The organism is Vibrio sp. 10N.239.312.C11, from assembly GCF_041466065.1.
GTDB lineage: Bacteria > Pseudomonadota > Gammaproteobacteria > Enterobacterales > Vibrionaceae > Vibrio > Vibrio tasmaniensis_A.
On the sequence record NZ_JBFSRZ010000026.1, the window covers coordinates 1 to 57,671 of the forward strand.

54 protein-coding genes and 1 pseudogene (1 of these 55 running past the window's edge) are annotated in these 57,671 nt (G+C 43.2%); 43 read left to right on the forward strand and 12 right to left on the reverse strand.

Annotation, left to right across the window (positions count from 1 at the left end):
* Positions 1-53: 53 nt before the first annotated feature.
* Positions 54-347, reverse strand: a pseudogene (locus AB6D07_RS12625) (AraC family transcriptional regulator); the annotation flags it as partial.
* A gap of 193 nt (positions 348-540) precedes the next feature.
* Between AB6D07_RS12625 and AB6D07_RS12630 the strand changes: the two are divergent.
* From AB6D07_RS12630 to AB6D07_RS12710, 17 genes are all read left to right on the forward strand, one after another.
* Positions 541-711, forward strand: coding sequence for a Flp family type IVb pilin (locus AB6D07_RS12630; protein ID WP_012604678.1), 171 nt, complete (start codon positions 541-543; stop codon positions 709-711).
* Between the two features lie 173 nt (positions 712-884).
* Positions 885-1,415 carry a prepilin peptidase gene (locus AB6D07_RS12635; protein ID WP_017096676.1) on the forward strand — a complete coding sequence of 177 codons (531 nt, stop codon included), beginning with the start codon at positions 885-887 and terminating at the stop codon, positions 1,413-1,415.
* Positions 1,416-1,452: 37 nt separating this feature from the next.
* Positions 1,453-2,802: an ATPase AAA gene (locus AB6D07_RS12640; RefSeq protein ID WP_017103878.1), complete on the forward strand. Its 1,350-nt coding sequence runs from the start codon at positions 1,453-1,455 to the stop codon at positions 2,800-2,802.
* On the forward strand, positions 2,795-3,544 hold the full coding sequence (gene cpaB / locus AB6D07_RS12645) for a Flp pilus assembly protein CpaB (RefSeq protein WP_017099533.1): 750 nt from the start codon (positions 2,795-2,797) through the stop codon (positions 3,542-3,544). The genes AB6D07_RS12640 and cpaB overlap by 8 nt, the downstream gene beginning before the upstream one ends.
* Positions 3,545-3,552: 8 nt before the next feature.
* Complete coding sequence (locus AB6D07_RS12650; RefSeq protein ID WP_012604674.1) at positions 3,553-5,007, forward strand: type II and III secretion system protein family protein; 1,455 nt, start codon at positions 3,553-3,555, stop codon at positions 5,005-5,007.
* Complete coding sequence (locus AB6D07_RS12655; protein ID WP_029223092.1) at positions 4,997-5,266, forward strand: hypothetical protein; 270 nt, start codon at positions 4,997-4,999, stop codon at positions 5,264-5,266. The genes AB6D07_RS12650 and AB6D07_RS12655 overlap by 11 nt, the downstream gene beginning before the upstream one ends.
* Before the next feature lie 16 nt (positions 5,267-5,282).
* Positions 5,283-6,551, forward strand: coding sequence for a TadE/TadG family type IV pilus assembly protein (locus tag AB6D07_RS12660; protein ID WP_017103879.1), 1,269 nt, complete (start codon positions 5,283-5,285; stop codon positions 6,549-6,551).
* 2 nt (positions 6,552-6,553) lie between these two features.
* A complete protein-coding gene (locus tag AB6D07_RS12665) occupies positions 6,554-6,982 on the forward strand; it encodes a TadE/TadG family type IV pilus assembly protein (protein ID WP_029223093.1) in 429 nt (142 codons plus the stop codon).
* Positions 6,982-7,473, forward strand: coding sequence for a TadE/TadG family type IV pilus assembly protein (locus AB6D07_RS12670; protein WP_029223094.1), 492 nt, complete (start codon positions 6,982-6,984; stop codon positions 7,471-7,473). Before AB6D07_RS12665 ends, AB6D07_RS12670 begins: the two co-directional genes overlap by 1 nt.
* 24 nt (positions 7,474-7,497) lie before the next feature.
* The gene (locus AB6D07_RS12675; protein ID WP_017103880.1) at positions 7,498-8,712 is read left to right on the forward strand and encodes an AAA family ATPase; all 1,215 of its coding nucleotides are present in this window, start codon (positions 7,498-7,500) and stop codon (positions 8,710-8,712) included.
* Between the two features lie 33 nt (positions 8,713-8,745).
* Positions 8,746-10,197 carry a CpaF family protein gene (locus tag AB6D07_RS12680; protein ID WP_029223095.1) on the forward strand — a complete coding sequence of 484 codons (1,452 nt, stop codon included), beginning with the start codon at positions 8,746-8,748 and terminating at the stop codon, positions 10,195-10,197.
* Between the two features lie 9 nt (positions 10,198-10,206).
* Positions 10,207-11,172 (forward strand): type II secretion system F family protein, encoded by a 966-nt coding sequence (locus tag AB6D07_RS12685; protein WP_012604667.1) that lies wholly within the window; start codon positions 10,207-10,209, stop codon positions 11,170-11,172.
* Positions 11,173-11,175: 3 nt separating this feature from the next.
* Positions 11,176-12,147, forward strand: coding sequence for a type II secretion system F family protein (locus AB6D07_RS12690; RefSeq protein WP_017103881.1), 972 nt, complete (start codon positions 11,176-11,178; stop codon positions 12,145-12,147).
* Entirely contained in the window at positions 12,144-13,148 is a 1,005-nt protein-coding gene (locus AB6D07_RS12695) for a lipopolysaccharide assembly protein LapB (RefSeq protein ID WP_012604665.1), read from the forward strand. The genes AB6D07_RS12690 and AB6D07_RS12695 overlap by 4 nt, the downstream gene beginning before the upstream one ends.
* A 26-nt stretch (positions 13,149-13,174) precedes the next feature.
* Complete coding sequence (locus AB6D07_RS12700) at positions 13,175-14,947, forward strand: hypothetical protein (protein ID WP_372091997.1); 1,773 nt, start codon at positions 13,175-13,177, stop codon at positions 14,945-14,947.
* Positions 14,944-15,873, forward strand: a complete 930-nt coding sequence (locus AB6D07_RS12705) for a glycosyltransferase family 2 protein (protein ID WP_017103883.1) — start codon at positions 14,944-14,946, stop codon at positions 15,871-15,873. The genes AB6D07_RS12700 and AB6D07_RS12705 overlap by 4 nt, the downstream gene beginning before the upstream one ends.
* A gap of 9 nt (positions 15,874-15,882) precedes the next feature.
* Positions 15,883-16,593 (forward strand): class I SAM-dependent methyltransferase, encoded by a 711-nt coding sequence (locus AB6D07_RS12710; protein WP_017103884.1) that lies wholly within the window; start codon positions 15,883-15,885, stop codon positions 16,591-16,593.
* Positions 16,594-16,693: 100 nt separating this feature from the next.
* Here AB6D07_RS12710 and chrA read toward each other — a convergent pair whose 3' ends face one another.
* A complete protein-coding gene (chrA, locus tag AB6D07_RS12715; RefSeq protein ID WP_017103885.1) occupies positions 16,694-17,842 on the reverse strand; it encodes a chromate efflux transporter in 1,149 nt (382 codons plus the stop codon).
* Between the two features lie 101 nt (positions 17,843-17,943).
* On the opposite strand from chrA, the gene AB6D07_RS12720 reads away from it, so the two are divergent.
* Positions 17,944-18,870, forward strand: a complete 927-nt coding sequence (locus AB6D07_RS12720) for a LysR family transcriptional regulator (protein ID WP_017103886.1) — start codon at positions 17,944-17,946, stop codon at positions 18,868-18,870.
* A 367-nt stretch (positions 18,871-19,237) separates the two neighbouring features.
* On the opposite strand, the gene AB6D07_RS12725 is transcribed toward AB6D07_RS12720, so the two are convergent.
* Positions 19,238-19,792 carry a gamma-glutamylcyclotransferase family protein gene (locus AB6D07_RS12725; protein ID WP_017099525.1) on the reverse strand — a complete coding sequence of 185 codons (555 nt, stop codon included), beginning with the start codon at positions 19,790-19,792 and terminating at the stop codon, positions 19,238-19,240.
* Between the two features lie 306 nt (positions 19,793-20,098).
* Between AB6D07_RS12725 and AB6D07_RS12730 the strand changes: the two genes are divergently transcribed.
* On the forward strand, positions 20,099-21,283 hold the full coding sequence (locus tag AB6D07_RS12730) for an NnrS family protein (RefSeq protein WP_029223096.1): 1,185 nt from the start codon (positions 20,099-20,101) through the stop codon (positions 21,281-21,283).
* Between the two features lie 348 nt (positions 21,284-21,631).
* Positions 21,632-21,949 carry a DUF3622 domain-containing protein gene (locus AB6D07_RS12735; protein WP_009847480.1) on the forward strand — a complete coding sequence of 106 codons (318 nt, stop codon included), beginning with the start codon at positions 21,632-21,634 and terminating at the stop codon, positions 21,947-21,949.
* Positions 21,950-22,123: 174 nt separating this feature from the next.
* Here AB6D07_RS12735 and AB6D07_RS12740 read toward each other — a convergent pair whose 3' ends face one another.
* Positions 22,124-23,170 carry a succinylglutamate desuccinylase/aspartoacylase family protein gene (locus AB6D07_RS12740; RefSeq protein ID WP_012604657.1) on the reverse strand — a complete coding sequence of 349 codons (1,047 nt, stop codon included), beginning with the start codon at positions 23,168-23,170 and terminating at the stop codon, positions 22,124-22,126.
* A gap of 260 nt (positions 23,171-23,430) precedes the next feature.
* Between AB6D07_RS12740 and AB6D07_RS12745 the strand changes: the two genes are divergently transcribed.
* On the forward strand, positions 23,431-23,970 hold the full coding sequence (locus AB6D07_RS12745; protein ID WP_029223097.1) for a DUF3332 domain-containing protein: 540 nt from the start codon (positions 23,431-23,433) through the stop codon (positions 23,968-23,970).
* Positions 23,971-24,141: 171 nt separating this feature from the next.
* On the opposite strand, the gene AB6D07_RS12750 is transcribed toward AB6D07_RS12745, so the two are convergent.
* Complete coding sequence (locus tag AB6D07_RS12750; RefSeq protein WP_372140722.1) at positions 24,142-25,614, reverse strand: aminoacyl-histidine dipeptidase; 1,473 nt, start codon at positions 25,612-25,614, stop codon at positions 24,142-24,144.
* Between the two features lie 1,064 nt (positions 25,615-26,678).
* Between AB6D07_RS12750 and AB6D07_RS12755 the strand changes: the two genes are divergently transcribed.
* The 14 genes from AB6D07_RS12755 (at position 26,679) to pgpA (ending at position 39,456) form a co-directional block, all read left to right on the forward strand.
* Positions 26,679-27,968, forward strand: a complete 1,290-nt coding sequence (locus AB6D07_RS12755; protein WP_017103887.1) for an NCS2 family permease — start codon at positions 26,679-26,681, stop codon at positions 27,966-27,968.
* Positions 27,969-28,052: 84 nt separating this feature from the next.
* On the forward strand, positions 28,053-28,517 hold the full coding sequence (gene tet(34) / locus AB6D07_RS12760) for an oxytetracycline resistance phosphoribosyltransferase domain-containing protein Tet(34) (protein WP_009847475.1): 465 nt from the start codon (positions 28,053-28,055) through the stop codon (positions 28,515-28,517).
* A gap of 89 nt (positions 28,518-28,606) precedes the next feature.
* Positions 28,607-29,860 carry an esterase FrsA gene (gene frsA, locus AB6D07_RS12765; protein ID WP_029223098.1) on the forward strand — a complete coding sequence of 418 codons (1,254 nt, stop codon included), beginning with the start codon at positions 28,607-28,609 and terminating at the stop codon, positions 29,858-29,860.
* Positions 29,861-30,003: 143 nt separating this feature from the next.
* Positions 30,004-30,393, forward strand: coding sequence for a sigma factor-binding protein Crl (gene crl / locus AB6D07_RS12770; RefSeq protein WP_009847473.1), 390 nt, complete (start codon positions 30,004-30,006; stop codon positions 30,391-30,393).
* Positions 30,394-30,469: 76 nt separating this feature from the next.
* Positions 30,470-31,654: a glutamate 5-kinase gene (proB, locus tag AB6D07_RS12775; protein ID WP_017099520.1), complete on the forward strand. Its 1,185-nt coding sequence runs from the start codon at positions 30,470-30,472 to the stop codon at positions 31,652-31,654.
* A gap of 66 nt (positions 31,655-31,720) precedes the next feature.
* Positions 31,721-32,971 carry a glutamate-5-semialdehyde dehydrogenase gene (locus AB6D07_RS12780; RefSeq protein WP_017099519.1) on the forward strand — a complete coding sequence of 417 codons (1,251 nt, stop codon included), beginning with the start codon at positions 31,721-31,723 and terminating at the stop codon, positions 32,969-32,971.
* A gap of 156 nt (positions 32,972-33,127) precedes the next feature.
* Complete coding sequence (gene nrdR, locus AB6D07_RS12785) at positions 33,128-33,577, forward strand: transcriptional regulator NrdR (RefSeq protein WP_004734394.1); 450 nt, start codon at positions 33,128-33,130, stop codon at positions 33,575-33,577.
* A 40-nt stretch (positions 33,578-33,617) separates the two neighbouring features.
* The gene (gene ribD, locus AB6D07_RS12790) at positions 33,618-34,712 is read left to right on the forward strand and encodes a bifunctional diaminohydroxyphosphoribosylaminopyrimidine deaminase/5-amino-6-(5-phosphoribosylamino)uracil reductase RibD (RefSeq protein ID WP_029223099.1); all 1,095 of its coding nucleotides are present in this window, start codon (positions 33,618-33,620) and stop codon (positions 34,710-34,712) included.
* A gap of 55 nt (positions 34,713-34,767) precedes the next feature.
* The gene (locus tag AB6D07_RS12795; RefSeq protein ID WP_004734396.1) at positions 34,768-35,424 is read left to right on the forward strand and encodes a riboflavin synthase; all 657 of its coding nucleotides are present in this window, start codon (positions 34,768-34,770) and stop codon (positions 35,422-35,424) included.
* 108 nt (positions 35,425-35,532) lie between these two features.
* Positions 35,533-36,642: a bifunctional 3,4-dihydroxy-2-butanone-4-phosphate synthase/GTP cyclohydrolase II gene (gene ribBA, locus AB6D07_RS12800; RefSeq protein ID WP_017099517.1), complete on the forward strand. Its 1,110-nt coding sequence runs from the start codon at positions 35,533-35,535 to the stop codon at positions 36,640-36,642.
* Between the two features lie 280 nt (positions 36,643-36,922).
* Complete coding sequence (ribE, locus tag AB6D07_RS12805) at positions 36,923-37,393, forward strand: 6,7-dimethyl-8-ribityllumazine synthase (protein ID WP_004734398.1); 471 nt, start codon at positions 36,923-36,925, stop codon at positions 37,391-37,393.
* Positions 37,393-37,860 carry a transcription antitermination factor NusB gene (gene nusB, locus AB6D07_RS12810; RefSeq protein ID WP_004734399.1) on the forward strand — a complete coding sequence of 156 codons (468 nt, stop codon included), beginning with the start codon at positions 37,393-37,395 and terminating at the stop codon, positions 37,858-37,860. The genes ribE and nusB overlap by 1 nt, the downstream gene beginning before the upstream one ends.
* Before the next feature lie 115 nt (positions 37,861-37,975).
* Positions 37,976-38,950 carry a thiamine-phosphate kinase gene (gene thiL / locus AB6D07_RS12815; RefSeq protein ID WP_029223100.1) on the forward strand — a complete coding sequence of 325 codons (975 nt, stop codon included), beginning with the start codon at positions 37,976-37,978 and terminating at the stop codon, positions 38,948-38,950.
* Positions 38,950-39,456 carry a phosphatidylglycerophosphatase A gene (pgpA, locus tag AB6D07_RS12820; RefSeq protein WP_009847467.1) on the forward strand — a complete coding sequence of 169 codons (507 nt, stop codon included), beginning with the start codon at positions 38,950-38,952 and terminating at the stop codon, positions 39,454-39,456. The genes thiL and pgpA overlap by 1 nt, the downstream gene beginning before the upstream one ends.
* Positions 39,457-39,622: 166 nt before the next feature.
* On the opposite strand, the gene dxs is transcribed toward pgpA, so the two are convergent.
* Genes dxs through xseB form a run of 3 tightly spaced genes read right to left on the reverse strand, consistent with a single transcriptional unit; the run spans position 39,623 to position 42,675 of the window.
* A complete protein-coding gene (dxs, locus tag AB6D07_RS12825; protein ID WP_017103889.1) occupies positions 39,623-41,506 on the reverse strand; it encodes a 1-deoxy-D-xylulose-5-phosphate synthase in 1,884 nt (627 codons plus the stop codon).
* A 21-nt stretch (positions 41,507-41,527) separates the two neighbouring features.
* The gene (ispA, locus tag AB6D07_RS12830; RefSeq protein ID WP_017103890.1) at positions 41,528-42,412 is read right to left on the reverse strand and encodes a (2E,6E)-farnesyl diphosphate synthase; all 885 of its coding nucleotides are present in this window, start codon (positions 42,410-42,412) and stop codon (positions 41,528-41,530) included.
* Between the two features lie 20 nt (positions 42,413-42,432).
* Complete coding sequence (gene xseB, locus AB6D07_RS12835; RefSeq protein WP_004734405.1) at positions 42,433-42,675, reverse strand: exodeoxyribonuclease VII small subunit; 243 nt, start codon at positions 42,673-42,675, stop codon at positions 42,433-42,435.
* 298 nt (positions 42,676-42,973) lie between these two features.
* Between xseB and pomA the strand changes: the two genes are divergently transcribed.
* The 8 genes from pomA (at position 42,974) to AB6D07_RS12875 (ending at position 52,662) form a co-directional block, all read left to right on the forward strand.
* The gene (pomA, locus tag AB6D07_RS12840) at positions 42,974-43,738 is read left to right on the forward strand and encodes a flagellar motor protein PomA (protein ID WP_009847464.1); all 765 of its coding nucleotides are present in this window, start codon (positions 42,974-42,976) and stop codon (positions 43,736-43,738) included.
* 11 nt (positions 43,739-43,749) lie between these two features.
* Complete coding sequence (locus tag AB6D07_RS12845; protein ID WP_017103891.1) at positions 43,750-44,697, forward strand: flagellar motor protein MotB; 948 nt, start codon at positions 43,750-43,752, stop codon at positions 44,695-44,697.
* 366 nt (positions 44,698-45,063) lie between these two features.
* The gene (thiI, locus tag AB6D07_RS12850; RefSeq protein ID WP_009847462.1) at positions 45,064-46,512 is read left to right on the forward strand and encodes a tRNA uracil 4-sulfurtransferase ThiI; all 1,449 of its coding nucleotides are present in this window, start codon (positions 45,064-45,066) and stop codon (positions 46,510-46,512) included.
* 668 nt (positions 46,513-47,180) lie between these two features.
* On the forward strand, positions 47,181-48,089 hold the full coding sequence (locus tag AB6D07_RS12855; RefSeq protein ID WP_017063339.1) for a transcriptional regulator GcvA: 909 nt from the start codon (positions 47,181-47,183) through the stop codon (positions 48,087-48,089).
* Entirely contained in the window at positions 48,082-48,705 is a 624-nt protein-coding gene (locus tag AB6D07_RS12860; protein ID WP_029223101.1) for an alpha/beta fold hydrolase, read from the forward strand. The genes AB6D07_RS12855 and AB6D07_RS12860 overlap by 8 nt, the downstream gene beginning before the upstream one ends.
* The gene (locus AB6D07_RS12865) at positions 48,695-49,093 is read left to right on the forward strand and encodes a DUF423 domain-containing protein (protein ID WP_017069500.1); all 399 of its coding nucleotides are present in this window, start codon (positions 48,695-48,697) and stop codon (positions 49,091-49,093) included. Before AB6D07_RS12860 ends, AB6D07_RS12865 begins: the two co-directional genes overlap by 11 nt.
* On the forward strand, positions 49,090-50,181 hold the full coding sequence (gene rlmM / locus AB6D07_RS12870) for a 23S rRNA (cytidine(2498)-2'-O)-methyltransferase RlmM (RefSeq protein WP_029223102.1): 1,092 nt from the start codon (positions 49,090-49,092) through the stop codon (positions 50,179-50,181). The genes AB6D07_RS12865 and rlmM overlap by 4 nt, the downstream gene beginning before the upstream one ends.
* 450 nt (positions 50,182-50,631) lie before the next feature.
* Positions 50,632-52,662: a TonB-dependent receptor gene (locus AB6D07_RS12875; protein WP_017096795.1), complete on the forward strand. Its 2,031-nt coding sequence runs from the start codon at positions 50,632-50,634 to the stop codon at positions 52,660-52,662.
* Positions 52,663-52,863: 201 nt separating this feature from the next.
* Here the strand turns inward: AB6D07_RS12875 and xni are convergent, their stop codons facing one another.
* The 4 genes from xni to AB6D07_RS12895 all read right to left on the reverse strand — a co-directional run.
* Positions 52,864-53,637 carry a flap endonuclease Xni gene (gene xni, locus AB6D07_RS12880; protein WP_017103893.1) on the reverse strand — a complete coding sequence of 258 codons (774 nt, stop codon included), beginning with the start codon at positions 53,635-53,637 and terminating at the stop codon, positions 52,864-52,866.
* Positions 53,638-53,778: 141 nt separating this feature from the next.
* Positions 53,779-55,146, reverse strand: a complete 1,368-nt coding sequence (gene ppnN, locus AB6D07_RS12885; RefSeq protein ID WP_017096796.1) for a nucleotide 5'-monophosphate nucleosidase PpnN — start codon at positions 55,144-55,146, stop codon at positions 53,779-53,781.
* A gap of 261 nt (positions 55,147-55,407) precedes the next feature.
* Entirely contained in the window at positions 55,408-56,973 is a 1,566-nt protein-coding gene (locus AB6D07_RS12890) for a GGDEF domain-containing protein (protein ID WP_012604633.1), read from the reverse strand.
* Between the two features lie 118 nt (positions 56,974-57,091).
* Positions 57,092-57,671: the final stretch of a lipopolysaccharide assembly protein LapB gene (locus AB6D07_RS12895; protein WP_017103894.1), read on the reverse strand. 1,679 nt of this gene lie beyond the right edge of the window; only the last 580 of its 2,259 coding nucleotides appear in the window; the start codon falls outside the window, past its right edge — the gene reads right to left on this strand; its stop codon occupies positions 57,092-57,094.

Genomic DNA, 57,671 nt, shown 5'->3' on the forward strand with positions numbered 1-57,671 from the left:
GCTGATCAGATCGTAGGTTCTTGATTTAGTTCCATTGAATTACGCAACAAAGCCGTTTCTATGATGAAAAATATATTCTTATGATTTCGAACGATATTAGGTAACGGGTCAGAGCAAATAATAACAATTCTTTTGTTCAAATTTTCGCAAATAGATAAAGCCATGGTAAGTAGTTGGATTTTATCAGGGGTATTCAAAATGAAAAATACCAGTCTGACGTCTAAGTTACTGATTATAGATATGTCTTGTTTGAAGTTGGCAATAGAGAAATAGTGACTTATTTTATTGATAATAACGGAGTTGAAATCACTCTCTTTATCCGATAATAACGGGGTTACTATTTTCATACAGATACCCAATGCATTTCATATTCTCTTTTAGTCTAAAAGTGGCTAATTAATGAAGCTTTATATTTAGATTAGAAGTACCACAAAAAAGTGCAAGTAAATGGCAAAAAAATCCTAACCAAATATATCTCTCACCTCTAGATTTACTTTACAGGCAAACAAAGCCTGATACGTAAATCAAGGAGAGGTTCTCATGGATAAGTTTTTGAATAATTGTAAAGAATTCATGAAAGATGAAGAAGGGTTGACTGTTATCGAGTATGTAATTGGTGCAGCGTTACTGGTATTAGGCTTGACCACTATATTTACTGGTTTTGGGGCCGCCCTATCCGCTAAGCTTAATAACATCATTAACAGTATTTAATGATTACTGCCATGGTTGCTCGGAGAGTGAGACAGCAAAAGGGGTTAACGACTATTGAGTATGTCATTGGTGCTGCCTCGCTCATAATTTTTGTCGGGCTAATTTTCTCTGGAATGGCTACGACATTAGTGAGTAAATTTCAAAGTATTATATCGAGCGTATGAATTGAAATTATGATTAATGAGCCTTCTGTTTTTTGGGCATTGCTAATTGCTGTATCGGTATACGATGTTGAGAAACATCGTATACCAAACAAAATATTGATTCTTTTTTTGTTTTTCTATTTTTTATCAATGTTCAACAGCAATTATACCTTTGATAGTTTCTTAATGTCTTTATTTGGGTCGGTCGTATTCTTTTGTTTTGGATTGCTATTCTATTTTTTAAGAGCAATGTCTGCAGGGGATGTGAAGTTATTAGGTGTTGTAGGAATGTATTTGGGGTGGGGACAATTACTCGATGCATCGTACTTTATCTTGGTTTCTTCTGGAGTTGTTGGGGTTTTCTACCTGCTATACAACCTGTCCAACTCGAGCTGTTTTAGTATTAAAAGCTATTTTGAAAATAAGATAATTGTGCTTGGTGGAGCTGCACCAGTCATTGATAAAACAGCTAATTTACATACTCGGTATTCAAATAAAGTAACGATGCCTTTTGCTCCTTCTGTTGTTATAGGGTTAGCGATGTATAGCTACTTTACTTAAATCTGTTGTTGGTTAGCTTTGTGGGGAGACATAATATATGGATATTATAGGGCGTACTGCTCCAACAACCTTGAAGCCACAAATTTCAGCCCCAATCGTCCCTACATCTCTTGATATGTTGGGTGTTCCTGAAGTCGTTATTGAAAACCTTGTACTTAAGCATTTGTCGGCTTACCCAAAATCGGATGTTTTAGAGCTTTCTAATTATTTATGTGTTGTGACTCATATCGTGGAAAGTGCTTTAGCCGTTTTAAGAAAGAAGTCATTAATCGAGGTATTTCAGCCTACTTCAGATATTTCCCTCTCATCTGTGTCACATAGTCATGTTCGTTATTCACTATCAGAAAAAGGGCTTGAAGAAGCGGATCTTGCTTTCAAGCGTGATGCCTATTTAGGCCCCGCACCGGTTTCGCTTACCCAATATAGTGAGGTGGTAAAACAACAAGACTTGAGAGCTGAGTTAGTAACTCGGCCACATGTCGAGGCGGCACTGAATGATGTATATGGTGTCGACAAAATGATTTCAGTACTTGGGCCTGCAATCAATTCGGGACGTGCTTTGTTGCTGTATGGACATGCAGGAACGGGTAAAACATTTGTTGCGAGCCGTATTGTGAATGCTTTACATACCTCTGTATTTATCCCTTATGCCGTCTATGCTCTGGGTAACATTATCAAGGTGTTCTCGGCGCAACATCATAAGCCGTTGGATAGTAACGGCAGCGATCAAAGTATTTCCCTCAAAGATCAGTACGACAAGCGTTGGCTTAATTGTGAAAGACCCAATATCCAGGTTGGGGGAGAACTGACGATGGATATGCTTGAAGTCAATCACTCAGAAAATAGTCGAGTCTGGTTAGCTCCAGTTCAAATGATGGCAAACAATGGGATTTTTATCATTGATGACCTTGGTCGTCAGCCCATGCCTGTGGATGCGCTTCTTAATCGTTGGATAGTACCGATGGAGTACTCATTCGATTATTTGTCGCTGCCTAATGGTCAGCAGATAACGATGCCATTTGTATTAACGCTGGCCTTCTCTACCAATCTAAATCCCAAGAAAATAAGCGACCCTGCCTTTTTGCGTCGTTTAGGTTACAAGATTGAATTCAAGCCACTTAACCAACGAGACTATGAAGCTTTATGGATGAGCGTCGTTGCTGATAGAGAGGTAGAGCTTCAAGATGGATTCTTTGAGCGTTTGTCTCAAATGCACACGCTTCTTAAGGTGCCACTTTTCCCATGTTTACCGAAAGATCTCGTTGGTATAAGCAAAGATATTCTTTCGTTTGAACAACTCCCGCCTGTTATTACCTTCGATATTCTTTCCATGGCATGGGAAGTCTATTTTACCTCTGATGGACACGAGGAAGAAAATAATGAATAAGAGTCAAGTTTTCCTACTGTTTTTACTGTCCGTAGTATTTGGCTTAGCGGCTGTATTTTTTGCTAAGCAGTGGATGGAAGATCAAGTTCAACCAACCGTTGAAGTTGAAACTGTGGAGCGTCATCCAGTCGTGGTGGCATCACAAGAAATTGAAGCTGGAACCATTATTGAGGAGCAGTTCTTAGCGACAAAGTTGATGGAAGTTGATTGGATTAATGAAAATAATTTTTCCGATGCTTCTGAATTGGTTGGCAAAGTGGTGGCCAATACTATTTATGCTGGAGAAGTGCTTCATAAAATGCGTTTTACTATTCCAGGAGAAGGCTCAACGCTTGCTGCATTAATACCTGAGAATAAACGTGCGGTAACAATACGAGTGGATGACGTTATTGGTGTGGCTGGTTTTCTATTACCAGGTAATAAAGTTGACATACTTAGCACCGTTTCTTACAGCAAAAACTCAGCAGCAACTCGTACCGTGTTGAAAGATATCAAGGTATTGGCAGTAGACCAAACGGCAAAAACGAATGAAAACAGTCCTATTATCGTACGAGCTGTGACATTAGAGGTTTCACCTAAAGATGCTGAAAAACTTTTAACAGCGAAGAGTAAAGGCAGTATTCAACTGACACTGAGAAACCCTCATGAAGTTGAGAAAAAGGTTGTTCGTCGATACGTACCTAAGCCGAGTGTGACGATCATTAAAGGTACTCAAGCATCTAGTGTTCGCGTCAAGGATTGAGGTGAGTTATGAAAATAATAATAACGTGTATTTTGAGCTTTGTTTGTTTCTCTACACTGAGCTTTGCTGCTCTACAAACGGGTAAAACGGTAACGGTTCCTCATCACAAATCAACACATGTGGTGTTGTCAGGGAAAGCGAGCAAAGTGTCGCTTGGTGATCCTGATGTACTTGATATTGTGATGTTGAAATCGAGCGAGCTGTTTTTAATCGGAAAAAAATTAGGTGCTACTAACCTAATGGCGTGGGACTCCCGTGGCCAGCTGATTGAATCGATCAACATCGAAGTCACTCATGATCTTAATAGCTTAAAAGCGAAGTTATATGAGTTTCTTCCTGATGAAACTATTGAGGTGCACAGTGCTCAGAATCGCTTGCTGCTGAGTGGGCAGGTGAGTAATCAGCAACAAATGAATGTAGCGATGCGAATAGCAGAAACCTACTCTTCGGGTGAAACAGCTGATGAATCGAAGGAAAGTGGTAGCGAGCAAGCTGCAGCGACAGGTGTTATCAACTTGATGTCTATTGGCGGTGCTCAACAAGTTATGTTGGAAGTGACGGTTGCCGAGGTTCAAAGAAGCTTGGTGAGAAAATTTGATGCAAACTTTCACTTCTTCCAAACGAGCGGATCGAATATTTCTTGGGGGGCGTCGTCAGTTCCTGCTGGTGTTCTAGGGGCTACGCCAATCTTTGATATTCCAACCTCTACTGATTACGGCATTTTAGGCTCGTTTATTGATAGTAATACCCTGTTTACATTCGCCCTGGATGTAGCCAAACAGAATGGTGTGGCGAAAGTATTAGCTGAGCCTAACTTAACGGCATTAAGTGGCTCCAAAGCTGAGTTTTTAGCGGGTGGTGAATTCCCTATCCCTGTGCCAGATGAAGATGGCATTACGATTGAATATAAAGAGTATGGAGTTGGATTGAAATTTATCCCAACGGTTCTGAGTGATAAAAAGATCAATCTAAACTTGGCTGTTGATGTGAGTGAAATTGCCAATAGCAGCTCGTTAACGATTGACCCAGGAACAACCAATGCGACCTACTTTATCCCACCAATTACTCGTCGAAGCGCGTCATCGACGCTCGAGCTAGCCGACGGACAAACTATTGGTATTGCTGGATTGCTCAGTGAGAATGTTAGGGATGTGAGTAACAAAATGCCGGGTATTGGTGATGTCCCCATCTTAGGGCAACTCTTTAATAGTCAAGAGTATGTATCTGGTGAAACAGAACTTGTCATTCTTGTTACCCCTCGACTTGCGAGTCCTATTGACCGAAGTAAAGTAACGTTACCAACAGACGCCTTTGTTGACCCGAATGATCTGGAATATTACTTATTAGGTCGAAGCGCTTATATCGCTGAACCGTCTGAATCGGATTCAGAGCAATCTCAAGCTTCACAGGGAATATCACCAACAGATGGTGGTAGCGAAGGCTCATTTGGACATGATTTATAAGGAGATAGATATGATTAGAATAATGATGGTCTTTCTCGTAATGGTGTTAGTTGGCTGTGCTAATGATGCTCGTTTAGGGCATTCGGTAGCACTCGTAAAAACAGAACAAACGTATAACCCTAATGCGACCCAAGAGAATTTACTCGTGGTACCGGATGGTACAGGGGAGCGGATGCAGACTGGTTACGATAGATATGTAGGCAGAGGTGAAAACGAACTGTCTGGAAGTAGTAGCCAGATCTTAGAAGAATTTAACTAAATCTGGAGGTACTCATATGTTGTATCGAGTATCAAAAAGTCCCAGAAAACAGCAAGGCTTAGTTGTCGTATTAGTTACCGCTGCTTTGCTTGTTTTCTTAGCTGTGTCAGCGTTGGCTGTAGATGTTAACCATATGCTGGTTAATAAAACACGCTTACAAAATGCTGTAGATTCAGCGGCGTTAGCTGCGGCAACCATACTGGACAATAGTAAAGACAAAGATGCGGTGGATGCTGAAATAGGCACTGCGTTAAATGCAATGGCAGCGTCAACAGGGAATCATGAGATTGATTTTACCACGGCTTCCATAAACATTGATTACTCTAACGATCCTCAGGATTTTACTGGAACAGCCACCTTCGGTGATGACGATGATGTATATGTACGCGTTAGAGTAGATTCGTTGGATATGGATGAGTTCTTTATTCAAATGTTTGGACTAGTAAAAGAGGTTTCAGCAAGTGCCGTCGCTGGGCCAAGTTCCGGGCAAGAGGTCGTCAATAACGTTGTGCCTATTGGGGTTTGCATTGGTGACGGAACTTCGGACAACGACGTCGATCCTGAAGATGGATATCATGACGAAACTGGTGAAGTTATAACCAATGTTTTTGGTTATGAGGTGGGTACAGTTCATGCTTTGAAGGTTGGGGATAACAAATTATCTGAAATGGGTAACGGTAATTATCATCTTTTAGACTTCGGGTCTGGTGGTAAGGCAGTCAAAGAGGGGTTAGGTGGTAGTTATGACCAACCCGTTAAAATTGGTGAAGATATCACAACCAAACCTGGTGGTACGGTTGGCCCAACAGGCGATGGCTTGAATACTCGTTTTGGCGATTATGGTGGTGGCTTAACGGCATCAGATTACCCTTCTGACTACGTAACTACAGAGCCTAGCGATGAGATTACGATTGATGCAAGTACAGGGGATATCGATTTTGATGGCACTTATACCTACGCGCAATATGAAGCTGATACCAACGCATGTATAGCAAGTAATGGTTCAGGGTGCGCAGCAAATGGTGTCGCTTGGCGTCGTATTTTACCGATACCTATGGTGGATTGCACAGGTAAAAGTGGTGGTGCCACTGACTTTACTGTGAATAAAATTGGTTGTTTTTTCTTGTTGCAAAAAGCACCAACTAATAACTCAGGTACACCAGCCGTCTTTGGTGAGTTCATTCACTCCTGTAGTGTGGTTGGTGGTTCAGGTAGTACAGAATCAACAACGGAAGGAACTTATAAGATTGTTTTGTATAAGGATCCTGATAGTGGGGAGTCTTGATTATGAAACCTTTAATTAAATCTAATCGTGGCTTTGCTGCTATCGAGATGGTAATCGCGACTCCTGTATTGCTGTTCTTCCTTATATTAGTGCTTGAACTGGGCAATATGATGATTCACTACAATGTGATATCTAAATCCGTTCAAAATGGCGCCCGCTATGCGGTTAGTGAAGTCTATGGAACCAAAGGTGGAACGCTGGCTCCGTCGTCAGAAATACAGAATGTGGTGGTTTATGGTCAAAACACAGCTGGAACGGCGATATTGTCGAATTTAGTTGTTTCTGACGTGACAATTAGCCCACCGAATACAGATAGCTATGTACGTGTGAGTGTGACCTACAATTATATTCCTCACTTTGTGTCGATCCCGTTTTCTTCGGCGAGCTTTTCTATTCCGATTAGTGTCTCTTCGATAATGAGGGTGTTGTGATGAAACGGTACAAAGGGCGTATTAAAGGCATCGCTATTATCGAATTTACCATAGTGTCTTGGCTAGTCTTTCTCTTGGTTTTCCTTATTTTAGCGCTGGGTGCTTACATATTTTCGCTTCAAATGGTCAGTGAAGCGACCAGAAAGGCAGCAAGGTTAGCCACGGTTTGCTACGTTGCTGATAGGGACAATATCGCGGGAATGGTTGTTGCTGATCTCCCTCTTGTTGGTTTTACCGCGGCGAATTTGGAAGTTGCATATTTAGATGTGAGTGGGAATGAAATTACATCTGGTTATGATACGGATCCTGTCTTTAGTAGCATTAAATTTGTAAGGGCACGAGCGACAGGGTACGGAATTCAATTAATTGATAATTTGAGTTTTTTAGGTACGAGTGGTTACTTGGCTGCTCCCTCATTTGAAACCATCTTACCTGCAGAAAGTTTAGGTGTGGTAAGGGCGGACTCCGAAACTCGGAATCGGTGTCCATAAGTTATTTTATACAGGAGTAGCGGTATGGGGGAAGCGATCAAAATCACGCCTAATGAGAACGATATTACGCGTTTGAGAACAAACCTAAAAGTCTGGTTGATCTACAGTACTGAGGGTTTTCTCTCACATATGAGTCAAGAGCTGAAGAAATGTCGAAATGTGCATGTGACATCATTTTCTCTCGGAGCAATGAGTGAGGAGTACTTAAAAAGTGCCGATGTTCCAGAACTTATTTTTGTTGAAGCACATGGCAACTGGGCTCAAAAAATGGTTGAGCTACAGGGTTATGATCTATCACTAGAAGAACAAGATTTATCTTTAGTTGTACTCGGTGATGAAAGTGACAATGGCTCATTAAAAATCGCGCTGCGTCTAGGGGCTTCTGATTTCTTATCTCACAACGTGACGCTTTCTGATTTGCTCCCACTGCTCAAGAAAACGGCGGCCGAAAAGCTTGAGAACTCAAGCTACGGTGAGTTTATTCTGTTTTTAAACACCAAGGGGGGAATGGGGGCGACCACCTTGGCGTTGAATACCGCTATTGAGATGGCCAGTCAGCACCCCAGTGAGGTTTTGTTACTTGATATCGACCTTCAATTTGGTGTGATTCCTGATTATTTAAATATTGTTCCTACTTATAGTGTTTCGGATGCGATCAATAGTTCGAATGACCTAGATGAAATATCGTTGGGAACTTTGGTAAATAAGCACGAATCTGGCTTACATGTTCTAAGCTTTAAGCATGAGAACAATGCTGATGACTTTGAACAGGCACAGAAAATAGGCCGATTGCTTCCTATATTACGCCGTTTTTACCCTTATGTGATCATTGACCTCTCTAGAGGATTAGACCATGTATTTGCATCCGCAATATCACCAGCAACAAAGGTGCTTCTTGTTTTGCAACAGAGCCTAGTGTCAGTCAAAAACACAAGTCGACTCATTAAGTCTCTGAAATTTGAGTACGGCTTACAAAGTGATTCTATTGAGGTCATTCTGAACCGTTATGAAAAGCGACACTCAATTAAATTAAAAGATATTGAACAGGCGGTAGGTAAGCATGACATACACCTTATGCCTAATGATTTCAAAGTTGCATTAGAGAGTGCCAACTTGGGGCAACCGCTAGTTCAGTCGAGAAAGAAAAGTTCTATTACTCGCTCTATTATCGATTTGTCACACATTCTTTCACCACCAGAGCAGGAAGAGAAAGGGTGGCTGAAAAAGCTGTTTTCATAATGGGTTGATAAAAAGTAAACGCGAGGGATTGTGATGTTCTTTAAACGAAAAAATGTAAATCCAGAGTTTGAAAAAAGAGTAGAACAGATTTCGCATGATTCAGAAGATGCCAATCCTGTTGAACGTTTATCAAGCGTTGAGGTGTCTAGCCACTCTCGCAGTGCAGAAGCTCATGTAGAAAAAGAAAAGGCGATTGATGAGGCTCGGAAAGTTCTCGAACAAGAGCTATCAATTAAACACTTTTTCCATAAGCAGCTCCTTGAAACGTTAGACTTAGGGTTGCTTTCAAGCTTGGAAAAAGAGCGAGCTAAGCTAGACCTACATGAAGCCATCGTACAATTGATGGCTGACGATGGAAGCCATGCACTCAGTGCCGAAGGGCGTAAGCGGGTTATCAAGCAGATAGAAGATGAGGTTTTTGGCCTTGGGCCGCTTGAGCCTCTATTAGCCGATCAAACGGTCTCCGATATATTAGTCAACGGCCCTAAAAGTGTTTACGTTGAGCGAAGGGGTAAACTCGAAAAAACGCCATACACTTTTCTGGATGACCGTCATCTGAGAAACATTATCGACCGCATAGTAAGTCAGGTAGGGCGTCGGATAGATGAAGCATCACCTATGGTAGATGCACGCTTAGTTGATGGGTCACGTGTTAACGCCATTATCCCTCCTTTGGCTCTTGATGGTCCTTCCGTTTCAATCCGTCGTTTTGCCGTTGATCGTTTGACGATGGATAACTTGATTAGCTACGACTCCGTCTCGCCTCAAATGGCTAAGTTTGTCGAAGCTGCCGTGAAAGGAGAACTTAATATCTTGATTTCAGGAGGGACGGGGTCAGGGAAAACAACCACACTGAATATCTTTTCTGGTTTCATCCCTCGAGACCAACGAATCATTACTATAGAAGACTCTGCAGAGTTACAACTTCAACAACCCCATGTTATTCGCCTAGAAACCCGCCCTGCTAACTTAGAAGGGAAAGGGGAGATTAGTCAGAGAGAGTTGGTAAAAAACACCTTACGTATGCGACCAGACCGAATTGTGGTTGGTGAGGTGCGTGGTAGCGAAGCCGTTGATATGTTGGCGGCAATGAATACTGGTCATGATGGGTCTCTTGCGACTATTCACGCCAATACCCCCAGAGATGCCTTAAGCCGTGTTGAAAACATGTTCTCTATGGCTGGTTGGAACATTTCAACCAAAAACTTAAGAGCCCAAATTGCTTCGGCGATCCACCTTGTTGTCCAAATGGAACGACAAGAAGATGGTAAGCGCCGTATGGTGAGCATTCAAGAGATCAACGGCATGGAGGGGGAGGTGATTACCATGTCGGAAATTTTCCGTTTTCAACGTAAAGGTATTGATGAAGATGGCAATATTATCGGCTATTTCACTGCGACGGGGGTCGTACCTCAATATCATGACCAGTTAGTTAAACGTGGACTCGATCTGCCTTTCGAGCTCTTCACTGAGACTCATGGTTAAGGAGAGATTATGGATAATGTAAGTGTTTCACTCGGCCTATTATTCATCGCGGTGCTTTTTATCTCCCAAGCTTTGTTATTGCCTGCTGCGGGGAAAAAAGCTAAGCATAAAGAGCTTTCTCGACGTTTGAAAGAGACCCAACGTAATATCGATGAAGAGAGCTTGTCGCTACTCAAAGAGCATTATAATAAAGACTTATCCCCATTAGATCGCAAGCTCATCGTTATCCCTTATTTTGCTGGCTTAAAACGGATGTTGGAGTTAGCCGGTATTAGAGTTTCGCTAAGTCGCTTTTTACTTATTGTTGCTCTATGCGGTGTGTCGCTCACTCTGATATCAATAATGACTCAACAAGAGTGGTTCATTAGCCTAACGGCATTCATTGCTGTCTGGGTTGTTGCTTACCTGTATGTGCAAAATCGAGTGAGTTATCGAATGGCTCGATTTGAAGAGCAGCTCCCTGAAGCGTTGGATATTATCCGACGGGCATTACAAGCTGGGCAGCCGCTAATTCAATCATTCAATGAGGTTGGTGAAGAACTCCCTGACCCTATCGGTGCCGAGTTTAAAAATACCTATAACCTACTTAACTATGGTTACGATTTACGTTTGGCTATCTTACAAATGGCTGAGCGTGTCCCCACCGTATCAATGTTAGCTTTTTCTAGTGCGGTAATGTTGCAGAAAGAAACAGGGGGTAACCTCTCCGAAAATCTTCAAAAAGTATCCGAAGTTCTCAGATCTCGCTTTAAGCTAGAAAGGAAAATAAAAACGCTTTCTGCTGAAAGTCGGCTATCAGCATGGATATTAACCTTATCCCCATTTGGTTTGTTTTTTGCTTTGAAAGTGGCGAATCCAGATTATATTGAGCCGCTTTATAATGACCCTCGCGGCGTTTCAATGGTCAGTGTTGGTATCGTACTTTTAGCGATTGGAGCCCTATGGATTAAGCGAATCATCAGCATAGAGATTTAACCTATGGAATTATTAAACATTGAAGTTTGGAAGCAAATGTTAGCGGACTTTGGAGTCAGCTCTCAGATGGTTATCTATGCAATGATTTTGCTTACCACCATCTTGTTAACATTGACCCTAGGGTTTCTTATTTTGGGTGCACGCTCCCCTTTAGATAAAAAGCTCAAACAGATATCAGAAACGGGTTCACCCAATAATAGAAAGCCTTATGATTTCTCTAATACGTTGGAATCACTAAGTCCTTTTATTAGTAAAGGTAATAAAAAGGATAATGAAACCTACTCACAAAAGTTGATGCATGCAGGCTTTCATGAAAAAAATGCGTTATCGGTTTTTTATGCATTGAAAGTGTTATCGAGTTTGGTCGGTATCATCGCGGGCTTTATGGTTTATTACATCTCATTCGGTGGTAGCTACAATAATTTATTGATCATGACCTGTGTTTTTCTTGGGACCTTCACTCCGAATATTATCTTGAGCAAGTTGCAAAAAGAGCGACAGAAGAAAATTAGAAATGGTGTACCAGATGCTCTTGATCTTCTTGTAGTTTGTACGGAATCTGGTCTAGGCTTTAATGCAGCACTTGGACGAGTTGCTTCTGAGCTTTATGTTTCTCAGCCAGAGTTAGCCGATGAATTGGAGACTGTTTTTGCCAAGATACAAGCAGGTGTCACCATGCCAGATGCGCTGAGGCAGTTCATTGACCGGACGGGGCTAGTCGAATTAGAGGGGTTGGTTTCTTTGCTTTCTCATGCGTCTAGAATGGGGGGGAGCTTAGCGCAGACTCTTCGTGATTATACGGTAGATTTTCGAGATAAGCGTCAGCAAGCTGCTGAAGAAATCGCGGCCAAGATACCGACTAAAATGTTGTTCCCTATGCTGTTGTTTATTTGGCCTTGCTTTTTTATTGTCGCGTTAGGGCCTGGGATCATTATTGTTATTGATGCACTTGGTGCACCAGGAGTAAGTTTATGATACGAGTGAGTAGATATTTTCTAGCTTTATTAGTGTTCGTTATTCTTGGTTGTGCATCCTCGGATGAGCCGACAAACCAGTTTGATGCAGAGTTGTATTCAGGTAAACCAATCGATACCTTAAGCAGTGATGACCCTCCACTGAGTGAGAAAGAAGCCATTATGCGTGGTGATGTAGCATTGAGGGATAACAATATTGATTTGGCCCTTTATGAATATATTCGCTCTCTATCCTTTCCTGAGAAAGAGTTTCACGATAAAACGCTTTTTACGATAGGCCAAATTCATTCATCTCGTGGTAACTATGCACTATCCGAGAAAGCTTATTTAGCAGCATTAGATTTTAACCCTGCACATACCGAAGTCCTAGAGCAATTAGGTGTTTTGTATACAAAGCAGCGTCGCAAAGAGGAAGGGCGGAGTTATTTCTTTAAAGCGATTAATGCAGATCAAGTTCGTTTAAAAAGTAGTGAAACAATTACAAATTACCAAGCCTTAAGTCAAAGTGAAGTGGCTGGTTTGAAGGTTGATAGCATGTCTCCCGAATTAGCTTTCATGGGGATAGGTGTGCTGGAAGATGTCGATGGAAAACACCAGATAGCGCAAGAGTACTTTAAAAAATCACTGACAATAGACAAAAGTTCAGTTAAAGCTTTGTTGAATATGGGGTACTCCCACTACATGTATGGCAATTACAAGGAAGCGTATCAATACACTCGTTCGGCTTTAGAGATAGAACCTAATAATGAAAAGGCTCAAAACAACCTTGCGCTTATTTACTTGGCTGCCGGGGATATCAAAAAGGCAACCAACGTTTTTATGAGACACATGGAAGCTCCTGAAGCTTTGAATAATGTCGGTTATTTTTTAATTTTGCAGGGTAAGCCTGACGAAGCTATTCCCTATCTACAACAAGCTATCGATAAAAAAGCATCTTATTATAAAGTGGCGAATGACAACTTAAATAGAGCGTTATCTGAGGTAAGAGAGATGGAGCAGTAACGACTTAAATTATTATCTTTGGGTTAATGAAAAGGATATTCATCTTGCCTAAGAGTGAAAGTTTTAATAAAGATATCATCATTATTTCTGTTGTTTGGCTGCTGTGTGCGACTGCGATATTTTTCTATAAATGGGAGAGTATCTCAACACTGGTTTTAAATGATAATGACGATTACATGCGCTTTGTTCAATTTCAAGATTGGATGAATAGTGGGCGCTGGTATCTAAAACCAATGGATAATTTCAATGCCGCTGATGGTATTGTTATCCATTGGTCCCGATTCCCCGATCTGATACTTTCTGTTATTGCGTATCCTTTATTGTTTGTTGTGGATGAAAGTACCGCTTATTCACTGTCTATTTCTATTGTACCTTTGCTTTATCTACTCCTCTATTCACTGTCATGCTTCTATTTATGTAACCATTACTTCGGAGAGCGCTATCGGTTTTTGAGCATGATGTTTGCCCTGTTTTCCCCATCGGTTATGCATTTTATTCCTGGCTCCATAGATCACCATAATATTCAGCTTATTTTGGCTATCTTGTTCCTATCTCTAACACCTATAACTGTAAGTCAAATTAATCAATTATGGCGAGTGTATGCTCAATCTATTCTATTGGCATTGTCGTTATGGACTGGGTTAGACAATATCCTTTTGTTTGCGAGTTTTTTTATCGCCTACACTGTGTATTGTTTTTTTGTTAGCAAGAGTTGGTTTGTTTATGTATCAAGGCTATATCTGTTCTGCGGTGTTTCAGTTGTTATCTCCGTTTTATTAAACAGACCTTATAATGAGTTCTTTGATTTTAAGTACGATGAAGTGTCATTTGTTATTGTGGTTTTGTTTTTTGTTGGTTGGGCTTTTGTTAATAATTACAGTTGGTTTAAATTTGATAGTTGGCCTTTTGGGTTGCGTTCGTTTGTGTTTGTTATATTGGGTGTTGGATATTTGACTCCAGTAGTTTTGTTATATCCAAATATTACCAGTGCTTTGTTTGTCGATTATCCACCTATACTTCAGACTTATTGGCTTGACCATGTTTCTGAAGCTAAATCTATTTTTCAGTATGTAAGTGAGAATGGGTTATTATCTATTGATAATTATGTGTTACTGGTCATCCCTGCTTTATTGTATCCTTTTTTTAGAGTTAATAATCATCATTGTACAATCTTGTATATTATTTTCTTATTGAATTTATTCCTTGCCATATTCTGGCAGGTTAGGGTGATAAGATTATGTTTTATTTTATCAAGCCCTTTTCAGGCTTATGTAGTTATAAGATTGTCTGAGTTTGTAAAATATTCAATATTTAAAGTGTTGATTATATTATTAGGAGCTCCATTAGTAATGGCATTTCTAGTGATAGCGGTTGGTAATGATGACATCGAAAGAAATGCGGTTGAAAATGACAAGAAAACTCTATTTAGAGTATTGGAAGAAAAGGGCATCGAAGCAAAGGTTATTCTAACAGGAATTGAGACGGGAGCACCTGTGTTGGCACACACTAATAACCGCATAATTGCAGCTCCTTATCATAGGAATATCGTTGGTAATCAATTTCTTATAGAGGTTATGTTAGAGGGGGATATGAGTTTAGCCAAGGACGAAATCCAAGCTAAGAACATTGATTATATTGTTATAGGAAATGACGCCCACTTAATGGTTTTGAAAAAATCAGCAAGTGAAGAGGCTCTTATAAACAAATTATACAGCTCAAATGTTCCCAGCTGGTTGGAGACCATATATGACGATGTTCCTGATGGCTACCGAATCTTTAGGGTTAGGGAGAGTTTATGAATAGTATAAAAGTTGCAGTATTACTCCCATGTTTTAATGAAGCGGGTGCTATCGGAAAGACAGTTATGTCTTTTAAGCAGGCTTTACCTGATGCGTCTATTTATGTGTATGACAACAACTCAACCGACAACACGGTAAACGAGGCCTTGCAAGCTGGGGCTATTGTTCGACATGAGCCTCGCCAAGGTAAAGGGGAGGTTGTCAGGAGAATGTTCTCTGATATTGATGCTGATATCTATGTGATGGCTGATGGTGATGACACTTACGATGCGTCAATATGCCCTGCGCTGATCGAACAATTGGATGATGAAAAACTCGATATGATTATTGGAAGTCGAGAGCGAGCTTCAATGGCTTATCCCAAAGGGCATATCCTAGGAAATAAGCTGTTTTCATCGCTGATTAATTTAGCATTCAATGCTCAATTGAGTGATGTGTTTTCTGGTTATCGAATTATGAGCCATCGATTTGTCAAAACCGTACCCATTTTCAGTGATGGCTTCCAAATAGAAACAGAGCTTACCGTTCATGCGCTACATCATAATATGCCAATCAAAGAAGTTTCGACGCAATATCAATCAAGGCCTGAAGGCACAGCCAGTAAATTGAATACCTTTAGTGATGGGCTCAAAATTCTCAATTTCATTTTGTTCTTATTGAGAGATGTAAAGCCAATGTTCTTCTTTGGCGTATTGTCTATGTTGCTTTGCTTCATTTCATTGGTTTTAGGAATCCCCGTTATCATCGACTTCATCGATACTGGGCTCGTCGAAAGGGTGCCTACTGCTATTTTGTCTAGTTCAATTGCATTGATAGCGGTGATGTCTTTTTTCTGTGGGTTGATACTCGACAACGTATCACGAGGTAGGCGAGAGATGAGGATCCTTTCTATATTACGAACGAGTGATAAAACGCTATCTGAATAGGAATCAAGCATGAGAACAAGCAAGGATGAAGACAAAGAGTGGATCGATTATTTGTCCCGTTTTAGTGACGAATATGATGAGCGAGTTTATAACGGCAATACAACGGGTTATGTGATGAGAGCTGGCCACATAGCATGTGAAAAGCCATTTGGTGAAAGTGAACACTTTTCGAGAGTGTTAGAAGTGGGCTCTGGTACAGGTGAACACTTGCTGCACGTCAAACACACCTTTGACGAGTATATCGTGAGTGATGGCGATGCTGCGGCTCTTGAGGTGGCAAAAGAGCAACTCAGTCGTATCAATTCTTATGACAAACTCACTTTTAACGTAACTAATGCTTGTGAGTTAGATTTTGAAAGCAATAGCTTCGAGCGCGTGATCGCAACTCATATATTGGAGCACCTATACGAGCCTCATTTGGTGATCAAAGAGTGGTTACGAGTGTTAAAGCCTGGAGGCACTCTGTCTATTTTGATTCCTACCGATCCTGGGATCGCTTGGAAAATCGGCCGTTATATGACGACAAGAAAACACGCCTTACAGAAGGGGTGGCATTACGATTACATTATGGCGAGAGAGCATGTCAATCCATGTAATAACTTAATCGCCTTCTTAAGGTATTACCTTCCTGAACACCAAAAATCATTTTGGCCGCTGAGCTTTGTACCGCTTATTGATTGCAATTTGTTCTTTAACTTCCACGGGGTTAAACCACTATAGGAAGTAAAAGATGCTTTTAGTTTTTGAAAGAAGAGCGGGAAAACAAGAAGTAAGCGATCAAACCTCTCACTTCTTATTTGTCTGTCTATTAATTGATAGCTTAGATCGCCAAACCTGTAATTGCGCCAAACAACATAAACACACCCACTAACCCTACAATCGGAACCTTTACGGTTTTTAATAACCAAACACCAACAATGATCAGAGCGAAGTCTAAGCCGCTACTCACTGCACTTGTGAAGATGGGATGGTATAGAGCCGCAAGTAATAAGCCGACTACAGCCGCATTCACACCTGTAAGCGCCCCAGCTACTAGAGGCTTACTCGCAATTGCCTGCCAGTTCTTCAATACACCCAATAGCAGCAAGAAGCCCGGTAAGAACACCGCAATCGTTGCGAGCAGTGCCCCTGTGATAGGTGCTGATGGCATTAATACATAACCGAGGTAAGTGGCTAACGTAAACATCGGGCCCGGTACGGCTTGCGCTGCGGCATAGCCTGTTAGGAAGGTATCTTGGGACAGTTGATCACCAATACCATTTTGTAGCAGAGGAAGAACCACGTGACCGCCACCGAAGACTAAGCTGCCTGCTTGGTAAAATAACCCAAATACTTCGATGCCTTGAGAATATGCACTGAACAGAGGTAAACCAACCAGTAGCGCTACAAAAATCACTAGCGGTGTTATGGATATCTTATGTGTCGAAGGCGCTGTTTTTAAGTCTTGCGAGGTTAAGAACTTACTGCCAATGATTGCTGCAAATAGGAGCACTAAGACTTGAGGCCAGATCCCAGGAATCAAAAGTAGAACAATCGCGGTGATCACACACAGTGCTGTTGCTATCTTTGATTGGCAAAAGTTTTTGTACATGCCGAAAGTGGCGTCAGCTACAACCACAACCGCGAGTAGCTTAAGTCCGTGGATGATTGAAATGAAAAGCGGTGCTTCCAACAACTGGTTGCTCACTAAGGCCAATATCAACATTAGGATGACTGAAGGGGAGGTGAAGCCGACAAATGCGGCAATCGCACCGGTTAAGCCACCTTTTTTGTAACCAACCGCGAAACCAACCTGACTTGAGCCGGGGCCTGGTAAAAATTGACTGAGGGCGACAATTTGCCCGTACTCTTCGTCGGATAACCAATTCAGTTTCTCAACAAAGGTTTTATGGAAGTAGCCAATATGTGCCGCTGGTCCGCCAAAGCTAATCCAGCCAAGCCAGAAAAAGGTTTTAAAAATTGAAAGCATGATCGATTCCAGATAAATGTTTAGCGTAATTTATGTGGAGTTAGACTATGATTCAAATTAATTGTTTTAATTGTGATTATGAATAATATGGGTTTTGTTTTATGGCTGATTTTAACTGGAAAGGAATTGACCTTAACTTATTGATTGCACTACAGGCACTGTATAAAACGAACAGTGTGAGCAAAGCGGCTGAACGTTGTTATGTCAGCCAGTCTGCGATGAGTCATAGTTTACAAAGGCTACGAAAGTTGTTTGATGACCCTCTGTTTGAGCGTGTCGGTAGCAAGATGGAGGCGACCGATCGAGCCATTGAACTGTCCAGTACGGTAGAAGCTCTGCTCAATACCATCCAGTCAGAGGTGTTACTGTCTAAATCGTTTGATGCCGCGACTTATAAAGGGACTTGGAAGATTGGTCTTACCGATTATGCTGAGCAGATGTTCGCGCCAGCATTGTTTGACCTCATCAAGCAATCCTCTCCTAATTCGCAAGTCGTGCTGTTCAATGTAAACCGGAGTAACTATCAGCAAGTATTTGAAGACGCCAAGCTTGATATGGCGATAGGCAGTTTTGGTGAGGTCTCAAAGCAATATCGAACCACGCATTTGTACACAGAGCAACATGTCTGTTTGTTCGATCAGTCGGTTTTATCTATTGAACAACCAATGTCTTTAGATCAGTTTGTGTCTGTAGAACATGCATTGGTTTCTCCTGCGGGGGCTCTAAAAACAGGTGTTGATATTCGATTGGCTGAGCTAGGTTTCAGTCGAAAAGTCGCTATATCTTCAAGTAATTTTTTAACAGTAAAACGTTTGATAAGAGGTAGGGAGTTATTGTGTATCGTCCCCAAACTGGTGGCACGCAATGATACTCAAGACCAAGATACCGTGGTAGCAGTGGAGCCACCTATCGATGTGCCTGATTTTGATATACAGCTCATCTATCGCAAGGCTAAGCATTTAGATGATAAAAATAAGCTACTTAGAAAGCTTTTTACACAAGCCGTTTCATCTGTGGTTGCTGCATAGTTGCAGCAGTTGTTCGGTCATCAATTTTATGCGAATTATTTTTAGAAAAATCCGGATTATTATAAGAACCCGACTATACTTAATTTACGACTAAAAGCAGTCGTAAAGAATAGGCTTTTTGATTTACCTAAGTAAAAAAATTGATTATATCCTAATGATATAGCTGAAAAAACTACCAGGCTAAACGGACTTAGTTGGTCTTAAAAGCGCTAGCTCCCCCTAGCGCTTTTTCTTTTGTTCTAAGTTAGCTCTAATCTCTTAGGTGTTTACAGGTTTGAGTTGTTTAACCCCGATTTAGAACAGTTAACGGTCGAGTTAACTGACTAAGAGCAACGAGCTCTGTAGACCGACAAATTATGAGTATCAACTAGCTACGAACGGTCAGTATCAAGCCATCAATCACACTGTGGTGGTGATCAGAAACCCCAGCAAGGTTGCCGTATTTCGGCTGGTGGCGATCATTTTCTAATGGATGGTGCCAACCTTGTGTATGTTCCACAAAGTGCGCAGCAAAGCTTTCAGACACCTCTAAACATCCTGCCATGACAGTATCAACATAGGTTTGAACGATAGGGCTGTTTTCACAAGGCGCTTCAATCTCGTCTTTGATGTATACCCAGATCGATTGATCCGTTATAAAGTCAGTTTGGCTCTCTATCTGATCGGCTTTCAATTCGATTCGGTGATAACCGCGTTCACGACGATCAAATTCAGCCAACGCAACATCATCGACCTCAAGCAAAACACCATTCACTTGTCCCTCACCAAGATTGACGATCAACGGTGACAAAACATAGCTGTCGTCGATTTTACTCCAGTGACGCACTAGGCCGTGCACTATCGCAGGAATAGCTTGTCCTGTTTGACCTGTGAGTTGACGAGAAGAGGAGTTGATCAAGCTACCATAACCAAAAATATACATCGCGTTCCCTGTCTGTTCTTTTGTATTTGAGACTAGTCTTACTATATGTTTGGCTTCATCAAATGTCAGTAGTTTTTATTTTACACATATTCGAGTCTAAATGACTTTTTGTGGTGTGTTTAATTGACACTTTTTTGTTCTCTAAATACACCTTGTTGCTTGTTTTTATTGGTTTTATATCTTTGGCGCGTTTCATGCATTGTGTTAGGCAATATTGCGGTGATGATTACTGCACCTTGAATTTGGCTATTGGTAGCAATTCAATATAAGCCACACTTGGCTTGTTATCTGAAATGAGGAATGAGTTTGTTAAATATCACAGATAAAAGCGTAGAAGATGCGATTCCAGCTTATCTTCGTTTAGGTTTTAGACCTTTCTTCTTTCTTGGCAGTCTCTATGCCGTGATTGCTATCGTCGCTTGGGTTGTCATGTTCCAAAATGGTCAGCCTGAAGTGTTAAAAGTCCCCGCGCTTTGGTGGCATGTACATGAAATGCTGTTTGGTTTTTCTATGGCGATTGTGGTTGGTTTTGTTCTGACTGCGGTGCAAACGTGGACGGGAGTCAACGGAACTAAACATTATCGATTAGCAGCGCTCGTTGGTTTGTGGCTCGCACCTCGTATTCTATTTTGGACACCGGCGCCATTGTGGTTAATCTCATCGGTTGAAGCGTTGTTCTTGATCTTTGCCGCTTACGAGATTGGTTTCCGTGTCGTGAAATCGAAAGGCTGGAAGAACTTGTTTTTTGTGCCGCTGTTTATATTGGCTATCGTCGCCAACTTTGCTAGTTACGCGACGATTAAAGGCATGCCTCCATTCCCATCGTCTGCAGTATGGCACGCAATGTTATGGTGGTTTACCTTGCTATTATCCGTAATGGGTGGACGAGTTATCCCGTTCTTCACGGCCCGTCGTTTTGACTTTGAAAAAGCACAACCACTGGTTTGGTTGGAATGGCTAGCGAACCTGCCTTTGGTTGGATTGTTTGTGCTGAGCTTCTTCCCGTTGACCTTTGCTCAAGTGGGCAATGAGTTGATGGTGTTTGCAGGTGTGATTCAGTTGGTGCGTTTTGTTCGTTGGAAGCCTTGGACAACGTTGTCTGAGCCTTTGGTGTGGTCACTGCATGCGGCTTATTTGTGTATTCCTTTGAGCTTGTTGCTAAGAGGCTTGTTAGATAACCCATTTGCAAGCCATAACATGCTGCACCTGTTTGCGATTGGCGGTTTGAGCGGGCTCATTCTTGCGATGATCACACGTGTCACCATGGGACACACAGGCCGTGCTATCTATAAAGGGCCAAGTATGGCGCTGGCGTTCTCGGCTATCTTTATCGCGGCATTAGTTCGTAGTTTAGGTGTCACTTTCTTCCCTGCTTACTTATTTGAGATGGTCAACATCAGCGCGGGTTTATGGACGTTGGCGTTTGGTCTGTTTATCTGGAAGTTTGGCATGATGCTGTTAACACCAAGAGTGGATGGTCATCCGGGGTAAGCGTATTGATTTTCTAACACATTTTTAAAGGGAAGCACTGAGCTTCCCTTTTTGATCGCAGCTAGTTATCGCTTTAATTTGTCTCTGTTTGAGAACCGTTCATTTCATTGTTGTCGATAAAATAGCATAGAAGTTGATGGTGAATCGGAGAGTTACGAACCCATTGAAATCCGGCACACACGATTTACAGCACTGGAGTGTGATCCGCTGCAAATATTTGCAGCAATATTCATTGATTTGTGCTCTAATACCGCGCTTACCAAGGGATGGTGTTAAAAGATGCTCACTTAGATGGAGTTATCAAAGTTGACCGATCCCTTAATGATCTCCCTTAGGAAAAAATAGAACATGTCTAAGAACAAAAAATTTGATATCCGCCTTACAGAAAAACGCAACGGTTGGTGTGCAGAGATTACTCGTCAAGTAACGTCTCGCAGCACAACAGTATCTAAGCGTGAGTCTGGTTTTGAAACTGAAGCTCTAGCACAAGAGTGGGCAGAGAAAGAGCTAGCATCTTTCATCGCAAACCAAGCTGAACGTAACGAGCGTAAATCAGAGCAGCGTAAAGAGCGTGACGAACTACGTCATACTAAAGAGCTTAAAGCTGAGCAAGCACGTGAAGCACGCGCAAAAGCTCGTGAAGAAGAGCAAGAAGACGCTGAGTAATCCAGCTCTTAATTAATTTACAGGTTCCTTAATTTTAAGATAAGGGACAAGTAAAAAAAGCCCCAATATAACTTTTTTCTTTCTAGTCAAAAGTGTATTGGGGCTTTTTAGTTTGTGGAGTTTATTTTCGAAAATGTAGCCACTTCTTGCTAGTGACTACATGTCATTCATTGATTAGTTGTTAAGCGCCGTTAGCCAATCATCTTCCGCTACTTCTTCAATATAGCTCTCAACTGATTGTCCCACTTCATCGTCATCTTGTTTGAAGTAAGCAATGTGGAATACTGCGTCACCTTCGTTTACTAACGGTAGAGTTTGTTGGCCAATTACGATACCGCCTTTGGTTGTGATCACTTGGCCTTCTTGGTGACCTAATGGAGAGCTTATGTAAGCAAGGGTTTGTCCTGCTTCAACTTGTTCGCCAAGTCTCACCATGTTACGCAAAATACCGTCTGACTCAGCGCGGATCCAGCTGGTGGATTTGCTCAACACTGGCTCTGGCAACTTTTTACGGTTTGGGCGCAGCATGCCGATTTCTTTCATCACTTGATGTACGCCAAGGTAACCCGCACGAATCGCTAGGTGATCAAAACGCAACGCTTCACCACCTTCGTAAGTTAATACAGGGATACCCAATTTTTCCGCTTCGCTACGAAGTGATCCGTCACGCAGTGGTGAGTCAATGATCACTGGTGTTGCGAACGCTTTTGCGATGCGCAATGTTTCTGGGTTCGACAGGTTTGCACGGATCTGGGGCAAGTTAGTACGGTGAATCGCACCTGTGTGTAGATCCAAAATAAAATCACAGTGCTTCGCCACATTCTCAAAGAAAGTGTAAGCGATGCGTGATGTTAGCGATCCTTTCTCACTGCCAGGGAAGCAACGGTTTAGGTCACGACGGTCTGGTAGGTAACGAGATTTATGGATAAAGCCAAACACGTTAACGATAGGCACAACAATCAAGGTACCTTTCAGTTTCTTTGGATCAATCGCATTGGTCAGTTGTCGTGCAATCTCAACACCGTTTAGCTCATCGCCGTGGATAGCCGCATTTACCATCAGTGTTGGGCCTGCTTGGCGACCGTGAATAATTTCAATCGGGATCGAAAGTGGAGAGTGCGTGTAAAGCTGAGCCGCTTGCAGTTCAATCTCCATTCGCTGTCCTGGCTGAACAGTATAACCAAGTAATTCGAATGGTTGATTAGGTTTTAGTCTTGCCATTTAGGTTGTTCTCAACATGGTGATAATTCGTTAACACGGAATGTACCAATCGTTGATTTTTAGTACGAATCAATCGGTTTACGGTGACGACAAAACTTTTCTATGGAGTTATCTATAAATAAGTTTCCAGTTTTAATTTGACTCATTATAGGGTGTTTCAAATTGTGGTTTTTCTGACAGTACACTGATATTTGTCATTTGGTTGGTTGCTATTATCCACCGCCATTTTTTGGCGGCCAAATTCAAATATCGAGATGAAAATGAAAAAAACAATTTCAAAAGTTGTAGCACTAGCGGTGGTATCTGTTGCTTTATCTGGCTGTGTTGGTAGCAATGCAGTAACGGGTTACCTAATGAAGTTCAACCTTAAAGCCGTTGATAACCGTTACGCTCGTGGTGGTTTGAACATATTGCTTGCACCGGCTTACGGTCTAACAGTTGCAGCTGATTACTTGGTATTCAACTCACTAGAGTTCTGGACGGGCAGCAACCCACTAACAGGTGCACCGCATATATTTGATACTAAGATTGATACTTACCTTGATATCAACAATCAGCTTGATAAGTCACTGACTGAAGCACCAGTGGGTCCGATTACGAGTGCTGATATGATTGAGAAAGGTCAAATGCAGCAGATCGACGAAAACACGATCCAAATGGACATCACTTACCAGTCTGGTGAGCGTGCGACATTGATCGGAGTTCGTGATGGTGAGATGGTGACATATTTCATCGACGGCGAAGTAGTAGCACAAACTTCAATTGATGAGTTAGAAAGCTACGCGGCTTCACGCGCTTAATTGTTTATTTAGTCACAAGTACATAGCTACAAAGATTGGATACAAAAACAGGTACTCATTGAGTACCTGTTTTATTTTGTGTCTATAAACGGTGTTTACTGAAAAGTGCTATTTAGTGAAGAGCCCTATTTATTGGAAACACCATTTATTGAACATACATAGTTTATCGAATTATGCTTTTTCTGGGATAGCTGCAAGCAGTGCAACCATTTGATTCCAGAATAGCTCAACCGTATCGATCTTCACTTTCTCATCAGGAGAGTGAGGGAACTTGATGGTTGGGCCGAAAGAAACCATATCCATGTTCGGGTAAGGTTCTTTGAATAGACCACACTCAAGACCAGCGTGGATAACCATGATGTTTGGTTTGTGACCGTAGATACCTTCGTACATGTCGCGGAAGATGTGCATGATTTCTGAATCTGCATCTGGCTTCCAACCTGGGTAAGCACCAGAGAATGCGATGTTAGCGCCTGCTAGTTCAGCAACAGAGTGAAGCATGCTTTCTACTTGGCTACGACCTGAATCGATAAGAGAACGGATCAGGCAAAGCACTGTGATTGAGTTCTCTTCTGTTGTGATAACACCTACGTTTAGAGACGTTTCAACAACACCTTCAATCTCGTCACTCATACGAATCACGCCGTTTGGACATGCGTTAAGTGCCGCGATAAAGCGAGCTTGGTCTGCTGACGCAAGTGCGCCCATTTCTACAGAAGCTTCTTCGTTGAAAGTCACGATGCTGTCTTCTACTTTACCTAGCTCTGTTGAAAGCAGCTCTGTGTAGTAGTTGTATAGCGAAGCCAGTTTCTCTTGGTTTTCAGCAGGAACAGCAACCGTTACGAAACCTTCACGAGGAATAGCGTTACGAAGGCTACCACCTTTGAATTCGACGATGCGAAGGTCTAGCTCTTTTGCGTGACCCGCTAGGAAACGAGCAAGCAGTTTGTTTGCGTTTGCACGACCTGTGTGGATGTCGCAACCAGAGTGACCGCCTTTTAGGCCTTTTAGCGTTAGCTTACGTGTTACGAAGTCAGCTGGAATCGCGTTACGTGCAATTTCAAATGTCATTGCGCCGTCGATACCGCCAGCACAACCCATGTACACTTCGCCTTCTTGCTCTGAATCGGTGTTAAGAAGGATATCGCCTTCTAACCAACCCGCTTCAAGACCGAAAGCACCAGTCATGCCTGCTTCTTCATCTACGGTAAGTAGAACTTCGATAGGGCCGTGTTGGATTTCGTTCGAAGCCAGAACCGCTAGGCAAGAAGCCATGCCCATGCCGTTATCAGCGCCAAGCGTTGTGCCTTTCGCTGTAACCCACTCACCATCAATGTATGGTTGGATTGGATCTTTAGCGAAGTCATGAACTGTGTCTTCGTTCTTTTGTGGAACCATATCGATGTGAGCTTGCAGCACGACACCTTTTTTTTTTCCCATCCCCGCCGTTGCAGGCTTTTTGATGAATACGTTACCCGTTGGGTCACGACGTACATCTAGGCCTTGCTCTGTTGCCCAAGCAATAATGTATTGAGCAAGTTCTTCTTCATGTTTCGAAGGGTGCGGGATTGAACAAATTTTATCGAAAAACTGCCAAATAGGGGCAGGGGGCAATTTACTGATCTCAGAATGGAATTCAGACACGGATGACTCCTTTTTTATTTGATAACCATATATTTAGGTTTTGTAATGGCAAAAAACTAGAACAAAAATCTAAAATATGGGTCTGTTTTGATGGCAACAGCATACCACTTGAGCGTTTTGACGAGTAGCGGTTCTAAACCTCAAATAGCTCAAATTTTGAAAGCGATCTTGTCTATCTGATCATAAATAAGCGCGTTGATGCTTATAAACGGTACAGGCAAACGTTTGTTTAATTCTATTTTGTAATTTAATTACAAAATAGAGTTTGTAAAATAACCGTAAATAGCCAAAAGTGTGACACATAGCAAAAAATACTTGTAATCTTTTTTCTTTAGGGTATATTAATAACCAACTTCTGAGATGAAGAGTAAATGCTCAAAGGATGAGTCCGTTTTATCGCCTCCAAGGAACCGAGAAATCAAATTCGTTTTTTATTGATTTATTAAGGTGATAGTTATGAAAGGTTTACCATCTGCAATGTTCTGGATTAACAGCTCTGTTTACACTAGCAACTTTGCATACCCTACAAGCTTTGGTTACTAATACCGTAAGCATGTAACTCGAACAGTTTTGTTCACCCCTATATATTGGAATTCTTTTACAGCCCTTTTGGTTGACAGATTCTACCGCCACTCAGTTTTGAGTGGCGTTTTTTTTGCCTGCTACTTTTCCAAACTGCTTTCGCTTGTCACTTTCCTTGCTGTTCTGCGTGGTTGTTTTTTAAACGCCGAAATATCAATTTGCGCCTTATTACTGATCCTGTTGAAAAATACATAACTATTGTGGGTTTGAATTCAGAATTTACTGGCTAGATTCTCAATGAAAATAACCGATGGTAGAAAAAACAACCAACTAATTTCACGGAATGTATTTTTGTTAATTGTTTGTTTTTAAACATTATTTACCGATAATGTTTGTATTTTTAATCGCTTTGTTTCATACGGCATTCTGATAAATATCGATTAGAGCCTTAATTCTATCTGGAATTTGTTATTTGATAACTTTATAATCCACAGCCAATCGATTACGCAACCGTTTACTTTTTACCCTTATAGGATTCGATAATGTTCGAAAAGCTATTCAAACTCAGTGAAAATGGCACCAATGTGCGCACTGAAATCATCGCAGGTCTAACAACCTTCCTAACAATGGCTTACATCATTTTTGTAAACCCAATGATTCTAGCTGATGCTGGTATGGACCATGGCGCTGTATTTGTAGCAACCTGTTTAGCGGCTGCTATTGGCTGTTTCATCATGGGCTTTGTTGCTAACTACCCAATTGCTCAAGCTCCAGGCATGGGTTTGAACGCATTCTTTACCTACGCTGTTGTAATGGGTATGGGTTATACGTGGCAAGTTGCTCTGGCAGCGGTTTTCGTATCAGGCGTAATCTTCATCTTCTTAAGCATCTTTAAGATCCGTGAATGGATTATCAATTCGATCCCTATGTCTCTGCGTGTTGGTATCTCTGCAGGTATCGGTCTTTTCCTAGCGTTTATTGCTCTTAGCAATGCAGGCATCGTTGTTTCTAACCCAGCAACTAAAGTTTCACTGGGCGACATTACCGCGATTGCTCCTATCCTAGGCTCACTTGGTTTCTTCCTAACGATTGCTCTTGTTCACCGTGGCGTGAAAGGCGCAGTAATGATTGCGATTCTAGCTATCACAGCTCTTGGCATTGTTATTGGTGACGTTCAATACGGCGGCATCATGTCTACACCACCAAGCCTTGCTCCTACATTCATGCAGCTTGATTTCTCTGCTGTATTTGAAATCGGTATGATTTCAGTGGTATTCGCATTCTTGTTCGTCGATTTGTTCGATACAGCGGGTACTTTGGTTGGTGTTGCAACGAAAGCAAACCTAATCAAAGAAGACGGCAAACTACCTCGTTTGAACAAAGCACTGCTTGCTGACTCTACAGCAACATCTATTGGTGCATTGCTAGGTACATCAAACACAACGTCTTATGTTGAGAGTGTTGCGGGTGTTGCTGAAGGCGGCCGTACCGGTCTAACGGCTGTTGTTGTTGGTGTCTTATTCCTATTGGCTCTTTTCTTCTCGCCACTTGCAGGTATGATTCCGGCTTACGCAACATCAGGTGCACTTTTCTATGTAGCAATTCTGATGATGTCTGGCCTAGTTGGCATTGATTGGCGTGATCTTACGGAAGCAGCACCAGTCGTGGTAACATGTCTGCTTATGCCGCTGACGTACTCTATCGCTGAGGGTATCTCACTAGGTTTCATCGCTTACGCTGCAATTAAGCTGCTAAGTGGTAAAGGTCGCGACGTTTCACCAGCTGTGTGGGTAATGTCGGCTATCTTTATTCTTAAATACATTTTCGCTTAATCGTCTAGATTTCTGCTTAATCGCTGAAGAGGCTATGTTTGAAATAGCCTCTAATAACATGACAAAATTATTAGGTTTTATACTATGAGCAACAAATTCGTTATCACTTGGGACAACATGCAGACTTACTGCCGTCAACTTGCTGAAAAGCAAATGCCAGCAGAGCAGTGGAAAGGCATCTGGGCAGTAAGCCGTGGTGGTTTGGTTCCTGGTGCAATCTTGGCTCGTGAGCTAGGTATTCGTCACGTAGATACGATTTGTATTTCTAGCTACGACCACGATCACCAACGTGATATGACAGTAGTTAAAGCACCTGAAGGTGACGGCGAAGGCTTCCTAATCGTTGAAGACTTGGTTGATAGTGGTGACACTGCACGTAAGCTTCGCGAAATGTACCCTAAAGCGAAACTGATCGCTGTATGTGCAAAACCATCTGGTGCTGATTTGCTAGACGAGTACATTGTTGATATCGCTCAAGACACATGGATTGAGCAACCTTGGGATACTAGCCTAAGCTACGTTGAGCCAGTAAATCGCAAGTCAAAATAAGCGTAAACTTAGTTTTTTGAGAAATGACCCTTTATAGGGTCATTTTTTTTTATATTATTAGTGACAACCATTTCTTATTAAGTATCCCAATGTCTGAACCAGAAGAAACGAGCTCGAACCTTTCGGAAACTTTGTTTGTAAAGCACAAGCAGGCGAAAGAGACCTCAATGTTGACACAATACATGCCAAGCTCTGAAGCGTTATTGGATGAGAAGCGTGAACAGCAAAACTCATCATGGTATCGAAACCTAAGACGTCTTCAGTGGGTATGGCAAGGCGTTAATCCAATAGAGCAAGAAGCGGTATTGGCTCGCATCGCGTCATCAGATAACTCTCGTACAATCGACGAGTGGCTTGATACGGTCATGGGTTACCGAAGTGGTAACTGGGCATACGAATGGACCAAGCTGGGTATGCAGCATCAGAATCGTTCTAATGAAAAGAACGGTGAAGAGATGGCAGAAGAGCTATTTTCAGCATCGTTGTGCTTCAGTATTGCGGGTTACCCACATCTCAAGAACGACAACTTGGCGGCTCAGGCTCAAGTGTTGGCCAACGCAGCCTATTCTGAAGCGATCAAGCACACTAAGTTGATCGTCAAGCAGATTGATATTCCGTACCAAAACAAGAAGATCAAAGCGAACTTGCATCTAACCAAGACAGATAAACCACAACCGGTTGTGATTGTCAGCGCGGGTCTAGATAGCTTGCAAACGGATATGTGGCGCCTGTTTAGGGATTACTTAGCACCTAAGAACATTGCTATGTTAACGGTAGACATGCCATCGATAGGGCACAGTGCACATTGGCCGTTAACAGAAGACTCATCTTGTCTTCACCAAGCTGTCTTGAATGAACTGCCTAATATCCCGTGGGTCGATCACCACAAGGTTGGCTTGTTTGGCTTCCGCTTTGGTGGCAATGCGATGGTGAGATTATCTTTCCTTGAGCAGCATAAGCTTAAAGCGTGTATCTCTTTAGGCGCGCCAATTCACGATATCTTTGTTCATGCCGACAAACTGAAACAGATGCCTAAAATGCATTTAGATGTTTTGGCTTCACGTCTTGGTAAAGGGGCCGTTGATATCAATAGTCTTTCTGGGCAATTGATGGCGTGGTCACTCAAGGTACAAGGTTTGCTGTCAAACAGTAAAACCAGTGTGCCTATCTTGGCATTAGCGTTAGAGGGCGACCCAGTATCACCTCCAATGGATAACCAACTGGTTGCTATTTACAGTGATTACGGTAAAGCGAAGAAAATCAAAGCTAAGTCAATTACACAAGGTTATGAGCAATCCCTCGAATTGGCGATAAAGTGGCTTGAGGATGAATTATTTAGATGACATTTCCCCTAAATTAGTTAAGCATGAAAAGTGTACAAAGTAAGTACCTGATACTCAGAAATAATTTATAAAATCCAATTGCGTAGTTTCTACGTATAACAGTCTGAGTAACGTCATTCTTAACATTGAAATGGAGATTCAATATGTCAGAAGTGACACAACAACCTACGCATTATCGCTTGTTAAATGTTTTAAAGGCTATAGGCCCTTACTTAAGGGAGCCTCAATCAGAAGAAGGCCACTATATTTTTGATTGCTTGTCTGTGTGTGTGAACGATAAAAAATCGCCAGAAGAACGTGAGTTTTGGGGCTGGTGGTTGGAGTTGGATAAGTCGGAAGAAGGATTTTCGGCGAAGTACAACACGGGTAAATACAACATCGATGGTAACTGGGATCCTTTACCATTACCTAAAAAGGCGATCGCTGAGGTATCTCGAACTCAAGAAGCCTTTCACCAAAAGCTGGTTGATGAACTTCAAAAGAAATTTGAAATCGGCGTTCAGTTAGACGAAGAGTCTGTCGAATTCGTCTGATTTTAAAGGTTACTCTTCTATATAAAGCAAAAAGGTGCGATTTCGCACCTTTTCTGCTTGTGAATTCCCCTTTTGATTGCTAAAACATCACCTCTTATTTGTTTTATTCATAAAAGACTTCATGACAACAAATCATCAAAGCGGGACAACAACACAGAGTAAAACTGTCGTTGTTAAACTGGGTACCAGTGTCTTAACTGGTGGAACATTGGCATTAGACCGCGCTCATATGGTTGAGCTGGTTCGCCAATGTGCTGAATTAAAAAAACAAGGCCACTCTGTGGTTATGGTTTCGTCTGGCGCAATTGCAGCCGGACGTGAGCACCTTGGTTACCCCGCACTTCCCAACTCGATGGCAAGCAAACAGTTGCTTGCGGCAGTTGGGCAAAGTCAGTTGATTCAAGTTTGGGAGTCTTTGTTTGCTATCTATGGCCTTAAGATTGGCCAGATGCTACTGACTCGTGCTGATCTCGATGATCGCGAGCGTTTTCTTAATGCACGTGACACGATCAATGCGCTTGTTGAGCACGACATTATTCCGGTAGTAAACGAAAACGACGCAGTAGCCACCAACGAAATTAAAGTGGGCGACAATGATAACTTGTCGGCCTTAGTGGGTATTTTGTGCGGTGCTGATAAGCTTTTGCTATTAACGGACCAAAAAGGCCTGTTTACGGCTGACCCTCGTAAAGACCCAAATGCTGAGCTCATCAAAGAAGTAAAAACCATTGATGACACGCTGCGTAAGATCGCAGGCGGCAGTGGTACTACGTTAGGTACTGGCGGCATGGCGACAAAACTGCAGGCGGCTGATATTGCTCGTCGCGCTGGCATCGAAGTAATTATTGCTGCGGGCAGTGCTGAAAATGTGGTGTTTGACTCACTGAGTGACAACCCACAAGGCACACGTTTCTTGCCTTTAGCGGAAGCGCTTGAAAACCGTAAACGCTGGATTCTAGCGGGCCCTGCTTCAGCTGGTGACATTGTGGTCGACGACGGCGCAGTAAACGCAGTCAACACTAAAGGCAGCAGCTTGTTGGCGAAAGGGGTTGTTCGAGTTAAAGGCGAATTCTCTCGTGGTGAAGTCACCCAAGTCACAGACAGTAAAGGCAAAGTAATTGCGCGTGGTATCGCCAGTTATTCAAGCCAAGACCTAGCAAAAATTGCAGGCAAGCACAGTAAAGATATTGGCGACATCCTTGGCTACGATTACGGGTCAGAAGTCATTCACCGTGACGACCTTGTTGTAATCCAAGAATAGCTCGTGATGAGAAGGCGAATCACCTTTTTGCATCCAAAGACAGACAGAATTTAGGGAGAGTTAAACGTGGATTTAACTAACATGGGTATCGCAGCAAAAGACGCTGCTTTCCACCTAGCGACCGCATCTACGGCGCAAAAGAATAAAGCATTGGCGATTATCGCTGATGAGCTAGAAGCAAGCGCAACAACGATTTTAGAAGCAAACGCGAAAGATATCGAACTTGGCCGTGAAGCGGGTCTGACTGATGCACTGCTTGATCGTCTATTGCTGAACGAAGAACGCTTAACCGGTATCGCTAACGATGTACGTAACGTGATTAGCCTGAATGATCCAGTCGGCAGCGAGATTGACAGTAAGGTACTTGAAAACGGTATGTCACTGTCTCGCCGTCGTGTACCACTTGGCGTGGTTGGTGTTATTTATGAAGCGCGTCCAAACGTAACCATCGATATTGCAGCACTGTGTCTCAAAACTGGTAACGCAAGCATCCTACGTGGCGGCAAAGAGACATTCTTCTCAAACATGGAGCTGGTTAAAGTAATCCAGTCTGCATTAGAGAAAGCGGAACTTCCTGCGGCTTCTGTGCAGTACATCGAGAAACCCGATCGTGAACTTGTCTCTCAACTGCTTAAACTGGATGACTACGTGGATATGATCATTCCTCGTGGTGGCGCTGGTCTGCACAAAATGTGTAAAGAAAACAGCACCATTCCAGTGATCATCGGTGGTTTCGGTATCAGCCATATCTTTGTTGATGAGAGCGCTGATCTTGAGAAGTCTGTTGATGTGGTTGAAAACTCGAAAGTTCAACGTCCATCTGCATGTAACTCATTGGATACATTATTAGTGCATGAAGCGGTTGCTGAGGCTTTCCTTGCTAAGCTAACACAGCGTTTAGCAGGCAAAGTAACCTTGGTTGCTGACGCTAGTGCAAAATCATTGCTTACTAGTTTCGAAGACCAACGTGATGCAGTTGAAGGTGACTTTGACACTGAATGGTTAAGCTACACGCTAGGCGTAAAAGTAGTTGCGGATGTGGCAGAAGCGATTGACCACATGCGCGTACACAACGCGAGTCACTCAGATGCGATTATGACTAACAGTCTAGAGAGCTCAGAGCGCTTTATTAATTCAGTCGGTTCAGCTGCAGTCTATGTGAATGCATCAACACGTTTTACAGATGGCGCACAGTTTGGTTTAGGCGCTGAAGTTGCTGTGTCTACTCAAAAGCTGCATGCTCGCGGCCCAATGGGCTTAGAAGAGCTGACAAGCTACAAGTGGGTAGGTAAAGCGAACTATTTAGTTCGCGGTTAACGCTGGTCGTTAATTTTACTCCTCAGCTCATTTTTGAAATGGCGCTCGAGTAGCAATAATCAATGAATTACCACACAAAAGGGCCTTAATTGGCCCTTTTTCTTTCCTAACGTTTGGCAATTCCGTTACACTGATATTCAATTATTTGGAGGTGATATGCATTGTCCTTTTTGTTCAGAGAACGACACTAAAGTAATCGATTCAAGACTGGTAGCCGATGGCCATCAGGTTCGTCGTCGCCGTCAATGCCTTGCATGTAGTGAACGTTTTACGACTTTCGAATCGGCAGAACTTGTGATGCCTAAAGTCATAAAGTCGAATGGAAACCGCGAACCATTTAATGAAGATAAAATGGTCGGTGGTGTGCAGCGCGCCCTAGAAAAACGCCCAGTGAGTGCTGATGCGATTGAACTTGCGATCAGCACGATTAAGTCACAACTCCGTGCGACTGGTGAGCGTGAAGTACCAAGCGAGATGATTGGTAACCTTGTGATGGGCCAATTGAAAGAATTGGACAAAGTGGCGTACATTCGTTTTGCCTCTGTTTACCGCAGCTTTGAAGACATCCGAGAGTTTGGCGAAGAAATCGCTAAATTAGAGGATTAACTCCTCAATCATGTCAAACTTTACTTCCCTAGATTTTCAAATGATGTCGCGTGCTATTCAGTTAGCCAAACGCGGCATTTACACTACTGCACCAAACCCGAATGTGGGTTGTGTCATCGTGCAAACCGATGGCCAGATCGTTGGCGAAGGTTTCCATGCCAAAGCTGGCGAAGCTCATGCCGAAGTACACGCTATGAGAATGGCGGGTGATAAGGCAAAAGGTGCGATCGCTTATGTCACACTTGAACCTTGTTCTCATTACGGTAGAACGCCGCCTTGTGCTGAAGGTTTGATTAAGGCTCAAGTTTCAAAAGTGATTTGTGCCATGCAGGACCCAAACCCTAAAGTCGCAGGCCGTGGTATCAAGATGCTACGCGACGCAGGTATTGAGGTTGAAATCGGCTTGTTAGAGCAAGATGCTCTCGATTTAAATCCTGCATTTATTAAGCGTATGCAAACGGGCATGCCATTTGTTCAGTTAAAGATGGCCGCTAGCCTTGATGGACAAACGGCATTGGAAAATGGTCAAAGCCAATGGATCACATCGCCAGAAGCGCGTCGTGATGTTCAGAACTTTCGAGCAAAATCAGGCGCGGTGCTATCAACCAGCCAAACGGTGATTGAAGACAACGCGTCGCTGAATGTTCGTTGGGCAGAGTTGCCAAGCAGTACCAAAACAAATTACGTTGAAGACGAGTTGCGTCAGCCAATTCGCGTAATTCTTGATCGCCAAAATCAACTGTATCCTGAGCTCAAGTTATTCCAAACTCCAACATCGGTATTGAGAGTCGCTGAAACCTCTGCTGATATTGAAGTCGAAACCACAGATGCAGGTCAGCTCGATTTACACGATCTAATGCGTCAATTGCCAGCGAACCATATTGATCATATTTGGGTCGAAGCGGGCGCTACCTTGGCAAAAAGCTTGATTGAAGCGCAGCTAGTGGATGAGCTAATCCTTTATTTAGCACCTAAACTAATGGGCAGTGACGGACGAGGTTTGATGGGCGCATTAGGACTCACTTCAATGTCTGATGTGATTGACCTAGAAATTAAAGATGTTCGACAGGTTGGTGTGGATATTCGCATCGTCGCGAAACCTATTATCGCGAAACAAATAATAACGAAACCATAGTGGAAATAGTTCTGCTAACCAAATACATGTCGTTGACAACAAAAAGAGTTTTAAAATGTTTACAGGAATTGTAGAAGCCGTAGGTACATTGAGTGCAATCACTCCCCGCGGAGAAGACATCACCGTAACGGTTAATGTTGGTAATCTTGATATGGCTGACGTTAAGTTAGGCGACAGTATCGCGACCAATGGTGTTTGTTTGACGGTTGTTGAGTATAACGATCACAGCTACAGTGCAGACCTTTCGCTTGAGACCCTGAAAAAAACGGGTTTTGTCGATTACCAAGCTGGCGACAAGGTAAACCTTGAGAAAGCAATGTTACCAACCACGCGTTTCGGTGGACACATCGTGTCTGGTCACGTTGATGGCGTGGGTGAGATTGTTGAACGTAATCAAGTTGGTCGTGCGATTGAGTTCTGGGTAGAAATGCCAGCAGAAATCTCAAAATACGTGGCTCAAAAAGGTTCAGTAACGGTCGATGGTATCAGCCTGACTGTGAACGATTTACGCAAGAACGCATTCAAGCTGACTATCGTTCCTCACACTTCTTCAGAAACCACCATCGACCAATTCAATGTCGGTCGTAAAGTGAATCTAGAAGTTGATGTATTAGCGCGTTACATGGAGCGTTTACTGCAAGGTCAGCAGCAAGAGTCTGAGCCTGAATCTCGATTAACGATGGAATTCTTACAGCAGAATGGTTTTGCCTAACCGTTGATACAAAGTGCGTTAAGCGAGACTTTGTAAAGCGAAGCAATATCATCAGGTTTAAATAGTGTCGGTTCTAGGAAGCAGAACCATTTCAAAGGATATAGAACAATGCCAATTAGTACTCCTCAAGAAATTATTGAAGACATTCGCCTAGGAAAAATGGTTATCCTGATGGATGATGAAGATCGCGAAAATGAAGGCGATCTGATCATGGCAGCAGAACATGTGACGCCAGAAGCGATTAACTTCATGGCGATGTATGGCCGTGGCTTAATCTGTCTGACGCTAACCAAAGAGCGTTCAAGCCGTATGGGTCTAGCCCCTATGGTTCAAGACAACAATGCACAGTACACCACGAACTTTACGGTTTCGATTGAAGCGGCTGAGGGTGTAACGACGGGTATCTCTGCATCAGACCGTGCAGTGACAGTTCAAGCGGCAGTGGCGAAAGATGCGAAAGCGGCTGATCTTGTTCAACCTGGTCATATTTTCCCACTGACAGCGCAAGAAGGTGGTGTTCTAACGCGCGCAGGCCACACAGAAGCAGGCTGTGATTTAGCACGTCTAGCAGGCTGTGAGCCAGCTTCGGTTATCGTTGAAATCCTAAATGACGACGGCACCATGGCACGTCGCCCTGATCTTGAAGTCTTCGCTGAAAAACACGATATCAAATTAGGCACCATTGCTGACTTGATTGAATACCGCAACAACACAGAAACGACGATTGAACGTGTAGCACAATGTCATTTGCCAACAGAGTTTGGTGACTTTGAGCTTGTGACTTACCGTGACACGATTGATAACCAGATCCACTACGCGATGCAAAAAGGTGACCTGTCTGTGGGCGCTCCTTTAGTGCGTGTTCACCTGCATGACACGTTTACCGATCTACTTCACTCAGACCGTGGTACAGAGCGTAGCTGGTCACTAGATAAAGCGATGAAGCGCATTGGCGATGAAGGCGGTGTGTTGGTTATTCTGGGTAACGAAGAGTCGTCTGATTCTTTGATTCACAAAGTGAAGACATTCGAAGCTCAAGATAAGAACGAGCAGCCAACCATGGCTAAAAAGCAAGGTACCTCGCGTCGTGTTGGTGTGGGTTCTCAGATTCTACAAGACCTTGGTGTTCATGATATGCGTCTGCTTTCTTCAAGCACCAAGCGTTACCACGCATTAGGTGGCTTTGGTCTTAACGTTGTTGAGTATGTTTGCGAGTAAGTCGATATATCTCTGTTTATAGCAACATAATTTACCGATGATTCCAGTGGCTCTTTTGGTGATTCGTTTTGCCAAAAGAGCAAAGTAGTTAAGCCCGATTCAAAACGTGTTAAATACACGAGCTTGACTACTGGTTGCTCCTATATGGTTGAGAGCCGTGCTGCGTTATCATATTTACATCTCCGGTGTCTGTTCTTCTAAATTAGCATTAGATATTGCTCACAGTTTTGTGCTAGAATCCGGCGATTCTCACTTGATGAAAATAGTTAAAGGAAGGCTTATGAAAGTGATCGAGGGTGGCTTCCCAGCGCCAAATGCAAAAATTGCTATCGTTATTGCTCGTTTCAACAGTTTTATTAACGAAAGTTTACTTTCTGGTGCAATCGATACTTTAAAGCGTCATGGACAAGTAAGCGAAGACAACATCACTGTTGTTCGTTGCCCTGGTGCAGTAGAACTTCCACTTGTAGCGCAACGCGTTGCAAAAACAGGTAAGTTCGATGCGATTGTATCTCTTGGTACAGTAATCCGTGGCGGTACACCTCACTTTGACTATGTTTGTAGTGAATGTAATAAAGGTTTGGCACAAGTGTCTCTGGAATTTTCTCTTCCAGTAGCGTTTGGTGTTCTTACTGTTGATACGATCGATCAAGCTATTGAACGCGCAGGAACCAAGGCTGGTAATAAGGGTGCAGAAGCCGCACTTAGCGCACTTGAGATGATCAACGTTCTTTCTGAAATCGATTCCTAATGGGGGCCAGTGTGAAACCAGCCGCACGTCGTAACGCACGTCAATTTGCTCTACAAGCAATTTATTCTTGGCAAATTACTAAAGAAAATATTGCTACCGTTGAAGAACAGTTCTTATCTGGTGGTAAGTATGATGAAGAAGAGCATCATGCCGCAGAACCTGCTCTAGCTATGCCAGAAACAGACGTTGCATACTTCCGCGACTTACTAACTGGTGTTGCTCTTAGCCACATGGAACTTGATAGCAAGCTTCGTCCATTCGTATCTCGCCCTATGCAAGATCTGGATTTGATGGAACTAGCGCTTCTACGTTTAGCTATGTACGAGATGACTCGTCGCGAAGATGTACCATACAAAGTGGTTATCAACGAAGCTATCGAGCTTGCGAAAGTATTCGCAGCAGAAGACAGCCATAAGTTTGTTAACGGTGTGCTTGATAAAGCTGCACCGCACGTTCGTAAGAAATAAGACGTTCGTATATTGAATCTAAAGGTCAGCTTTTATGCTGGCCTTTTTTGTAACTAAATTATCGTAATACCAATAATTACGGTGATTTGTATGAAGACTAAAGATAGGGCATGTGATGTCTGGCGAATTTAACCTGATTGAAAAATATTTTGTAAATCGACAACCACAACGTAAAGATGTACATCTGGCAGCGGGCGATGACTGTGCTTTGGTCAAAGCGCCGGGCAATGTTGAGATAGCGATCAGCACGGATACCTTAGTGGCGGGCACTCACTTCTTAACAGAGGCGAATCCGGCATGGGTAGCACACAAGGCGTTGGCTTCGAACATTAGCGACCTTGCGGCGATGGGTGCGACGCCTGCCTGGGTTTCATTTGCGTTAACCATGCCAGAAGTTGATGAAGAATGGCTTGCTCCCTTCTGTGATTCCTTCTTCAAACTTGCAGACTATTTTGGTATTCAACTTATTGGTGGTGACACGACCAAAGGGCCGCTGAGTTTAACGCTGACTGTACAGGGCTTTGTGCCAGAAGGCCGAGCACTACGCAGAGATGGCGCGAAAGTGGGGGACTGGATTTACGTAACGGGTAACTTAGGTGACAGCAAAGCTGGGCTAGAGGTGATATTAGACCCAGAACAGAACAAAGCTAAGCCTTATGCACTTGAGCTAGAAGAGAGGCACTACATCAGCTCTCCACGAGTATTGGCGGGTCAGGCGCTCGTGAACCTAGCTTCATCGGCTATTGATATCTCTGATGGCGTTATTGCCGACTTAAAACACATCCTTAAGCGTTCTCAGGTCGGTGCAAGCATTGATGTGAGTGCGTTACCAATCTCTGCTGAATTACTTCAATTCTCTTCTGATACCGCTTCTGCACAGCAGTATGCGTTGACCAGTGGTGAAGAGTACGAACTCTGCTTTACCGTGCCGGAAGAAAATAAAGGTTCATTGGAAAGTGCTTTGTCGCACACAGGTACAAAAGTCACCTGCATTGGCCAGATAAGACCTGTAGAATATTTTGAATTACACAATAATGGTGAACCACTAAGCTGGAACTTAACTGGTTACGATCACTTTAAGGTTAATTGATGACAAATCCACTTTCTCTTATTTCTCTTAAAAATCCTTGGCACTTATTGGCTACGGGTTTTGGCAGTGGCTTATCGCCGATTATTCCAGGCACAATGGGCACGCTTGCGTCGATCCCCTTTTATCTATTGCTGGTTCAGTTACCTTTCCCTGCTTATGTCGCAGTAGTGGTTGTTAGTTGTATTATCGGTATCAAGATCTGCCAGGTGACATCTGATGATATGGGTGTACACGACCATGGCTCTATCGTATGGGATGAGTTTGCGGGCTTTTGGATCACCATGGGTCTAGTGCCTTTATTGAATATCCCTACGGATGACTGGAAATGGTTATTCACTGGTTTTGTCCTATTTCGCTTTTTCGATATGGTGAAGCCTTGGCCTATTGGCTGGCTAGATAAACGAGTACACGGCGGCTTAGGTATCATGATTGATGATATTGTGGCAGGTATTATGGCGGCTGTTGCCTTGTACGCAGTGGCACATTTCGCGGGCTGGTTAGTTTAAGTTAGCTAAAGGATTAAGACTTAGTTGCAAGCATATTAAGCTAAGTCTCGGATACTAAAAAGGTTGACCCTAGGGCCAACCTTTTTTGCTTTTATTGCTTACGACTTTAGAGCTTACGAGCTTACGAGCTTACGAGCTTACGAGCTTACGAGCTTACGTGTTAAGGCTATTTAGCAAGATAGTCAGAGATCGACTTCTCAATGCCTTTCGCATCTAAGCCAAGCTCTTCATGCAGCTCATCCTGTGTTCCTTGAGCAATAAACTTGTCTGGGAGGCCAAGATTCAATACTGGCATCAGTAGTTTCTCTTGCATCAAGAATTCAATCACACCCGCGCCCGCACCACCTGCTATTGCGTTTTCTTCGATAGTCACAAGTACATCGTAGTCAGCAGCAAGTTGTTTGATCAAAGCTTCATCGAGTGGCTTCACAAAGCGCATATCAGCCACTGTTGCATCGATAGCGTCAGCCGTTTGAAGTGCACTCTCAAGGAAAGTACCGAAGCTTAGAATAGCGATTTTCGAGCCATCTTTTGCTTTTTTGCTTTCGCGAACGATACGACCTTTACCAATCTCAAGTGCGGTAAACTCACTTTGAATCTCGGTGCCCATACCATTACCACGAGGATAACGAACGGCACTTGGACCTGTGTGCTTGTGGCCAGTGTATAGCATTTGGCGACATTCGTTTTCGTCGCTTGGTGCCATGATCACCATGTTTGGAATACAGCGCATAAAGCTTAAGTCGAACGCACCTTGGTGTGTTTGACCATCGGATCCAACAAGACCTGCACGGTCAATAGCGAACATAACCGGTAGATCCATGATAGCGACATCGTGGATCAGTTGATCGTAGCCACGTTGTAAGAACGTCGAGTAGATAGCCACAATCGGCTTATCACCCGCAATCGCCATACCCGTTGCTAGTGTCACTGCGTGTTGCTCAGCAATCGCTACATCGAAGTATTGCTCTGGGTACTCTTTCGAGAAACGTACCATGCCAGAACCTTCACGCATTGCTGGCGTAATTGCCATCAGCTTAGGATCTTGCGCAGCCATATCACACAGGAAGTCGCCAAAAATCTTAGAGAAAGTTGGTTTAGAGCTGGTGCTCTTAGGCAGACTTGAGTGTGCGGGATCGAATTTCGGAACGCCGTGGTAACCTATTGGATCTTTCTCTGCTGGCTCGTAGCCTTTGCCCTTCTTCGTCATGATATGCAGGAACTGAGGACCTTTTAGGTCTCTCATGTTCTTAAGCGTTTTAATCAGCTCATTCACATCGTGACCGTCAACCGGACCAATGTAGTTAAAGCCTAACTCTTCAAACATGGTGCCAGGGACAACCATGCCTTTTAGATGTTCTTCTGTACGACGAACGAGCTCTTTAATCGGCGGAACGCCCGATAGCACTTTCTTGCCACCCTCACGAATTGACGTGTAAAGACTGCCAGAAAGAACTTGAGCTAGATGGTTGTTCAGAGCACCGACGTTTTCAGAGATCGACATCTCGTTATCGTTAAGGATAACCAGCATGTCATTATGAATATCGCCCGCGTGGTTCATCGCTTCGAAGGCCATACCCGCAGTAATCGCGCCATCACCAATCACACTGACGACTTTACGATTCTTGCCTTCTTTCTTCGCACTGATCGCCATACCAAGCCCGGCGCTGATCGATGTTGAAGAGTGACCAACAGAAAGCGTGTCGTATTCGCTCTCTTGACGCCATGGGAATGGATGCAGTCCATCTTTTTGACGGATAGTCGATAAGCGGTCACGACGACCTGTAAGGATCTTGTGCGGGTAGGCTTGGTGACCAACATCCCAAACCAACTGGTCAAAAGGCGTGTTGTACACGTAGTGCAGAGCAACGGTTAGCTCTACCGTACCTAAGCCCGATGCTAAGTGGCCACTTGACTGGCTCACTGAGTTTAGAAGATAGGTGCGTAATTCATCACAAAGCTGTGTAAGCGTCTCTTTTGGAAGTAGACGCAAATCCTCTGGCTTATCAGCCAAAGCAAGAGTTGGGTACTTGGATATATCAAGAGTCATAGGTAATGCGCGCTTATTGTCTTAGTTCTTGCGCTCGATGACGTATCGGGCGAACTCTTCGAGTAACTGGGTATTGTATGGGATTGCAGCCAAAGCTTGAAGCGCTTCCTGTAGCAGAGTTTGCGCTTTTTCTTGAGCGCCCTCTAAACCTAACAAAGAAGGGTAGGTGCTTTTGTTCAATTCTTGGTCAGAACCCTGTGGCTTACCCAAAGTTTCAGTATCACTAGTGATATCTAAAATATCATCCTGAACCTGGAATGCTAATCCAATGGCATCGGCGTACTTGTCTAATTGAGGCATCACTTCAAACGCTTTTTCGCCAGCAGACAGAGCACCTAAACGAATCGCACTCTTCATTAGAGCGCCAGTCTTGTTACGGTGAACTTCTTCTAACTCCTCTAGCGTGACAGAGCGGTTTTCAGCTTCAATATCAAGTGCTTGTCCAATACACATACCTTGTGCACCAGACGCTTCTGCTAGGCGTTGAATCATTCGAACGCGATTGCTTTCCCCGTCAGCACTTAATGTGCCTTCCGCAAGTATAGTAAACGCGAGAGTTTGTAGTGCATCGCCAGTTAAAATTGCCGTTGCTTCATCGTATTTGATGTGACAAGTCTGATGGCCACGACGCAATTCGTCGTCGTCCATTGCTGGAAGGTCGTCGTGAATCAGAGAATAGGCATGAATACATTCGATTGCTGAAGCTGGAGTGTCGAGTTCTTCCGCAGTGCAACCGAGCATTTCCCCTGTAATGTAGACAAGAAACGGACGTGCGCGTTTGCCGCCTAAAAGTAACCCATAACGCATCGCGTTAATGAGATTCTGATTTTGGTGTGGCAGGCGATCAAGCCAAAGGTTAAGTTGCTCGTTATTACGTGCTTGATAAGACAATAACGTCTCGATCATAGGGGATCTCATACAATTTGTTATTCAGGTTGTGGGTTAAAGTCACTCAGTTCTGCATTTTCATCATTTTGCAGCAGGATGCTAACACGCTGTTCTGCGTCGTTTAGTTTACTTTGACCAGCACGAGCGAGGGAGATGCCTCGTTCGAACTTTTTCAGCGCATCATCTAAAGCTAGATCACCATTTTCTAGTTGATCAACCAAGCCATCAAGCTCTTCGATAGCCGCTTCAAAGCTCATATTTTCAGGTTTCTTAGTAGCCATAATAAATCTGCGTTTGGAAAGATGAACGAACGTTACCCTAGGCCGCTGAGATGGTCAAATGTAACCAAGAATTTTTGCTAGAAAGTTCGTTTTTAAGGCGCTTGAATTTACTTTGATTGAATAACCGTGGCTTTATCGAGTTTATACGCTTTGAATAAGGCCAAAGTAAGCCAATAGTTGTGATTCAAAAACGAAAAGTGTGATACTTAGACGAAGAATTAACTAAAAGATCTTATAGTCTTGCCGATAAGAATATTATCGTCGACGTAGAACTGTAAAAAAGCATGAGGAGTGCTCAGTGGATTTAGCAACCCTAATAGGTTTGATTGGTGGATTTGCCTTCGTAATTATGGCAATGATCCTAGGTGGAAGCCTCGGGATGTTCTATGACACGACATCCGTTTTGATCGTGATTGGTGGTTCAACGTTTGTTGTTCTAATGAAATTCACCATGGGACAGTTCTTTGGTGCGGCAAAAATTGCCGGTAAAGCATTTATGTTTAAAGCCGATGAGCCAGAAGATCTTATTGCTAAAGTCGTAGAGATGGCGGATGCCGCGCGTAAAGGCGGTTTCTTAGCACTTGAAGAGATGGAAATCAGCAACAGTTTCATGCAAAAGGGTATCGACCTATTGGTTGATGGCCATGATGGTGATGTAGTGCGTGCAGCACTGCAAAAAGACATCGCGTTAACCACAGAACGTCACGAACAGGGCGCTAAAGTATTTACAGCTTTTGGTGATGTTGCACCCGCAATGGGTATGATTGGTACCTTGGTTGGTTTGGTTGCCATGCTTTCGAACATGGATGATCCAAAAGCGATCGGGCCGGCGATGGCGGTTGCACTTTTAACCACTCTATATGGTGCAATTCTTTCGAACATGGTGTTCTTCCCTATCGCGGACAAACTTGCTCTACGTCGTGACCAAGAGACACTGAATCGTCGTTTGGTGATGGATGGCGTACTCGCGATTCAAGATGGTCAAAACCCACGAGTTATTGACGGTTACCTGAAGAGTTACCTTAACGAAGGTAAACGTACGATTGATGGTGAAATGGCTTAAGGGGAATAAAAATGGATGAAGAAAATCCATGTAAATGTCCCCCTCCGGGTTTGCCACAATGGATGGGAACATTTGCTGACTTGATGTCATTGTTGATGTGTTTCTTTGTACTGCTGCTTTCATTCTCTGAGATGGACGTACTGAAATTTAAACAGATCGCAGGCTCAATGAAATTCGCGTTTGGTGTACAAAACCGCTTGGAAGTGAAAGACATTCCTAAAGGTACCAGCATTATTGCGCAGGAGTTTCGTCCTGGTCGCCCAGAACCGACGCCTATTGATGTAATCATGCAGCAAACCATTGATATTACGCAGCAAACTCTAGAGTTTCATGAAGGGGAATTTGAGCGTGCTGGCGGTACGATGCGTGATCAGGGCAAGATGACGGGGGGTAAATCAGCAGAGGTTTCTGCGCACAACAACCAAAATTCAGAATCAGATCAGCAGCAACAGCAAGCTCAAGAACAGTCTCAAGAGATGGAAACCTTGATGGAGAGCATCAAGAAGGCGTTGGAGCGAGAGATCGACCAAGGCGCGATTGAGGTGGAAAACCTTGGCCAGCAAATTGTGATTCGAATTCGCGAGAAGGGTGCATTCCCATCAGGATCCGCTTTCCTACAGCCTAAGTTCCGACCTTTGGTGAGACAAGTTGCCGAGTTAGTGAAAGATGTTCCGGGCATTGTCCGAATCTCTGGGCATACTGATAATCAACGTCTTGATTCTGAGCTTTACCGTTCTAATTGGGACTTATCATCGCAGCGTGCGGTGTCTGTGGCTCAAGAGATGGAAAAGGTCCGTGGTTTCTCTCATCAACGCTTAAGAGTGCGTGGTATGGCTGATACTGAGCCAGTAGAGCCGAACGATACTGAATGGCAACGTAGCTTAAACCGTCGTGTTGAAATCAGTATTATGCAGGGCGAACCGCTTTACAGTGAAGAAGTCCCAGTAATCACTGAATAGTATTTACCAAGAATATGCATCCCAAAGCTCAATCTGTCGTAGATTGGGCTTTTTCTTTGTCTGATACACAAAAGGGTTTGTACCAAGCTAGTAAGAGAAGAGAAGAGAAGAGAAGAGAAGAGAAGAGAAGAGAAGAGAAGATATGGATAAATGAGCTTGGATGAAATCGAGACGATAGTTTGTCACTAAGGTGAGTTTATTAATGGCACCAAAGCACGCACTCTTTTCCTTGTTTGATTTTCTCATGTATAATTCGCGCCCTTAGATTTAATATTGATCTATTATTGCTTCAATAACTATGTGAAATGACCTTTTACGTGGTGATGAACCTATTAAAATTGTGAACCTTATTGGCGTGAAAGTACTATGAAATTTATTGTTAAGCCCCACCCGGAAATTTTTGTAAAAAGTGAATCGGTGCGTAAGCGCTTCACAAAGATTCTAGAACGTAATATTCGTACTATTCTTCAGCGTCGTACTGAGTCTGTGGCTGTCTTCAATCGTCGTGACCATATCGAAGTGACGTCTGAGAGCGACAAATATTTTAAAGAAACACTTGAAGTATTGACGCAAACTCCGGGTATTCATCACTCCCTTGAAGTTCAGCAATCAGAATTTAAAGACCTGCACAATATTTACGAGCAAGTTCTTGAGCGTAGCGGTGCTCTTATTGAAGGTAAGACTTTCTCTGTACGTGCTAAGCGTCGTGGTAAGCATGACTTTACTTCTATCGAGCTAGAACGCTACGTAGGCGGCGGTCTAAACCAAGCGGTTGAATCAGCAAAAGTAAAACTGAAAAATCCAGATATTACCGTTAAAGTTGAAGTCGAGAACGATAAGCTAAACCAAGTTATTGAACGTCATAAAGGCCTAGGTGGTTTCCCTCTTGGTACTCAAGAAGATCTGCTTAGCTTGATCTCTGGTGGCTTTGATTCTGGTGTTTCAAGCTACTTACACATCAAACGTGGTTCTAAAGTGCATTACTGCTTCTTCAATCTTGGTGGCCCTGCTCACGAGATTGGTGTTAAGCAAGTTTCTCACTATCTATGGGATAAATACGGTTCATCTGCAAAGGTGAAGTTCATCTCTATTGATTTTGAACCTGTAGTTGCAGAGATCCTTGAGAACGTTGAAGACGGCCAAATGGGCGTTGTTCTTAAGCGTATGTTCATGCGTGCTGGTGGTATGGTTGCAGAGCGTTTCGGTATCGAAGCACTAGTAACGGGTGAAGCTCTTGGTCAGGTTTCTAGCCAAACGCTAACTAACCTGCGTCATATCGACAACGTGACGGACACTTTGATCCTTCGTCCACTGATCAACTGGGACAAAGAAGATATCATCGACCTGTCTCGCAAGATTGGTACTGAAGACTTCGCTAAAGTAATGCCTGAGTATTGTGGTGTTATCTCTAAGAAGCCAACCGTGAAAGCGAAGAAAGGCAAACTAGAAGCGGAAGAAGCTAAGTTTAACTTCGAAGTGCTAGAGCAAGTGATCGAGAATGCTCGTATTATGGATATCCGTGATATCGAGAAAGAGAGCCAAGAACAGGCACCAGAAGTGGAGCAAGTTCAAGCCGTTGCTGAGCACGCTGTCGTTCTTGATATCCGTAGCCCAGACGAAGAAGACGAAAGCCCGCTAGAGATCGATGGTGTTGAAATCAAACACATCCCGTTCTTCAAGCTTTCAACTCAGTTTGGTGACCTAGACCAATCGAAAGAGTACTTGTTGTACTGTGACCGTGGTGTCATGAGCCGTCTGCAAGCGCTTTACTTGCAAGAGCAAGGCTTCCACAACGTTAAGGTTTACCGTCCATAGTGGTGTGTTGACCAACCGTTAATAATTTTGCAAAGCCGTTTACTGAAAAGTAAGCGGCTTTTTTATTGTCTATGATGAAGGATTGACAGTAGAAAGAGGCATGCGTTTGGACGTGCTATCGTCATGCTCAGCTTTGAAGTTTTTGATTGATAGAACTGGTGAGCTCTAAACGGGTCTATAAGTACTGAAGAAGTGTGAGTATCTTGAAGTATTCTGTTACTTTTTAGTGCAACTCAATGGTGCTATTTGTATGTGTTCAGTTGTTTATTTGAGTGGGTGTCTGATTCTGTGATTAGCGATGAAAAATAATAAAGATTAATTAGCACAGCTATTGATAAACTTATTGTTACTTTTCTTTGGACATAAAAAAACACCGCCCATAAGGCGGTGTAAACAAATTTGACAGACAGGTCAAAATAAATACAGGAAGTACATGCCTCGTTTCAGTATGGAACTGCAACAAAACATTTGGTAGAACTCTACCCAACTCGAAAAGAACGAGTTTGCAAACACAACATCGCAGGAGCTAAACCAATTGATTCTAGAGAGAATCAAGCCGTTCAGGCTAGCTGCTGCGGGATGAAATATAGAATTTCTCTGGCCGCTAGGCAATGGACAAATTATAATGTTTCAGATAAAAAAAACTAATGCTTATTTAGAGAGTAACTATGTCTCGTCGATTACCCCCATTAAACTCACTAAGAGTGTTTGAAGCTGCTGCTCGACACTTGAGTTTTACGCGTGCCGCAGAAGAGTTGTTTGTTACTCAAGCCGCGGTCAGTCATCAGATCAAAGCGCTTGAAGAATTCTTATCTTTGAAGCTGTTTCGTCGAAGAAACCGCTCTTTGTTGCTGACGGAAGAAGGCCAAAGCTACTTCTTGGATATCAAAGATATTTTTACATCACTGGCAGAAGCGACAGACAAAGTTCTTGAGCGAAGTGAGAAGGGCGCATTGACCATCAGTTTGCCGCCGAGTTTTGCTATTCAATGGTTAGTACCAAGACTCGCTGACTTTAATCAGCAAGAACCTGATATTGATGTAAGAATCAAAGCCGTTGATATGGATGAAGGCTCGTTGACCGATGATGTAGACGTGGCTATTTACTATGGCCGAGGGAATTGGTCGGGGCTCAGAGCCGATAAGCTTTACCAAGAATATTTGATCCCTCTTTGCTCACCTTCCGTGCTGCTAGGAGCTAAACCTTTAGAATCTCTCAGTGATTTGGCATGTCATACGCTATTACATGATACATCTCGAAAGGATTGGAAACAGTTTGCCAAGCAAAATGGCATCGATGGGGTTAACGTTAACCATGGTCCTATCTTCAGTCACTCAACCATGGTGTTGCAGGCGGCCGCTCACGGGCAAGGTATTGCTTTGGGTAACAATGTGTTGGCGCAACCTGAAATCGAAGCAGGTCGTTTGATTGCACCTTTTGATGAAGTGTTGGTAAGTAAGAACGCCTTCTATGTGGTGTGTCATGAGAAACAAGCTGACATGGGGCGTATTGCGACTTTCCGTGATTGGATGTTGGCGAAAGCGCAAAGTGAACAAGAGGACTTACTTGATGAATAACCTCATCATTGATGGTGAAGACAACCCAATAACTTTTATCTTTGCACATGGTGCTGGCGCAGGCATGGATCATGAATTCATGCAGTCGGTAGCAAAAGGGTTGGCGTTTAAAGGGATACGAGTGATTCGTTTTAATTTCCCTTACATGATCAAGCGTGCTGAAGATGGTAAGCGTCGTCCACCTGATCGAGCCCCTAAACTGCTCGAAGCTTACCAAGAGATTATCGGACAGGTAGATGTCGATAAGCTTGTTATTGGCGGTAAGTCGATGGGAGGACGTATGGCGAGCCATTTGTCTGAAGTGGATAAGGTGGCAGCAATGGCCTGTTTAGGCTTTCCTTTCCATCCTCCAGGTAAACCCGAGAAATACAAAGGGGAGCACTTAGCTGAGTTAGCAAAGCCATGCCTTATTCTGCAGGGTGAACGCGATACCTTTGGTAAGCTAGAAGAGTTTGCTGATTTCGACCTGTCGGATTCAATTCGTGTTGAGTTTATTCCTGATGGCGATCACAGCTTTAAGCCTCGTAAGAGTTCGGGTTACACCGAACAGCAGAACATAGCGTTAACCGTTGAGAAACTATCGGCGTTTATCAAAGAGGTACTTAATGAGAAGTAAGTATTTACTCACTTTTGCAGGTATCTCTGGCGCAATAGCCGTAATGCTAGGTGCCTTCGCTGCTCACGGGTTAAAAGCTGTCTTGCCAGAGTATCTGCTAGGCGTGTTTGAGACAGGTGTTCAGTACCAGTTTATCCATACACTAGCAATATTGGCGTGTGGTGCTCTGCTACAGATGAAACTTGGTGCTAAATCACAAAAATATTTTTTCATTGCGGCAATTTGCTTTATCATCGGCATCCTTTGTTTTAGTGGCAGCCTTTATGGCTTAGCACTGACAGGAATAAAATGGTTTGGCCCTATAACACCGTTTGGTGGTCTACTATTTATCATTGGTTGGGGAGTCTTCTCCTTCGCTGCTTTGAATATAAAAGAGGTAACTCAGTGAAACACGTACTACTTTATTGTCGCTCTGGTTTTGAAAAAGAATGTGCTGGCGAAATTCAAGACAAGGCAACACAACTGGAAGTGTTTGGTTTTCCTCGCTTAAAGAACAATACAGGCTTTGTATTGTTTGAATGTTATCAAGCAGGCGAAGCCGATAAACTAGTAAAAGAGATCGATTTCCAATCGTTGATCTTTGCTCGTCAAATGATCGCGGTAGCGGTTGAAATCAAAGATCTGCCGACTGATGATCGTATTTCTCCAATTCTTGAGGCGCTTTCTGAGAAAGAAGGTTTCCCACGTTGTGGCGATATCCGTATTGAAACTCCAGACACCAATGAAGCGAAAGAGCTTTTGAAGTTCTGCCGTAAATTTACCGTGCCGATGCGTCAAGCTATGCGTGGTAAAGGTCTGATGACAGCGAAAGATAACGTTAAGAAGCCTGTGCTTCATTTATGCTTCATCGCTCCGGGTCACTGCTTTGTTGGTTACTCTTACCCAACCAACAATTCACAGTTCTTCATGGGCATTCCTCGTTTGAAATTCCCATCAGATGCGCCAAGCCGTTCTACATTGAAGTTAGAAGAAGCATTCCACGTATTCATCCCTCGTGATGAGTGGGACGAACGTCTGGCTCCGGGTATGTGGGGCGTAGATTTAGGCGCGTGTCCAGGTGGTTGGACTTACCAATTGGTTAAGCGCTCTATGTTTGTTCACTGTGTTGATAACGGCATGATGGCAGATAGCCTGATGGAAACGGGTCAAATTAAGCACCACATGGTGGATGGCTTTAAATTCGAACCTGACCGTAAGAACGTCACTTGGATTATCTGTGACATGGTTGAGAAGCCAGCTCGTGTTGCACACCTTATGGGTGAGTGGATCATCAAAGGCTGGGCGAAAGAAGCACTGTTCAACCTTAAACTGCCAATGAAAGGCCGTTACGATGAAGTTCTGCAGGATATCGAAAACCTAAAGCAGTTCCTGATTGATAACAAAGTGAAGTTCAAGATGCAGGCGAAGCACCTTTACCACGATCGCGAAGAGATCACGGTTCATATTCAGTCGCTTTCGAATATCTCACCGTACTAATATTTACGTTAGTGTGTCAGTGATAAATAAAATGCTCCTTTAGGGGCATTTTTTATATCTTAAGTTTGTTTATGAGCTTGATTATCGCTTCGTACTGATAGTTTAGAAAGGTTGGTCTATGTGCGTTTTTTAGTCATATTTAAGTGTAAATATGACTAATTCAACTTGGTTGATAGTCGTCGAATTGTCGACTATTAGTGTCGATATGAGACAAAAAAGCCGTAAGCTATCGATACTTACGGCTACCTAGTTCAGCGATGAAACGAAGAAGGGTTTATTTAAAATTCAGCAGTAAATTACAGCAAGAACATCCTAATCAAATTGTATTTTATTATAAGTAAGTAAATGTAAGTAAAGAATGTAAATGATAACTATTACTATTAACATTGTAATTAGTGTCGTGTACCATTCGTGCACTTTCACTTAAATCTATAAAATATAAGTCGCATTATGAAACTTAAAGCACTATCAGTAGCCGTTACGGTTGCCTTAACCTCATTTACAGCATTTGCTGCCGACGAACCAGAAACCGTAGTCGTTATCGGTTCTGCCCTTGACCAATTGATTCAGACTGAAATCAACTCTGACACACTGGAAAAGAAGCAAGCATCAGACATCAAAGATGTTTTGAATACTATGCCTAGCGTTACGGTTGACGGGAACGCACGTTACTCTCGCAAAGTATTTGTACGTGGTATGGAAGACAAATTTGCCGTAGTGACTATTGATGGTGCGCGACAAGAAGGTCAGCTTTTCCACCACTCTGGTGACCAAGCGATTGATCCTGCAATGCTAAAAAGAGCTGAAATTGAATTAGGTGGTAACTCTGCACTGTCAGGTTCTGGTGCTATCAATGGTTCATTTAGCTACGAAACGAAAGACCCAAGCGATCTTCTTAAGCCGGGTGAAAGCGTTGGTGCTCGAGTAAAAACAAGCTATCAAACAGCTTATGAGCGTTTTGCAACCAACGTTGCTGTGTATGCAAAAGTGAACGACAAGCTAGAGTTCATGGGTATTGCGAACTATTCAGAAGATGGCGATCTGCACATTCCTGATCAAGAAGCGGTAACCTCTAAGCAGGGTGAGCTTAAGTCGGGTTTGGCTAAAGTTGTTTTCATTCCTAATGATGCCAATGAATTTAAACTGACTTTCAACCGATACAGTGATGGTGGTACGCGTCAGCTTTCTGGCGAAAAGGCGGGTGCTCTGTATGCTGACGATAAACACGACTATCATTCGCTTAATCGCGATACAGTGACGCTACAGCACGAATACGATGCAGGTAGTGATCTAGTTCATCTGAAAAGTAATGTTTACTACAACCGTCAATACATGGATCGTGATGCTCTTGAAGGTACCGCTTGGGGCAAAACACCGGCAGGTAAATGGTTCAAAGATGGCAAAATGTCTTACCCTAAGCGTGAATACAATGTAACAACCATTGGTGGTGACATTCGTAACGTTTCTTGGGTTGGTGAGCATGAGCTTACTTATGGTCTTGAGGGCTACAAAGCCAAGCAATGGATTGATGCTGGTCAAGGCGTATATCTAAGCGGTACTAAGCAAGGTCAAACCGAGAACTACAGCATGGATGGTGGTACGGTGACGGCTTACGGTCTGTATCTACAAGATATGTACGAATTCAGCGACTTCCGTTTAACAACGGGTCTTCGTTACGACGTTCATAAACTGGGTGGCGTGTATAAGGGCGAGTTTGATCAGCTATCTCCAAAGTTCAAAGGTGAATACCAAACAACGGAAAACCTAAAACTTCGTGTGGGTTACGGTCGTCTGTTTAAAGGTGCGTCACTACCAGAAACGCTGACGATGAAAGCACCAAGCAAAGTTAAGCAGTCTGATACTAAGGCGATGACGGGTAATAACTACGAAGCTGGTTTTGATTACGAGCTAACACGTTTGCTTGCGGCTGATTACGCGATTCTAGGTTTCACGGCTTATACTTATGACCTTGATAACCAAATGCACCCAACTAAGAACAACGCAACATTATCGAATAAGTATGATGTTGAAGTTTGGGGTGTAGAGACTGTATTGAGCTATCAGTTAGACGCGTTAAGTGTTTACGCTAACCACTCTTACTCTGATGGCGAGCAAAAGAGCCTGAAAAATGGCAAGACAAGCCACATGAATAAAACCGGTATTCATAACTTTAAGGCCGGTTTTAACTACAGCCTAAACAATGAATTTGTGTTTGGTTGGGATTCACGCTTTGTTCCGGGGAACGATTACGAGAACGAAAAAGGCAAAGAGATCAAACGCTCAGGCTTCGCAACGCACAACATTTGGGCGGCTTACACACCGACGTTTGCTAAAGACCTAGAGATGAACCTTGGTATCGATAACCTGCTTGATAAGAAGTACGCTGAGCATACTGGTTTTGGTATCTCTTGGGGTTCAGAAAAGTACACCAGCTATGAAGCGGGTCGTAACTTTAAAGCTTCTATCGCTTATAGCTTCTAATCTGCTCTTAGCTGAAAGTTACTCTAGAAATAGAGACTTATCAGTATAAGTGCAATGTTTCGTCTTAAAATGAAACAACAAAAAAGCCTTAGTTCAGACTAAGGCTTTTCTGCTTTCTAATGATTGAGTTTCTAATTTGTTGATTTATAAGCGATCTATTTCTAACGGTTAGCTTTTAATGACTAAATTTGTAACGTCGGATTAAGATACAGCTTCGTAGCGAATATCTTGCAGATTAAAACTTAAATCGATGTCTGTTTTGAGTGCAGAAACGAGCTTACATACGCGAGCCGACTCGATATGCTCATCGAATTTCTTACGATACTTTTTCGGTAAGTCTTCAGCTAGGAATGCTGTTTCGATATCAGGGTATGTCGTTAATATCTCTTTGGCTGCTTTTGGCCCTATACCAGGAATTCCGGGGACTTGGCTTGAGCTGACGCCCGTTAATCCCCAGTAATCTGCCAGTTGCTCTGGCTTTACACCAAATTCCGCTTCGATAAAGGGCTTATCTAACCAACGGTGCTGGAAATAATCACGGATCTGAAGCGTTGGTGACAACAGTTGGCAGTAGCCCTTATCCGTGGAAATGATAGTGACGGTTTCTCCGTGGTCAGCGACTTTCTTTGCCAATGTTGCGACGAGATCATCCGCTTCATCGCCATCAGACAGCAGTGAATCAATCCCTAATTCCCACCAAGCTTGTTGAATCGCATCGAGACCTTTCATCAATGGTTCTGGCATCGGCTTACGGTTTTGCTTATAAGCGGGAAGGACTTCCGCGCGCCAACCTCGATCTTGTAAATGATGATCAAATACTGCAATGATATGAGTGGGCTTTGATTCGTTTAGGATGCGATTAAGAGTACGAGCAGTCGTGGTGATGGTTCTTGCAATATCGGTTGGGTCCGGCTGAACAGAGTGCACGCGTCGGATGAGGTTCAAGGCATCGATAATAACAAGATGGATAGACATAAGTTTCCACTAAATAGGCAATAAATAAGGGGCTGCTAGCCCCTTATAGTAACGTATCACTTGGTGAGTTGAAACTTTGGTGACGTAAACGTCATGACTTGTTTAACTTTATGCTTGTGGCTTGTTATCAGTTACTTGCCGTTATTCGCTGCTAGGCATAATTTTATAGCAAGGTACATAGTCAGTGCCGCCCGGCAGTTTCATTCGATGCTGTTCAACAAAGTCATTTAGCAGCTGGTCCATTTTTGTCATCAGCTCTTTGTCGCCATCAATCAGGAAGGGGCCATGTTTCTCTATCTCCAAAATACCTTCAGCTTTGACGTTACCTGCCACAATTCCTGAGAAGGCTTTACGCAGATTAGCTGCAAGGCTTTCTGTTTTCTGATCCATATGCAGATCAAGCGCCGCCATAGATTCATGCGTAGGGTCGAATGGCAGTTGGAACTCAGGTTCAATATGCAGTGACCAGTTGTAGCTGTAAGCATCGCCAGTCTCTTTACGGTGAGAGCGTACATCTGGCATTGCCTGCTTCATGATTTTCGCAGCGCGTGCTGGGTCATCAATCACGATCTCATAGTGTTTCTGCGCATCAGGCCCTAAGGTTTCGCCGATGAACTTATCAATCGAACGGAAGTAAGCTTCACTCTCTTTTGAGCCTGTTAAAACAATCGGCATGGGTTGGTCGACGTTATTAGGGTGCATCATGATCCCTAATATATACAGCAGCTCTTCGGCAGTGCCGGGGCCTCCAGGGAAAATAATGATGCCATGGGCCATACGCACGAAGGCTTCAAGACGCTTTTCGATATCTGGCATGATCACCAGTTCATTCACGATTGGGTTTGGTGGCTCAGCCGCAATGATTGATGGTTCAGTTAGCCCTAAGTAACGGTGGTCTGTATAGCGCTGTTTAGCGTGACCAATGGCAGCCCCTTTCATTGGCCCTTCCATTGCCCCCGGTCCACAACCGGTACAGATATTCAGCTCACGCAGGCCAAGTTCATTCCCCACTTCGCGAGTGTATTGGTATTCAGTTGCATTAATTGAATGACCACCCCAGCACACGATCAGGTTAGGTTCGATACCTGGCGTAAGTGCGCCTGCATTTCTCAAAATGCCAAATACAAGGTTGGTAATATGAGTGGCATTGGTCAGGTTGAGTCTTTGGTTATCTGCAAGGTGCATGTTGACGTAGACAATGTCGCGCAACACTGAGAATAAGTGTTCTTGGATACCCTTGATGATTTCACCATCGACAAAGGCATGCTCTGGTGGGTTGCTCAGTTCAAGCTTGATCCCGCGCTCACGACGCACCACCTCAACATCGAATGACAGGTACTTGTCGAGTAATTCTTTGGAGTTGTCGGTGTGGCTACCCGAGTTGAGTACCGCTAACGTACAGTTACGATAAAGCTGGTACAGATCACTAGATGCGGTTTTTTTAAGACGCTCAACTTCAAGTTGAGAGAGTAAATCCATGCTACCGGCAGGGCTGATATGAGTGATCATAGTGCCTCCTTGTTGAAAGGAACTAGGGGACGTTGGAAGTAGCCCTTTAGTTCGAGATGAGAAGCTAACGTTGAAAGTGTTTGGTTAAAGGCGAGAGAATTAACCAGACGAAACGATTACGACAGCGTTGCTCTTTTAAATACAGCATGCTTGCCAAGAATGCTTGTTAAGCGAATGTTAATCATTAGCTTAGCAAACATTGAGGGATATGGTATGTGATAAGTATTTGAAAAAATGAAATAAATTAAATCTCGGGCTGTCTTAGTCCCAAACAAGTTGGTTGTTACCGCGCTGTTTGGCTTTGTTTAGTGTTTTATTGAGTCGTTCTAATACTTCTTCAGGTGTGTCTGACTCTTTAAACGGAGTACTTGCCGCGCACAAGGTAATTGTGATTTGTTGGTCACGGAATTTGAAAGGTAAGCGGCTGACTTGATTCTGGATGCTTTGAGTCACTTGATGGCAATATTCATCGCTTTGCTCGGGAAGTAGCAAGATGAACTCTTCACCAGAAAAGCGAGCGACAGTATCGGTAGTACCAATTTCTTTGGTGATCGCTCTTGCGATGATCTTGAGTGCTTTGTCACCAGCGGTATAGCCAAAGCTATCGTTAATTGCTTTGAAGTTATCGATATCTAGCAGCACGACTCTTAGTGAGTGTTGTGCGCGAATCCAGCGACGATATTCTAACTCTAAACGATCGGTGAAGGCGGTACGGTTGTAGATCTTAGTCAGAGGGTCAAGCAGCATACGCTGAGCCTGATCTTCTAGACGCTTGCGGTAATCTTGGGTGACTTCATAGAGCGAATCTAATTGGTTTTTTCCGTAGCTCATTCTTTCTATTAGAGCTTGTTCTTTCTGTTCTGCGTGATTCAGTCTTTCTGAAAGAGAGGCAATTTCACTGAGCAGCGGGTTTATCGAAAGTTTTAAGTTATCAATATCCGTTGCTTTATCAACAGAGCTTTGGCTCTTAGTAACAAGTTCATTCAACTCAGAATTAAGACCTTGGCGATGTTCAAAATAGCTTTGGCTCTGGTCGGAGTTTTGATCTGCTGTTTTGATACTAGAAGCGAGCGAGGAATTGAGTTGTTCTATAAATTGTTCAGACTGCTTACGCTCTAGGCTCGTGCCATCAATCACCAGTTTGAGGATCTGAAGTGCTAGCTCAAGTAGGTTTTGTGTTGAAACACCAAGTAGTAGCTTCGCTCGAATATCGGTCAGTAGATCCCCCGATTCACCCTCGAAGTCGAGTTCAGTGATCAGGTGTTGTAATTCGTTTGATAGTTCGGAAAGGAGTTCTTGTTCAGTTGATTGATCTACGTCGGCAAAATGAGTGCGTGAGTTGTTTGCCATAATCTTAATGGCACGCTCATAAATACTGAGAAGCTTCATCGCATGGTCGACTTTTTGACTGCCATGACACTCGGAGAAGCTAAGTAAGTTTCTTAGATCGCGCTTTAGCTGTGCCGGAAGGCCAGTTATACGCTGCAGCGTTTCCCCACTGTGCTTAATACTATCATCCAGATATCCGTTCTGTTTATCCATAGCCAACGTTTTTTGCTTGAGCATCCTTTCTAATACTGCCAACTTGGGGATCATTGAGCTAATGTCTTTTTGCTTTTCGAGCTCTTCCCTAAGGGCAATGAGATTTTCATCTAAATGAGTGTTGCTGCCAACACATGCATCACTTAAAGACGTAACGATACGCTTGAGAACTTTTTGTTCTCGAATAAATTTGAACGAGGTATCTCTTTGCGTCAAGCGGACTTGATCCAACTGATATTTCAGCTGGTGGAGTTGCGCCTGAATGTCTTTTTCAAGAATGCCCATAGATGTATTAATTAGCGCCGCGTAGATCGCACTCGATCATATAGATGAAATTCCGTGACCTTGATAATAACAAAACTAAAAATAAGGTCACGACCTACGACGTTTAACCGCTCGCAAATCAGTCATCTTTTAGCATTTTTTTGATATTGTCCTCATTCTGGTGTGAGGATTGTATCTTTATTAACCCTTGATTAATCGCATGTTTACAAGCCTCTCTTATGTTACCCGTTGCAAGGCTCGCTGCGGGGGCATTGTCGATGGCTTTAAGGTAAACCCATTGGCTACTGCGTTCTTTGAGGCTGATTTCACGTGCCAGGTTGGTCGACATTAATAGTACATCGAGGAGTTCTTGGTCGTTAATCGCGGTATAAGCGCGTGGCAAGAACGGGTAGTCAGCGATGCCCATGCGGACGGTTCGATTAATGTTTCGCTCTGGTTCGAAGTGATTAATCCAAGATTGAATCTTTCTGAACATAGCCTCAGGCGATGTATCACGGTCAGCATTTGGTTCGATGTAAAGCAAGTTCGCATCCGAGAAGTGGTAGACGCGCGCAGGACCTTCAAGCTTAGATTTAAGGAACTCGCCGAAAGCATCTTCGAGCTCTAAACCTGCTTTATAACCGTTCTGAGTGTACATATTGCGTAGGAACGGTAAATCTATCATCACAAAGCGTAAACGGTCGTTGAGTGGTTCATGA

Coding starts and splice junctions, on each gene's coding strand:
- AB6D07_RS12630 (WP_012604678.1), top strand. CDS start 541: ATGGATAAGTTTTTGAATAATTGTAAAGAATTCATGAAAGATGAAGAA.
- AB6D07_RS12635 (WP_017096676.1), top strand. CDS start 885: ATGATTAATGAGCCTTCTGTTTTTTGGGCATTGCTAATTGCTGTATCG.
- AB6D07_RS12640 (WP_017103878.1), top strand. CDS start 1,453: ATGGATATTATAGGGCGTACTGCTCCAACAACCTTGAAGCCACAAATT.
- cpaB (WP_017099533.1), top strand. CDS start 2,795: ATGAATAAGAGTCAAGTTTTCCTACTGTTTTTACTGTCCGTAGTATTT.
- AB6D07_RS12650 (WP_012604674.1), top strand. CDS start 3,553: ATGAAAATAATAATAACGTGTATTTTGAGCTTTGTTTGTTTCTCTACA.
- AB6D07_RS12655 (WP_029223092.1), top strand. CDS start 4,997: ATGATTTATAAGGAGATAGATATGATTAGAATAATGATGGTCTTTCTC.
- AB6D07_RS12660 (WP_017103879.1), top strand. CDS start 5,283: ATGTTGTATCGAGTATCAAAAAGTCCCAGAAAACAGCAAGGCTTAGTT.
- AB6D07_RS12665 (WP_029223093.1), top strand. CDS start 6,554: ATGAAACCTTTAATTAAATCTAATCGTGGCTTTGCTGCTATCGAGATG.
- AB6D07_RS12670 (WP_029223094.1), top strand. CDS start 6,982: ATGAAACGGTACAAAGGGCGTATTAAAGGCATCGCTATTATCGAATTT.
- AB6D07_RS12675 (WP_017103880.1), top strand. CDS start 7,498: ATGGGGGAAGCGATCAAAATCACGCCTAATGAGAACGATATTACGCGT.
- AB6D07_RS12680 (WP_029223095.1), top strand. CDS start 8,746: ATGTTCTTTAAACGAAAAAATGTAAATCCAGAGTTTGAAAAAAGAGTA.
- AB6D07_RS12685 (WP_012604667.1), top strand. CDS start 10,207: ATGGATAATGTAAGTGTTTCACTCGGCCTATTATTCATCGCGGTGCTT.
- AB6D07_RS12690 (WP_017103881.1), top strand. CDS start 11,176: ATGGAATTATTAAACATTGAAGTTTGGAAGCAAATGTTAGCGGACTTT.
- AB6D07_RS12695 (WP_012604665.1), top strand. CDS start 12,144: ATGATACGAGTGAGTAGATATTTTCTAGCTTTATTAGTGTTCGTTATT.
- AB6D07_RS12700 (WP_372091997.1), top strand. CDS start 13,175: ATGAAAAGGATATTCATCTTGCCTAAGAGTGAAAGTTTTAATAAAGAT.
- AB6D07_RS12705 (WP_017103883.1), top strand. CDS start 14,944: ATGAATAGTATAAAAGTTGCAGTATTACTCCCATGTTTTAATGAAGCG.
- AB6D07_RS12710 (WP_017103884.1), top strand. CDS start 15,883: ATGAGAACAAGCAAGGATGAAGACAAAGAGTGGATCGATTATTTGTCC.
- chrA (WP_017103885.1), bottom strand. CDS start 17,842: ATGCTTTCAATTTTTAAAACCTTTTTCTGGCTTGGCTGGATTAGCTTT.
- AB6D07_RS12720 (WP_017103886.1), top strand. CDS start 17,944: ATGGCTGATTTTAACTGGAAAGGAATTGACCTTAACTTATTGATTGCA.
- AB6D07_RS12725 (WP_017099525.1), bottom strand. CDS start 19,792: ATGTATATTTTTGGTTATGGTAGCTTGATCAACTCCTCTTCTCGTCAA.
- AB6D07_RS12735 (WP_009847480.1), top strand. CDS start 21,632: ATGTCTAAGAACAAAAAATTTGATATCCGCCTTACAGAAAAACGCAAC.
- AB6D07_RS12740 (WP_012604657.1), bottom strand. CDS start 23,170: ATGGCAAGACTAAAACCTAATCAACCATTCGAATTACTTGGTTATACT.
- AB6D07_RS12745 (WP_029223097.1), top strand. CDS start 23,431: ATGAAAAAAACAATTTCAAAAGTTGTAGCACTAGCGGTGGTATCTGTT.
- AB6D07_RS12755 (WP_017103887.1), top strand. CDS start 26,679: ATGTTCGAAAAGCTATTCAAACTCAGTGAAAATGGCACCAATGTGCGC.
- frsA (WP_029223098.1), top strand. CDS start 28,607: ATGTCTGAACCAGAAGAAACGAGCTCGAACCTTTCGGAAACTTTGTTT.
- crl (WP_009847473.1), top strand. CDS start 30,004: ATGTCAGAAGTGACACAACAACCTACGCATTATCGCTTGTTAAATGTT.
- nrdR (WP_004734394.1), top strand. CDS start 33,128: ATGCATTGTCCTTTTTGTTCAGAGAACGACACTAAAGTAATCGATTCA.
- ribD (WP_029223099.1), top strand. CDS start 33,618: ATGATGTCGCGTGCTATTCAGTTAGCCAAACGCGGCATTTACACTACT.
- AB6D07_RS12795 (WP_004734396.1), top strand. CDS start 34,768: ATGTTTACAGGAATTGTAGAAGCCGTAGGTACATTGAGTGCAATCACT.
- ribBA (WP_017099517.1), top strand. CDS start 35,533: ATGCCAATTAGTACTCCTCAAGAAATTATTGAAGACATTCGCCTAGGA.
- ribE (WP_004734398.1), top strand. CDS start 36,923: ATGAAAGTGATCGAGGGTGGCTTCCCAGCGCCAAATGCAAAAATTGCT.
- nusB (WP_004734399.1), top strand. CDS start 37,393: ATGGGGGCCAGTGTGAAACCAGCCGCACGTCGTAACGCACGTCAATTT.
- thiL (WP_029223100.1), top strand. CDS start 37,976: ATGTCTGGCGAATTTAACCTGATTGAAAAATATTTTGTAAATCGACAA.
- pgpA (WP_009847467.1), top strand. CDS start 38,950: ATGACAAATCCACTTTCTCTTATTTCTCTTAAAAATCCTTGGCACTTA.
- dxs (WP_017103889.1), bottom strand. CDS start 41,506: ATGACTCTTGATATATCCAAGTACCCAACTCTTGCTTTGGCTGATAAG.
- ispA (WP_017103890.1), bottom strand. CDS start 42,412: ATGATCGAGACGTTATTGTCTTATCAAGCACGTAATAACGAGCAACTT.
- xseB (WP_004734405.1), bottom strand. CDS start 42,675: ATGGCTACTAAGAAACCTGAAAATATGAGCTTTGAAGCGGCTATCGAA.
- AB6D07_RS12845 (WP_017103891.1), top strand. CDS start 43,750: ATGGATGAAGAAAATCCATGTAAATGTCCCCCTCCGGGTTTGCCACAA.
- thiI (WP_009847462.1), top strand. CDS start 45,064: ATGAAATTTATTGTTAAGCCCCACCCGGAAATTTTTGTAAAAAGTGAA.
- AB6D07_RS12855 (WP_017063339.1), top strand. CDS start 47,181: ATGTCTCGTCGATTACCCCCATTAAACTCACTAAGAGTGTTTGAAGCT.
- AB6D07_RS12860 (WP_029223101.1), top strand. CDS start 48,082: ATGAATAACCTCATCATTGATGGTGAAGACAACCCAATAACTTTTATC.
- AB6D07_RS12865 (WP_017069500.1), top strand. CDS start 48,695: ATGAGAAGTAAGTATTTACTCACTTTTGCAGGTATCTCTGGCGCAATA.
- AB6D07_RS12875 (WP_017096795.1), top strand. CDS start 50,632: ATGAAACTTAAAGCACTATCAGTAGCCGTTACGGTTGCCTTAACCTCA.
- xni (WP_017103893.1), bottom strand. CDS start 53,637: ATGTCTATCCATCTTGTTATTATCGATGCCTTGAACCTCATCCGACGC.
- ppnN (WP_017096796.1), bottom strand. CDS start 55,146: ATGATCACTCATATCAGCCCTGCCGGTAGCATGGATTTACTCTCTCAA.
- AB6D07_RS12890 (WP_012604633.1), bottom strand. CDS start 56,973: ATGGGCATTCTTGAAAAAGACATTCAGGCGCAACTCCACCAGCTGAAA.